This is a genomic window from Paenibacillus sp. S-12 (assembly GCF_030363895.1).
Classification (GTDB): Bacteria; Bacillota; Bacilli; order Paenibacillales; family Paenibacillaceae; genus Paenibacillus_B; species Paenibacillus_B alvei.
Genome location: NZ_JASIUF010000019.1, coordinates 1 through 57,671, shown reverse-complemented (window position 1 = coordinate 57,671; position 57,671 = coordinate 1). Strand labels below are relative to the sequence as shown.

Annotated in this window: 54 protein-coding genes and 2 riboswitches (1 of these 56 running past the window's edge); of the genes, 30 read left to right on the top strand and 24 right to left on the bottom strand. The window is 47.5% G+C overall.

The features are described 5' to 3' along the window. The 4 genes from NO352_RS19035 to NO352_RS19020 form a co-directional block, all read left to right on the top strand. A protein-coding gene (locus NO352_RS19035; RefSeq protein WP_289356515.1) for a spore germination protein crosses the window boundary here: on the top strand, positions 1 to 750 show its 3' portion. It extends 705 nt beyond the left edge of the window; the window shows 750 of its 1,455 coding nt (coding positions 706-1,455); the start codon falls outside the window, past its left edge; it ends in the stop codon at positions 748 to 750. Positions 751 to 768: 18 nt separating this feature from the next. After that, a complete protein-coding gene (locus tag NO352_RS19030; RefSeq protein ID WP_289356514.1) occupies positions 769 to 1,878 on the top strand; it encodes a GerAB/ArcD/ProY family transporter in 1,110 nt (369 codons plus the stop codon). Continuing rightward, on the top strand, positions 1,875 to 3,014 hold the full coding sequence (locus NO352_RS19025) for a Ger(x)C family spore germination protein (RefSeq protein ID WP_289356513.1): 1,140 nt from the start codon (positions 1,875 to 1,877) through the stop codon (positions 3,012 to 3,014). Before NO352_RS19030 ends, NO352_RS19025 begins: the two co-directional genes overlap by 4 nt. 132 nt (positions 3,015 to 3,146) lie before the next feature. Continuing rightward, on the top strand, positions 3,147 to 4,040 hold the full coding sequence (locus tag NO352_RS19020; RefSeq protein ID WP_289356512.1) for a DUF2268 domain-containing putative Zn-dependent protease: 894 nt from the start codon (positions 3,147 to 3,149) through the stop codon (positions 4,038 to 4,040). Positions 4,041 to 4,186: 146 nt separating this feature from the next. On the opposite strand, the gene NO352_RS19015 is transcribed toward NO352_RS19020, so the two are convergent. Then, a complete protein-coding gene (locus tag NO352_RS19015) occupies positions 4,187 to 5,041 on the bottom strand; it encodes a helix-turn-helix transcriptional regulator (RefSeq protein ID WP_289356511.1) in 855 nt (284 codons plus the stop codon). A gap of 560 nt (positions 5,042 to 5,601) precedes the next feature. Between NO352_RS19015 and fabF the strand changes: the two genes are divergently transcribed. Beyond that, the gene (fabF, locus tag NO352_RS19010) at positions 5,602 to 6,837 is read left to right on the top strand and encodes a beta-ketoacyl-ACP synthase II (protein WP_289356509.1); all 1,236 of its coding nucleotides are present in this window, start codon (positions 5,602 to 5,604) and stop codon (positions 6,835 to 6,837) included. A 91-nt stretch (positions 6,838 to 6,928) separates the two neighbouring features. Here fabF and gntK read toward each other — a convergent pair whose 3' ends face one another. From gntK to NO352_RS25205, 5 genes are all read right to left on the bottom strand, one after another. Beyond that, positions 6,929 to 8,476, bottom strand: a complete 1,548-nt coding sequence (gene gntK, locus NO352_RS19005) for a gluconokinase (protein WP_289356508.1) — start codon at positions 8,474 to 8,476, stop codon at positions 6,929 to 6,931. A 34-nt stretch (positions 8,477 to 8,510) separates the two neighbouring features. Next, a complete protein-coding gene (locus NO352_RS19000) occupies positions 8,511 to 9,872 on the bottom strand; it encodes a GntP family permease (protein ID WP_268621936.1) in 1,362 nt (453 codons plus the stop codon). Between the two features lie 126 nt (positions 9,873 to 9,998). Next, on the bottom strand, positions 9,999 to 10,679 hold the full coding sequence (locus NO352_RS18995) for a GntR family transcriptional regulator (protein WP_005544171.1): 681 nt from the start codon (positions 10,677 to 10,679) through the stop codon (positions 9,999 to 10,001). 121 nt (positions 10,680 to 10,800) lie between these two features. Further along, complete coding sequence (gene gnd / locus NO352_RS18990) at positions 10,801 to 11,700, bottom strand: phosphogluconate dehydrogenase (NAD(+)-dependent, decarboxylating) (RefSeq protein ID WP_005544170.1); 900 nt, start codon at positions 11,698 to 11,700, stop codon at positions 10,801 to 10,803. A gap of 367 nt (positions 11,701 to 12,067) precedes the next feature. Next, complete coding sequence (locus tag NO352_RS25205) at positions 12,068 to 12,256, bottom strand: putative holin-like toxin (protein WP_353961274.1); 189 nt, start codon at positions 12,254 to 12,256, stop codon at positions 12,068 to 12,070. A gap of 191 nt (positions 12,257 to 12,447) precedes the next feature. After that, positions 12,448 to 12,555: riboswitch (SAM riboswitch) on the top strand. A gap of 93 nt (positions 12,556 to 12,648) precedes the next feature. Between NO352_RS25205 and NO352_RS18985 the strand changes: the two genes are divergently transcribed. From NO352_RS18985 to NO352_RS18970, 4 genes are all read left to right on the top strand, one after another. After that, complete coding sequence (locus NO352_RS18985) at positions 12,649 to 13,662, top strand: methionine ABC transporter ATP-binding protein (RefSeq protein ID WP_289356504.1); 1,014 nt, start codon at positions 12,649 to 12,651, stop codon at positions 13,660 to 13,662. Beyond that, positions 13,652 to 14,317 carry a methionine ABC transporter permease gene (locus NO352_RS18980; RefSeq protein WP_005544167.1) on the top strand — a complete coding sequence of 222 codons (666 nt, stop codon included), beginning with the start codon at positions 13,652 to 13,654 and terminating at the stop codon, positions 14,315 to 14,317. Before NO352_RS18985 ends, NO352_RS18980 begins: the two co-directional genes overlap by 11 nt. A gap of 105 nt (positions 14,318 to 14,422) precedes the next feature. Continuing rightward, a complete protein-coding gene (locus NO352_RS18975; RefSeq protein ID WP_289356502.1) occupies positions 14,423 to 15,274 on the top strand; it encodes a MetQ/NlpA family ABC transporter substrate-binding protein in 852 nt (283 codons plus the stop codon). Positions 15,275 to 15,279: 5 nt separating this feature from the next. Then, positions 15,280 to 16,380, top strand: coding sequence for an iron-containing alcohol dehydrogenase family protein (locus NO352_RS18970; RefSeq protein ID WP_268621945.1), 1,101 nt, complete (start codon positions 15,280 to 15,282; stop codon positions 16,378 to 16,380). Positions 16,381 to 16,482: 102 nt separating this feature from the next. On the opposite strand, the gene NO352_RS18965 is transcribed toward NO352_RS18970, so the two are convergent. Then, positions 16,483 to 17,655 carry a YhgE/Pip domain-containing protein gene (locus tag NO352_RS18965; protein WP_289356501.1) on the bottom strand — a complete coding sequence of 391 codons (1,173 nt, stop codon included), beginning with the start codon at positions 17,653 to 17,655 and terminating at the stop codon, positions 16,483 to 16,485. Between the two features lie 103 nt (positions 17,656 to 17,758). Continuing rightward, entirely contained in the window at positions 17,759 to 18,280 is a 522-nt protein-coding gene (locus NO352_RS18960; protein WP_289356500.1) for a TetR/AcrR family transcriptional regulator, read from the bottom strand. Positions 18,281 to 19,023: 743 nt separating this feature from the next. Between NO352_RS18960 and thrS the strand changes: the two genes are divergently transcribed. From thrS to NO352_RS18940, 4 genes are all read left to right on the top strand, one after another. Then, a complete protein-coding gene (thrS, locus tag NO352_RS18955) occupies positions 19,024 to 20,937 on the top strand; it encodes a threonine--tRNA ligase (protein WP_268593910.1) in 1,914 nt (637 codons plus the stop codon). Between the two features lie 50 nt (positions 20,938 to 20,987). Further along, positions 20,988 to 21,926, top strand: a complete 939-nt coding sequence (locus tag NO352_RS18950; RefSeq protein ID WP_268593909.1) for a GNAT family N-acetyltransferase — start codon at positions 20,988 to 20,990, stop codon at positions 21,924 to 21,926. 269 nt (positions 21,927 to 22,195) lie between these two features. Next, positions 22,196 to 22,783 carry a YkoP family protein gene (locus NO352_RS18945; RefSeq protein ID WP_005544156.1) on the top strand — a complete coding sequence of 196 codons (588 nt, stop codon included), beginning with the start codon at positions 22,196 to 22,198 and terminating at the stop codon, positions 22,781 to 22,783. Position 22,784: 1 nt separating this feature from the next. Beyond that, positions 22,785 to 23,513, top strand: a complete 729-nt coding sequence (locus tag NO352_RS18940) for a polysaccharide deacetylase family protein (protein WP_005544154.1) — start codon at positions 22,785 to 22,787, stop codon at positions 23,511 to 23,513. 169 nt (positions 23,514 to 23,682) lie between these two features. Here the strand turns inward: NO352_RS18940 and thiE are convergent, their stop codons facing one another. The 10 genes from thiE to NO352_RS18890 all read right to left on the bottom strand — a co-directional run bounded on the left by thiE (position 23,683) and on the right by NO352_RS18890 (position 32,596). Next, positions 23,683 to 24,345, bottom strand: coding sequence for a thiamine phosphate synthase (gene thiE / locus NO352_RS18935; protein ID WP_005544152.1), 663 nt, complete (start codon positions 24,343 to 24,345; stop codon positions 23,683 to 23,685). Further along, positions 24,342 to 25,166, bottom strand: a complete 825-nt coding sequence (gene thiD / locus NO352_RS18930; protein WP_005544150.1) for a bifunctional hydroxymethylpyrimidine kinase/phosphomethylpyrimidine kinase — start codon at positions 25,164 to 25,166, stop codon at positions 24,342 to 24,344. The genes thiE and thiD overlap by 4 nt, the downstream gene beginning before the upstream one ends. Next, positions 25,157 to 26,002: a hydroxyethylthiazole kinase gene (gene thiM / locus NO352_RS18925; protein ID WP_005544148.1), complete on the bottom strand. Its 846-nt coding sequence runs from the start codon at positions 26,000 to 26,002 to the stop codon at positions 25,157 to 25,159. The genes thiD and thiM overlap by 10 nt, the downstream gene beginning before the upstream one ends. Further along, on the bottom strand, positions 25,999 to 26,700 hold the full coding sequence (tenA, locus tag NO352_RS18920; RefSeq protein ID WP_289356497.1) for a thiaminase II: 702 nt from the start codon (positions 26,698 to 26,700) through the stop codon (positions 25,999 to 26,001). The genes thiM and tenA overlap by 4 nt, the downstream gene beginning before the upstream one ends. Positions 26,701 to 26,830: 130 nt before the next feature. Then, a riboswitch (TPP riboswitch) is annotated at positions 26,831 to 26,934 on the bottom strand. A gap of 83 nt (positions 26,935 to 27,017) precedes the next feature. After that, positions 27,018 to 27,821 (bottom strand): DeoR/GlpR family DNA-binding transcription regulator, encoded by an 804-nt coding sequence (locus tag NO352_RS18915; RefSeq protein WP_289356496.1) that lies wholly within the window; start codon positions 27,819 to 27,821, stop codon positions 27,018 to 27,020. Continuing rightward, complete coding sequence (locus NO352_RS18910; RefSeq protein ID WP_289356495.1) at positions 27,805 to 28,821, bottom strand: ABC transporter ATP-binding protein; 1,017 nt, start codon at positions 28,819 to 28,821, stop codon at positions 27,805 to 27,807. The genes NO352_RS18915 and NO352_RS18910 overlap by 17 nt, the downstream gene beginning before the upstream one ends. A gap of 1 nt (position 28,822) precedes the next feature. After that, positions 28,823 to 29,680: an ABC transporter permease gene (locus NO352_RS18905; RefSeq protein WP_005544142.1), complete on the bottom strand. Its 858-nt coding sequence runs from the start codon at positions 29,678 to 29,680 to the stop codon at positions 28,823 to 28,825. Further along, the gene (locus NO352_RS18900; RefSeq protein ID WP_005544140.1) at positions 29,677 to 30,522 is read right to left on the bottom strand and encodes an ABC transporter permease; all 846 of its coding nucleotides are present in this window, start codon (positions 30,520 to 30,522) and stop codon (positions 29,677 to 29,679) included. The genes NO352_RS18905 and NO352_RS18900 overlap by 4 nt, the downstream gene beginning before the upstream one ends. A gap of 129 nt (positions 30,523 to 30,651) precedes the next feature. Continuing rightward, positions 30,652 to 31,512: an alkaline phosphatase family protein gene (locus tag NO352_RS18895; RefSeq protein ID WP_268599424.1), complete on the bottom strand. Its 861-nt coding sequence runs from the start codon at positions 31,510 to 31,512 to the stop codon at positions 30,652 to 30,654. Then, the gene (locus NO352_RS18890; protein WP_289356494.1) at positions 31,502 to 32,596 is read right to left on the bottom strand and encodes an ABC transporter substrate-binding protein; all 1,095 of its coding nucleotides are present in this window, start codon (positions 32,594 to 32,596) and stop codon (positions 31,502 to 31,504) included. Before NO352_RS18890 ends, NO352_RS18895 begins: the two co-directional genes overlap by 11 nt. 203 nt (positions 32,597 to 32,799) lie before the next feature. Here NO352_RS18890 and NO352_RS18885 point away from each other — a divergent pair, with 203 nt between their 5' ends. From NO352_RS18885 to NO352_RS18855, 7 genes are all read left to right on the top strand, one after another. Beyond that, positions 32,800 to 33,432, top strand: a complete 633-nt coding sequence (locus NO352_RS18885) for an NAD(P)-dependent oxidoreductase (protein ID WP_289356492.1) — start codon at positions 32,800 to 32,802, stop codon at positions 33,430 to 33,432. Between the two features lie 117 nt (positions 33,433 to 33,549). Then, complete coding sequence (locus tag NO352_RS18880) at positions 33,550 to 34,479, top strand: manganese-dependent inorganic pyrophosphatase (RefSeq protein ID WP_005544133.1); 930 nt, start codon at positions 33,550 to 33,552, stop codon at positions 34,477 to 34,479. Between the two features lie 206 nt (positions 34,480 to 34,685). Next, positions 34,686 to 35,525 (top strand): DNA alkylation repair protein, encoded by an 840-nt coding sequence (locus tag NO352_RS18875; protein WP_483311851.1) that lies wholly within the window; start codon positions 34,686 to 34,688, stop codon positions 35,523 to 35,525. Positions 35,526 to 36,089: 564 nt separating this feature from the next. Next, positions 36,090 to 37,307, top strand: a complete 1,218-nt coding sequence (locus NO352_RS18870) for an S-layer homology domain-containing protein (protein ID WP_289356491.1) — start codon at positions 36,090 to 36,092, stop codon at positions 37,305 to 37,307. Between the two features lie 22 nt (positions 37,308 to 37,329). Further along, complete coding sequence (locus tag NO352_RS18865) at positions 37,330 to 40,920, top strand: DUF5704 domain-containing protein (protein WP_289356490.1); 3,591 nt, start codon at positions 37,330 to 37,332, stop codon at positions 40,918 to 40,920. A gap of 359 nt (positions 40,921 to 41,279) precedes the next feature. Beyond that, positions 41,280 to 41,693 (top strand): DUF4870 domain-containing protein, encoded by a 414-nt coding sequence (locus NO352_RS18860; protein WP_289356489.1) that lies wholly within the window; start codon positions 41,280 to 41,282, stop codon positions 41,691 to 41,693. Then, the gene (locus NO352_RS18855; protein ID WP_289356488.1) at positions 41,629 to 42,366 is read left to right on the top strand and encodes a MerR family transcriptional regulator; all 738 of its coding nucleotides are present in this window, start codon (positions 41,629 to 41,631) and stop codon (positions 42,364 to 42,366) included. Before NO352_RS18860 ends, NO352_RS18855 begins: the two co-directional genes overlap by 65 nt. 252 nt (positions 42,367 to 42,618) lie before the next feature. Here NO352_RS18855 and NO352_RS18850 read toward each other — a convergent pair whose 3' ends face one another. Beyond that, positions 42,619 to 43,347 (bottom strand): endonuclease/exonuclease/phosphatase family protein, encoded by a 729-nt coding sequence (locus NO352_RS18850; protein ID WP_289356487.1) that lies wholly within the window; start codon positions 43,345 to 43,347, stop codon positions 42,619 to 42,621. An 87-nt stretch (positions 43,348 to 43,434) separates the two neighbouring features. Further along, on the bottom strand, positions 43,435 to 43,650 hold the full coding sequence (locus NO352_RS18845) for a hypothetical protein (RefSeq protein ID WP_289356486.1): 216 nt from the start codon (positions 43,648 to 43,650) through the stop codon (positions 43,435 to 43,437). 115 nt (positions 43,651 to 43,765) lie between these two features. Between NO352_RS18845 and NO352_RS18840 the strand changes: the two genes are divergently transcribed. From NO352_RS18840 to NO352_RS18815, 6 genes are all read left to right on the top strand, one after another. Continuing rightward, positions 43,766 to 44,719, top strand: a complete 954-nt coding sequence (locus NO352_RS18840; protein WP_005544126.1) for an ABC transporter permease — start codon at positions 43,766 to 43,768, stop codon at positions 44,717 to 44,719. After that, a complete protein-coding gene (locus tag NO352_RS18835) occupies positions 44,709 to 45,659 on the top strand; it encodes an iron chelate uptake ABC transporter family permease subunit (RefSeq protein ID WP_163975259.1) in 951 nt (316 codons plus the stop codon). The genes NO352_RS18840 and NO352_RS18835 overlap by 11 nt, the downstream gene beginning before the upstream one ends. Next, positions 45,653 to 46,411, top strand: a complete 759-nt coding sequence (locus NO352_RS18830; protein ID WP_005544124.1) for an iron ABC transporter ATP-binding protein — start codon at positions 45,653 to 45,655, stop codon at positions 46,409 to 46,411. Before NO352_RS18835 ends, NO352_RS18830 begins: the two co-directional genes overlap by 7 nt. A 120-nt stretch (positions 46,412 to 46,531) precedes the next feature. Continuing rightward, the gene (locus tag NO352_RS18825; RefSeq protein ID WP_289356483.1) at positions 46,532 to 47,494 is read left to right on the top strand and encodes a siderophore ABC transporter substrate-binding protein; all 963 of its coding nucleotides are present in this window, start codon (positions 46,532 to 46,534) and stop codon (positions 47,492 to 47,494) included. A gap of 212 nt (positions 47,495 to 47,706) precedes the next feature. After that, positions 47,707 to 49,167 (top strand): PAS domain S-box protein, encoded by a 1,461-nt coding sequence (locus NO352_RS18820; RefSeq protein WP_289356481.1) that lies wholly within the window; start codon positions 47,707 to 47,709, stop codon positions 49,165 to 49,167. Between the two features lie 161 nt (positions 49,168 to 49,328). Continuing rightward, positions 49,329 to 49,694 (top strand): YybH family protein, encoded by a 366-nt coding sequence (locus NO352_RS18815; protein ID WP_289356480.1) that lies wholly within the window; start codon positions 49,329 to 49,331, stop codon positions 49,692 to 49,694. 86 nt (positions 49,695 to 49,780) lie between these two features. Here NO352_RS18815 and pepV read toward each other — a convergent pair whose 3' ends face one another. Further along, on the bottom strand, positions 49,781 to 51,214 hold the full coding sequence (gene pepV, locus NO352_RS18810) for a dipeptidase PepV (RefSeq protein WP_289356479.1): 1,434 nt from the start codon (positions 51,212 to 51,214) through the stop codon (positions 49,781 to 49,783). 329 nt (positions 51,215 to 51,543) lie between these two features. Here pepV and NO352_RS18805 point away from each other — a divergent pair, with 329 nt between their 5' ends. Next, positions 51,544 to 52,782: a hypothetical protein gene (locus NO352_RS18805; protein WP_289356477.1), complete on the top strand. Its 1,239-nt coding sequence runs from the start codon at positions 51,544 to 51,546 to the stop codon at positions 52,780 to 52,782. Between the two features lie 213 nt (positions 52,783 to 52,995). Here NO352_RS18805 and NO352_RS18800 read toward each other — a convergent pair whose 3' ends face one another. From NO352_RS18800 to NO352_RS18785, 3 genes are all read right to left on the bottom strand, one after another. Further along, positions 52,996 to 53,574, bottom strand: coding sequence for a thymidine kinase (locus NO352_RS18800; RefSeq protein ID WP_268599437.1), 579 nt, complete (start codon positions 53,572 to 53,574; stop codon positions 52,996 to 52,998). Between the two features lie 89 nt (positions 53,575 to 53,663). Further along, positions 53,664 to 54,938: an NUDIX hydrolase N-terminal domain-containing protein gene (locus NO352_RS25200; RefSeq protein ID WP_353961273.1), complete on the bottom strand. Its 1,275-nt coding sequence runs from the start codon at positions 54,936 to 54,938 to the stop codon at positions 53,664 to 53,666. A 22-nt stretch (positions 54,939 to 54,960) separates the two neighbouring features. Beyond that, the gene (locus NO352_RS18785) at positions 54,961 to 55,719 is read right to left on the bottom strand and encodes a DeoR/GlpR family DNA-binding transcription regulator (protein ID WP_289356476.1); all 759 of its coding nucleotides are present in this window, start codon (positions 55,717 to 55,719) and stop codon (positions 54,961 to 54,963) included. Positions 55,720 to 55,972: 253 nt separating this feature from the next. Between NO352_RS18785 and NO352_RS18780 the strand changes: the two genes are divergently transcribed. From NO352_RS18780 to NO352_RS18770, 3 genes are all read left to right on the top strand, one after another. Beyond that, positions 55,973 to 56,569 carry a TetR/AcrR family transcriptional regulator gene (locus tag NO352_RS18780; RefSeq protein WP_005544113.1) on the top strand — a complete coding sequence of 199 codons (597 nt, stop codon included), beginning with the start codon at positions 55,973 to 55,975 and terminating at the stop codon, positions 56,567 to 56,569. A gap of 118 nt (positions 56,570 to 56,687) precedes the next feature. Further along, complete coding sequence (locus tag NO352_RS18775) at positions 56,688 to 57,317, top strand: HXXEE domain-containing protein (protein WP_268621975.1); 630 nt, start codon at positions 56,688 to 56,690, stop codon at positions 57,315 to 57,317. A 105-nt stretch (positions 57,318 to 57,422) separates the two neighbouring features. Continuing rightward, positions 57,423 to 57,623, top strand: a complete 201-nt coding sequence (locus NO352_RS18770) for a hypothetical protein (RefSeq protein WP_289356475.1) — start codon at positions 57,423 to 57,425, stop codon at positions 57,621 to 57,623. Positions 57,624 to 57,671 lie beyond the last annotated feature (48 nt).

Here is a 57,671-nt window from a genome sequence, read left to right as displayed (position 1 = left end):
ATTTTGTTGGACGGAAGTCCGCTTGTGATCGTAGGTCCGAGCGAATTCATTGACTTCTTCTTGTCGATGGAAGATCGCTATTTAGGATGGGGAATCGGGACATTTATTCGCGCGCTGCGAATGGTTGCGTTAATTCTTTCTGTATTTTTGACTCCAGCCTATGTTGCCGCACTCACTTTTCATTATGAAATGATTCCTTCCTCCTTGCTCGTATCCTTGATTGAATCACGCTCTAGAGTCCCGTTCCCACCTTTATTTGAAACGTTGATCCTGGAAGTGACGATGGAGCTGCTGCGGGAAGCCGGCGCCCGGCTGCCGACTAAGGTTGGACAGACGATGGGCATTGTTGGCGGTATCGTCATTGGGCAAGCCGCGGTTCAAGCCGGATTTACGAGCAATATACTCATTATGCTGGTAGCCCTTGCGGCTCTTGGTTCTTTTGCAACTCCAGATTATTTGATGAGCAGCAGCTTACGGCTTGTCCGGTACCCGATGGTTCTCTTTGCAGGCTTCTGGGGCAGCATCGGCATTGTCTTTGTAACAGCTTTAGTCATGATGCACCTGATTCGTCAGACGAGCTTAGGAAGACCTTATTTCTCACCAGTTCACCCTATTAAGCATTCTGACTTAGCCTATGATGAGGTACTGCTTCCTGAACCGGGTGGCTTGACTTCAACTGGGCACAAGCTTCGTAAATATATCCGATCCATCTCCATCCGTTCGCTGTGGACGGGGAAAATCGATGATTAGTCATTTGTAGGTGATAAGATGAATAGCGGGACACCCCATAAATATCAATTCAAGGCCTACATGCTGCTGTTCCTCGTATGCAACGTGCAGATTGGTGTAGGGTTATTCGGATTTCAACGGTACATATATAAGGAGGCGGGACATGATGCCTGGATGTCTGTTCTGCTTGCAGGGATCGCCACCCACTTCATTATTTGGATTATGGTGAAAACCTTGGATATGCATCAAACACTCGACCTGTACGGCATCCAGCAAGTGCTGTTCGGCAAGTGGGCTGGTGGAGTGTTGAGTATTTGCATGATGCTCTATTTTCTCACGAATATGACGACAATTGTCAGGACGTATATTGAAGCCATTCAGTCGTGGATTTTCCCAGATTTTCCGACATGGCTGCTCTCGCTCATATTGGTTGTACTTATGGTGTATGGCAGTTTGGGTGGGATTCGGGTCATTTTGCAGACTTGCTTTATCAGCTTTTTCTTGATTATCGCTACCTCCCTCTTGTTCAATTATCCAATCCGATATGTGGAGTGGAGCCGGATATTGCCGATTTATGATACGAATGCTCAGCATATTTTCGTAGGGGCTATTAAGATGGGTTTTACGATTACGGGGTTCGAAGTTATTTTTATGCTGTACCGTCATGTGAAGGATAAGGATAAGGTGATGCGCTACGCTCAAGCGAGCGTGCTTTTCACCAACATTCTGTACTTGTTTATTATGATCGTATCGATCGTCTACTTCAGTGAGAATCAGATGCTTCGCACGATCTGGGGTTCCATCAATCTATTGAAAATTATCAAGTATCCTTTCTTGGAGCGGATTGAGTTCATCGCCATTCCCTTCTGGATGTTAGTTGTGCTGCCTGGCATTATGCAACTGGCTTGGAATATACTGCGGGGCACTGTACAGCTGTTCGGCTGGAATGAGAAGCTGACGTTGTATGGATTGGCCGCCATTGTCATGGTGGTATCCAGCTTCCTGCATAATCGGGGTCAAGTAAATCAGCTGAACGATTATATCGGAGTGTACTCCGTTATTGTTTCGTATTGTTATCCTCTACTCTTGTACGTATTGACGTATGTGGTTCAGTGGCGCAAACGTGGGAAGGGGAGTGATGCTCAATGAGGTTGTTGTTCAAACGCTTGTTCAAGGCGGTGTGTGTGCTTTCCATGCTAGTGCTTCTTACTAGCTGCGTACAGACTAGCGTACTGGAGAAACTGGGGCTAAGTGTGGCGATCGGGTACGATGCATTGCCCGAAGGCAAGTTGACAGTTACTTCAGTTCTTACAAATCCTGAGCCTGAGGCAAAGAAGAAGACCAAGATTGTGTCTTGTATCGCGAGCAGCAGCAAGGGGGCTCGGATCAACAATAATCGCCAATTGTCCCATACGCTTGTAAATGGGCAGGTTCGCGTCGTTGTCTTTGATGATAAGCTGGGCAAACAAGGAATAACAGATGTCGTTGAGAACTTGACTCGGGATCCGTTCTTCGGAGATATGATTTTTCTGTCCATAAGTGAAGGGCCGTCGCATGAATTGCTGAATCATAATTACGAGCAAATTCCGAATATCGGAACGTATTTGTATGAAATGCTGCAGCAGCATATTCAAGATGATTGGGTGCCTTCTTGTACAGTTCATGATTATCGGAGCGCCTTCTATAGCGCCGGTAGAGATCCGGTGCTACCAATGCTACGCAAGCTGTCTAATGGAGTTGAAATTTATAGTCTGGCCTTGTTTCAAGGAGATAGGGTGGCCGGAACGATCGGAGCGGGAGAGAGTTATTTGCTTAAGCTGCTTCTTGGGAAAATGGCTACTTTGAAAGAGCTAAAAATCGATCGTGAGGAGCTTCGTCCTTATTTACATGAAAATCGAAAGGCAGATGGTTATGTACGGGTGGTCATCTCGACCCTTGGAAGTAAGGAACATATCCGTCTCCTTTCGACATCTCCACTGAAATTCCAAGCCAATCTACGCATCAATGTGGAGCTGCAGGAAATTACCGATGAATATGATTTCAGCCAACCACAGGCCAGTAAGCTGCTTCAACAGAAAATAGGGGAGACATTAACAAAGGAAACAGACAGGCTCATTAAAAAGCTCCAGCGCATCGGATCAGATGCAATTGGCTTCGGCGAGGTATACCGCAGCTCAGTAAGGCACTCCGAACTGACATCTGAAAAGTGGAAGAAGATGTTCCCAGAGGCCAGCATTCAACCTCAAGTCGAGGTGAACATTGTCCGAACAGGTACGATTGAATAATAGAGTTCACGATTTTTGTTTACCTTTGTTACGAGTTGAACGATTGACTCTTACGTAACGTGATGGTGTAGCCTGATGGTATTCCGCCCTATCGGGAAGGAGTATACCATGAAGAGCTGCAGGTGAAACCTTATGAATATTCACGTCGAAGACACGTTAAGTCAGTACGAAGCATTGGCAGCGATGCCGCCAGAGAAGAGAGATGACTATTTCAGGCATACGATGATGAAGCCATTTCAGTCGATGTGGGAGACCATTCATGTACCCATAACAGCGAAGCAGCCGAACGGCTATGATGTGGTAATGGCTACTCAAATGATGGGCTTCCTTTCGCTTCAGCATCAGGATGGGATCGAGAAGGCAAGGAAGTGTCTGGAGGAAATTTGCATTCTGGAGCTTGCGAAGGAGACCTTGTTGGAATGTATCCACCGCATAGACTCGGCGGGGCTGGCAGTAAGGGCAGAGGAAGTGAGACTCGGCGCGTACATTGCTGATCCTGACAAGCTTAGCAGCCAGCAGGGCTATACCGGATTTGGCGGAATTCCGGGATATGTTCTCATTATCCTGGATCCAAACAGCTACAATATTCCGCGACTTCCGGCGCTAATCGCTCATGAGTTCCATCATAACATCCGCTTCTCCTATTTCGATTGGAACCATGGAGATGTAACGGTGAGCGACTATATGATCATTGAAGGCTTGGCAGATTCCTTCGCAACTGTGATGTATGGAGAGGAACTGCTCGGTCCATGGGTCACAAATATACAGGGCGAGGAGTTGGATAATTGTTTTGAGGTTATCCGTGGAGCATTGGATACGAAGGGGTTTGCCGAGGTGAGCAGCTATATGTTCGGTGATGAAGCGGCTGTGCGTGAAGGTTATCCAACGGTCGGATTGCCTGCGGGTGCTGGATATGCGGTTGGCTATCACGTTGTTCAGTCCTTCTTGAAGAGGAACCATGTATCTATTTATGAAGCGACTTTGCTGCCCACGGAGGTCATCATCCAAGGGAGCGGACTGTTGTAAGCTTTTATGGGATGGAAAGCTTGACCCCTTAGTTAGGTCATGTAAGACCCTAAGCAAAGGACTTCTGCCTAGGGTCTTTGGTCTTTATCCTTTATTGTTCATCGAGCTTGTTGGGTGTTGCTCTTGTGTCTATTGTATCTTGGTCGCTACTCATGCTGTAGTTCATCTTTTCTCATAAATCGGATCAGCTTTTCCTCGGTAGACGAATGCTCAATCGGGGTAAATACGCTGCAGCGCAAGTCCATGTTCCCCTGCAAGAGCAGTGAAGTAAGGTTGAACAGCATCTTGCCAGCTTTCGCATGCCGGAATTCGATGGTAACATCAGGGGCGATGCTGACTGGGCTCGCTTCCCACAATGCATGGAATTCGGGATGAAGCTTGGACATTTGCTCCACGAAATTCGTATACCATTCGTCTCCTACATACTGACCGTAATAAGCTCGGAACATAGCTAAGAAGCCTTTAACAAAGTGCTCCCAATTGACAGCTAACGAGCGCAGCTCTTTTCTGGTGAAGACGAGCCGGATTAAGTTGCGCTGCTCTAATGGAAGCTGTTCGAAATCGAGAAATACGTAGGCCGCGGCGGCATTCCAACCGACAATATGGAAGTGCCGATCCGTAATAATCGTTGGGCAATATGTCAGCTCGCTCAATATTTTCCCAAGCGACGGTGGTATCTTCGTGATGCTAAATTCTTGCTGCGGGGTGTTCATATGTTTCTCTAGTGCTAGATCATACAAATATTTGCGCTCATCCTGATTCAATTGTAGGGCGGATGCTATAGCATCCAGTACAGATGGTGATACCGTAATATCTCGCCCTTGCTCCAGCCAGGTATACCAAGTCGTGCTGACTCCCGCCAATTGGGCTACCTCTTCTCTGCGCAGGCCGGGTGTTCGGCGCCTGATACCAGCCGGCAATCCAACTGATTGAGGTTGTATGATCGAGCGCTTGGATTTGAGGAAGGTAGACAGGGCTTCCAATCTAGTTTGATTTGACATGGCTATCCTCCTAATACAAGCTAGTAGTACATTTGTTTCGCTTATGTAGAATTATCGACTCAATCAGCCGCGATTTCCTCTCGTGTTTTACAAGATGACAACATGCTGCCCTCGCTCATTTATTTTCCAAGAACGTAACGACTTGCTGGATCTTCGCTGAGCATCCTGATCATAAGCTTGGGCTAGAGCTGCTTTGAAGGTAGTCATGACATTAACCTCTCTGTCCATGAATTGCGAACGTTTGTTTCCTTTATTATAGAAATAGATTCCTGATGCTGTCAACGATAGATGCAATTGAGATACAGTGGATAGCATTCTAATTCGCTCACTGCTAACGTCTTAACGCCGTAGTTGATTTAGGATACAGAGTAGATTCAGGTACTAATTATACTAGTATAACCAACAACTTGTAATAGGATAATACCTGTGTGACAATATCGTAAACCGTTGAGTGGCATGATCCATGAGATGGTTCTTGAAAATGTTGAGCAGATACACATTTACAAGAAGACAGTAGAGACATAGGCTTATACGATTACATTACTAAAGGAGGGGTATAGATGGAGCCCGTAGTCATTACAGGATTAGGGGTGATCTCCCCAGTAGGAAATGATGTAGAAACGTTTTGGCAGAACTTAGTTGCCGGGAAGTCGGGGATTTCCACTATAGATACATTCGATGTAAGCGGCCATAAGACGAAAATTGCCGGTCTTGTTCGTGAGTTTGATGGAGATGAGCTTTTCGGGCGCAAAGAAGCAAGACGGTTGGATCGATTTACTCAATTTGCACTTGCGGCTGCAGAACAGGCGTGGGCGGATTCTGGGCTGGTGTTGGATGAGATTGATCCAGAGCGTTTAGGCGTCTATGTGGGATCAGGCATTGGCGGAATTGAATCCTTGATTGAAAATGTCGATGTGCTGCGCAGCAGAGGTCCTGGCAGAGTCAGTCCGACCTTGGTGCCAGCCATGATGGCGAATGCAGCCTCAGCGCAGATCAGCATTAAATGGGGAGCACTTGGACCAACGATGTCCCATGTGTCTGCTTGTGCGATCGGAAATACGGCGATTGGCGAGGCCTTCCGCCTCATTCGCTCTGGAGGGGCGGACATCGTATTTGCAGGCGGAACGGAAGCGGCGGTTACTGACTTGTCATTAGCCAGCTTCAGTAATGCAACGGCATTATCAACAAGGAATGATGATCCGACGAAGGCAAGCCGTCCTTTTGATGCGGATCGGGATGGATTCGTCATGTCTGAGGGTGCGGGCGTGCTCATTTTGGAATCGTTGTCGCACGCTTTGCGAAGAGAAGCGCGAATCTATGCAGAGGTTCTCGGATACGGGGTAAGTTCCGATGCATACCATATTGTTGCAACACACCCTGAAGGACGCGGTGCTTATCTCGCAATGAGAACGGCATTGCATGATGCATCAATTTCTGCCGAGGATGTTGATATCATTAGCGCACATGCAACGAGTACGGAGGTTGGCGATCTTGCCGAAACGATGGCTATCAAAAAAATGTTCGGCGAATATGCCAGTCGTATTCCGATTACAGCAAACAAGTCGATAATGGGCCATATGCTGGGGGCTGCTGGGGGAACGGAGGCGATTGCGCTCGTAAAAAGCTTACAGGATGGCGTCATTCCACCCACGATTAATTTGGAGAACCCAGACCCGCATTGTGATTTGGATTATGTCCCTCATGAAGCACGCAAAGCAAACTTGAAGGTGGGTCTATCTAATTCCTTCGGCTTCGGCGGACATAACGCGGTTATCGTGTTGAAAAAGGCTGAATAACTAAGTTGCATAACTGTATGAACATTAAACGTACAAAGCCCCTGAACTGCGTATATTTCGCATAGTCAGGGGCTTAAAGATTTCTGGGGTTTTACGATTCAAACTGCTTTTGCTGGAAACGGGCAATCGCCTCATATTCCTCATCGAGTTTGCGGAAGATGGAAATGTAAATCGGCAGCAGCTCATGATAAGTTGCAGCTTGATCCGGATCTGGCTCGTGCTTGTGTGTGGAGCCTACCATGTCGGCTACGATTTGAAGCGAGTCGGTTCTTCCAGTAGCGTAGAGACCGAGCACGACTGCCCCGAGACAAGAGCTTTCAACACTTTCAGGCACAACGACCTCCTGGTCGAAGATGTCGGCCATCATTTGCCGCCAAAGCGGTGAGCGGGCGAAGCCGCCTGTCGCATGAATTTTGCTTGGTCGTCCCATCTGTTCTTCCATGGCAAGCAATACGGTGTACATATTAAAGATAACGCCCTCCAGTACGGCGCGGATCATATGCTCCTTCTTGTGGTGCATCGTTAAGCCAAAGAAGGAACCTCGCGCGTTCGCATTCCAGAGTGGAGCGCGCTCACCTGTCAAGTAAGGATGGAACAGGAGCCCATCCGCACCGGGCCGCACTTGTTCAGCGATTCTTGTAAGCAAATCATAGGCATCAATGCCAAGGCGCTTTGCAGCTTCGACCTCGGAAGCCGCGAGCTCATCGCGTACCCAGCGGAACAGCATACCGCCGTTGTTCACGGGGCCGCCAATGACCCAATGCTTGTCAGTCAGTGCATAGCAGAATATTCTGCCCTTTGGATCGGTAAGCGGTTGGTCGACAACCGTGCGGATCGCTCCGCTCGTTCCGATCGTTGCCGCCACGACGCCAGGTTCGATAGCATTTACTCCCAGATTGGATAGAACGCCGTCACTCGCACCTACGATTGCTGGTGTCTCTGGAAAGATACCCATCTCCTGTGCGTATCTCTCGTCCATCCCAGTTAGTTGGTGCGTGGTTGGAACGAGTGAAGAGAGCTTGTCTGCCGTTATGCCTGCGAGTTCAAGCGCTTCTTCATCCCAAGCCAGTTGCTGTAAGTTCATCATGCCCGTAGCAGAAGCAATCGAGTAATCAACAACATACGTATGGAATAGCTTGGACAGCACGTATTCCTTGATGGAAATGAACTTGGCAGCCTTGTTCAGCAGCTCAGGGGCTTCATCACGCATCCACATCAGCTTCGTCAGAGGGGACATTGGATGAATCGGAGTACCTGTACGCAGGTACAAGGCATGTCCCTTCGGATCCTGCTTTAGCCGAGCAGCATATTTGGTGCTTCGATTGTCTGCCCACGTAATGCATGGTGTCAGCGGATTACCGTTTGCATCGACAGCGATAAGGCTGTGCATCGCCGAACTGAAGGACAGGAAGAGCACGTCATCAGCTTGTACTTGTGCTGTGTTCATCGCTTGCTTCACCGAAGAGATTACGGCTTGGAAAATAAGCTCGGGATCCTGCTCGGCAATTGTAGCGTTTGGCGTATGCAGCGGATAACCTTGGCTGCCGGAGGAGACGATCTTGCCGTTTTCCTCGAACAGGACTGCCTTGGTGCTTGTTGTTCCCATATCAATTCCAATCATATATGCTGTATTACTCATAGGGTTAACCTTCTTTCCTTCATTGCCTTGTATATTACAATACTGTGCTTAACAGTAATATCAATGCTAATCCGACGACAGATAAGATCGTCTCCATGACAGTCCAGGACTTGAGCGTTTCAGGCACGGACATATTGAAAAATTCCTTCACCATCCAGAACCCGGCATCGTTCACATGGGACAGTACAATGGAGCCTGCGCCGGTTGCCAGCACAACCAATTCTACATGAACTCCCGGATTCATCGCCAGTACCGGGGCAACAATCCCGGCTGCTGTCGTCATGGCAACGGTTGCAGAACCAGTTGCGACACGAATCAATGCTGCAACGAACCAAGCGAACAGAATAACATTAATATTGGCTTGAGTAGCCAGTTCAGCGATTGCGCTGCCGACACCGCTATTGATAAGCACTTGCTTGAATGCGCCCCCGCCGCCGATGATCAGGATGATCGTTGCGGTTGGTGCCAGACATTCACTTGTGAAGCGGGATAGGTCTTCCTTCTTGAAGCCGCGTGTATAGCCGAGCGAGAAGAAGGAGAAAACGACTGCGATTAGAAGTGCGATAATTTCATGACCGATGAATTTGCAAAATACAGATAAGCTGCTTACGCCCTGAGGATCGACAATGTCTGCAACAGAACCAATCAGCATGAGAATAACAGGCAGTAAAATCGTGAACAATGTGATGCCAAAGCCAGGGAGCGGTCGATCGCTCTTTTGTGCAAATTGCTCAGCCAGCTTGGCTGGCGGCTGCACCTGAATACGCTTACCAATGAATTTGCCGAATATAGGACCAGCAATAATTGCTGTGGGAATCCCGATCAGCAAGGAATACAAAATTGTATGTCCAAGATCGGCTTGATAGGCGTCAATGGCGATCATTGGTGCCGGGTGCGGCGGTACGAGACCGTGCACAGTCGATAGACCTGCCAGAATCGGAATGCCGATTTGGAGCAGGGACTTGTTCGTCTTGCGCGCAACGGTAAAGACGATTGGAATAAGCAAAATAACTCCGACTTCAAAAAATACCGGAATGCCAACTATGAATCCCACTAGCAGCATTGCCCAGTGAACGCGAGACTCTCCGAACTTATCGATTAGCGTAGTAGCAATTTGTTCAGCACCGCCGGACTCAGCCATCATCTTGCCAAGCATCGTGCCGAGCGCGATGACGATTGCTATGGTGCCTAGTGTGCCGCCAAGACCTTGTGTAATCGATTGCACAACATCCTGCGGCTTCATGCCGGTCAGCAGCCCAAGCATAAGTGCGGATATGAGCAGGGTTACGAAAGGATTCCATTTTAGCTTGGCAATGAACACAATAAGAAATACGATCGTAATAAATGTCCATACTAGTAATGTTAGATTGTGACTCATTCCGAATAATGTGCTCATGATGTAGTAGCCTCCTTTGAAAAGTGCACGTTATGCGTTATATTCCAAATACAGCGCTTTCATTCAAACTTGAATACTTGTCGACAACTTGGTGATACAAAAACCTATATTTGTTGCAGCTTGCCGTCAGGATTGCGGCAAGCTGACATGCAAAGTGCGATTTGAATCGGCGAAGTATGCAGATACAACCTGCTGAATCGTAGAGGTATTCTTCGATTGAAGCCCTCTTACAATCGTGCGGTGCTTCTCAATTACGCTAAACAGCTTCGCTTCACCTTCAGAGAAAATTTCTTCCGTGGTCAGGAGCATGACGGTCATAACGATCTGCCGGATGCTCGTCCACAAATGAAGGATACGCTTATGTCCCGCTGCAGTGACAATCGCCTCATGGAAAGCCAAGTCCTGATAAGCAAATTCAACAGGATCATTGTACTTCATCGCCAGCTCCATCTTATCGATCATTTGCAAGAGCTTCTTGTTCAGCTCATCTATATTCATAATGGCGAGCCGCTGCTGAACAAAGCTCTCAATAAGATAACGAACGTCGTACAACTCCTCAACATCGGTAAGGCTTAATCCCAATACAACAGCTCCCATTCGTTCTAAGCGGATAAGGCCTTCGTTAGAGAGCGTTTTCAACGCTTCGCGGACAGGAGAGCGGCTGGTGCCGAAGTCGGTCGCCACTCGATTCTCCGATATAATTTCGCCTGGCTTAATCGTCCCATTAATGATTTGTAGTCGCAGCTCACAGGCGATGGATTCCCCAAGGGTTGCGCCTTGCAGCCACTGCTTTGGATAGTGTGCCATTTTTGAACTCTCCCCATGAATGGTTTTCTGAACCATATCTTGCATAAGATTTGGTTCTGATTGTATCACAGTGCTGCACGACGCGACCATCGGGTTAATCGTCATTCCATAAATGTTTAAATTAGTCCTTCGTAACGACTTGGTGTCCGCCGAACTCGTTGCGCAACGCAGCAACTACTTTGCCGTGGAAGGAATCCGATTCAAGCGAACGATATCTCATGAAGAGGGACATCGCGATAACAGGTGCGCTTGCTTGCAGCTCCAATGCAGTTTCCACTGTCCATTTGCCTTCGCCAGAGCTTTGCATTACTCCACGAATGCTGTCCAGCTTCGGATCTTTGGAGAAAGCGTTTTGCGTCAGATCCATCAGCCAGCTGCGTATAACCGATCCGTTCGACCATACGCGTGCAACTTGTTCGTAATCAAAATTGAAGTCGCTCTTGTCCAATACTTCGAACCCTTCTGCGATGGCTTGCATCATTCCATACTCAATTCCGTTGTGAACCATTTTCAGAAAATGTCCACTGCCGTTCTTGCCTGCATACAAATAGCCTTGATCTACTGCGATATCCTTGAACAAAGGCTCAAGTGTAGCGAACACTTTCTCGTCGCCGCCAATCATAAAGCAGCCGCCTTCAGCCGCGCCGGATACTCCGCCGGATGTGCCTACATCGAAATAATGAGCGCCCTGCGCTTGTAACTTCTCGCCTCGAGCGATCGATTGCTTGTAGTGGGAATTGCCGCCATCAATGACGATGTCCCCTGGAGAAAGAAGGGGGAGCAATGTTTCTACTACTTGATCGACGATTTCGCCGGCTGGAACCATCATCCAGATGATTTTAGGCGAATCCAGCTTGGATACGAGATCTTCGATCGTATCTGCAGGAGTTGCTCCGAGTGCCGCTGCTTTTTGACGCTGCTCTGCGTTTACATCGTAAGCGACTACCTGATGCTTATGCTGCAATATGTTATCTACGAGGTTGAAACCCATTTTGCCAAGGCCAATCATGCCTAATTTCATGCTGTATTCACTCCTGTGATCATGCTGTAAGTACAACAAGTATACTTGTATACAACTTAATGTGATCTTATCTTACTGTCTTCTGGCTGATCTGTAAAGTGGAAATTGTAAGCGCTGTATCAAAGTTGCATACTAGGATGCAGTCTTATTAGGGTGGTTCAAATGGGAGAAAGTTATGTATTCCTGCCCAAGTTGCATCCATATATATTACTTCAGCTTAAGGAAATCCATTGCGAAGAATAAAGAAATATTAGATGATATGAAAGTGTATGACTCGGTGTGAATTGCTCCTGTTTGCGATCACATTGCATGTATATATTCCCAGTGATATGATTAAGAATAAATAAGGAGTCGGCGCAACCGACCCCTACACAATAGCCGCTTTTAAGGGCGGAAGGCTTTTTGGAGCATAAATAGACCGCATCCTTTGACCTAGGGAGGTCTGTTTATGTTTATTGAGGTACATCAGCAGTGTAATAATCAATGTAATTAACGCTAGTATCCATAGACCGAATTGGAGCATGGCGGATAACGCTTCATATACGCTCACAGGCATCACCTCCCTTCCGGAGGATAGCCGACCGCCCTTGTAAGCCATTCTATTGTATGTTCCATATATATGCCTTCAAAGCTGAATGAAATGTAAGAGAGCAGATAAAGAATCACTTTGAAATTGAAATGAAAATATTGTTGACAACTCATATTTTCAGATGTAATATTTTCAACAACAAATGACAACTTCATACTACCTTATCAAGAGTGACTGAGGGACTAGGCCCTATGACGTCCGGCAACCTTACTAGTGAGTAAACGGTGCTAAATCCTACGGAATGATTCCATTCTGAGAGATAAGTGTGGCGATACTGCCAATTCAACCTCTTTCTCTTAGGGAAAGAGGTTTTTTAGTATTCATCCAGGGTTAAGCAACAGGAATGGCGGGGGGATCATATGATCGAAATTCGGAATTTGGTAAAGGAATATCGAAGCAAGTCATCGACCGTCATCGGCGTAAATAACGTATCCCTTACGATTCGCAAGGGAGAAATTTACGGGATTATCGGACGAAGCGGGGCGGGGAAGAGCTCGCTGCTGCGCTGCATCAACCTGTTGGAGGAGCCTACATCCGGCAGCATTTTTGTCGATGGAGTTGACTTGACGAAGCTGCGCGGGGAGAGCTTAAGGCAGGCAAGATTAAAGATCGGCATGATCTTTCAGCACTTTCATCTTATCCGCTCCAAAACAGTATTCGAGAACATCGCCTTTGCCCTAAAGGCCAACAATAAGTCGAAGGCTGATCTTGAGCCGCGGGTAATCGAACTGCTTGAAATGGTTGGGTTGGCTGATAAACGCGATGTATATCCTGCCCAGCTCAGCGGTGGTCAGAAGCAGAGAGTAGGCATCGCCAGAGCGCTGGCGAATGAACCGCATGTGCTGCTGTGCGATGAAGCAACATCTGCGTTAGATCCGGAGACGACACAGTCGATTCTGGAGCTGCTGAAAAACATCAATCGCGAGTTGAACCTGACGATAGTGCTGATTACGCATGAGATGGAAGTCGTAAAGGACATTTGTGACCGGATGGCGGTTATGCAGAACGGGAAAGTGGTAGAAGAGGGGCCAGTCTACAACATTTTCTCTGATCCACAGCATCCGATGACGCGCTCGTTCATCAGCAGTTTGTTCCAGTTCAACCTTCCAGAACGGCTGATTCAGCATTGCAAGGGAACGATTGTGAAAATTCAATTTGTGGCACCACAAGCGGAGGAGGCGATTATTACCGATGTGATGGCTCACTTTAAAATTAGAACAAATATTCTGCATGGCAAAATTGAATATATCCATGACAAACCGCTTGGCATTCTCATGTTAGAACTGGACGGAGAAGTGTCAGACTTGCGGCAGGCACTCGACTACATCAAAGAACGAACCTATCGATTGGAGGTTCTTCATCATGCTGAGTGATTCGATCATCCAACTGCTGCCGGACTTGGGCAAGGCTTTTGTCCAGACGCTCTATATGGTTGGAATTTCACTGTTTGCTGCCATAATTCTGGGTCTTCCCATTGGAATTCTTTTATTTGTAACCGATAAGGGGCTGTTCCTTGAAAATGCGTTTACGAAAAATGTGCTGGGTTTTATCGTCAACATGATACGGTCGATTCCGTTCATCATTTTGCTGGTGACACTGCTGCCGCTGACGAAGCTCATTGTCGGCTCCACGATTGGTCCGACGGCTGCTTCGGTATCACTCTCGATTGCGGCAATTCCGTTCTTTGCCCGCTTGGTAGAAACGGCGCTGCGCGAGATTGACAAAGGCGTCATCGAGGCGGCAATTTCCATCGGTGCAACACCGTGGATGATCATTAAGGATGTTCTCCTTCCTGAAGCAAAGTCAGGCATCATTCAAGGCGTGAACATTACAGCAATCAGCCTCGTCGCTTATTCGGCAATGGCTGGAACAGTCGGTGGAGGCGGAATCGGCGATTTGGCGATTCGATTCGGTTACTATCGCTACGACAACACTGTCATGTTTGCCACGGTAATCATTCTGATCTGCTTGGTGCAGATCATTCAGTACGGCGGTGACTTTATAGCGAAGAAAGTAGACAAGCGATAATGCTATTTCAGCGATGCTTATTTCAGACTAACTGCTGAATCCAGCAAGGACTGCTGTTTGATTAGCAGTCTATACAAAAAATATCGTCAAACGGAGGTTATCATCATGAAGAAAACAGCTCTTATTCTTTCTCTTATTCTAGCAATTGGCTTGCTGGCCGGATGCGGCGGCAAAGATACATCAACAGCTTCAGGCGAAAATAGCAATGTGAGCACTGAAAGTAAGGTGCTGAAAATCGGGGCGACAGCAGGCCCTTACAGTGATATGGTAACGAAAGCGATCAAGCCGATTTTGGAGAAGAAGGGGTATCGTGTCGAGCTTGTTGAATTCGGAGATTATGTACAGCCGAACTTGGCGCTGTCCAACGGCGACTTGAGCGCGAACTTGTTCCAGCACAAGATCTATATGGAGAACTTCGCAAAGGAAAATAAAATTGGCTTGTCGGAGCTCATTTCTGTGCCAACGGCCCCAATGGGAATCTATTCGACCAAGTTCAAATCATTGGACGAAATCACAGACGGGAGCACAGTAGCAATTGCGAACGATCCGACCAACCTGGCTCGTACATTGGGACTGCTGCAAGACGCAGGACTCATTACGGTGAACAAGGAAATCGACCCGCTGCGTGTATCAGAGAAGGACGTGAAGGACAATCCGAAGCAGCTTGTTCTGCAGCCAATTGAGGCTGCTCAGCTGCCGCGGGCAGTAGATAGCGCTGACCTGTCTCTTGTTCCCGGTAACTTCGCGCTTGCAGCGAAGATGAATCTGCTCGATGCATTAAAGCTCGAGAATATGCCGGATGATTATCGCAACCGCGTCGTGGTGAACACAACTGACTTGGATAAGCAGTTCGCCAAGGATTTGAGGGAAGCTGTTGAATCACCAGAATTTGAAAAAACGATGGATAAGCAGTTCAAGGGCTTTGGCAAGCCAGAATGGATGCTGAAAAGGAAGTGAAATCAATGCCGAAGGAAAAGGAAGGGCAATCTATCGTCGTTAGAGGCACACCAGCCGTGTATCATTGTGAGCCAGGTATATTGGGCAAGCTGGACGCGTTATTGGCACCATTTCAATACAAGCGAGTAATCGTCGTTCATGGCGATCGCTCCTTGGAAGCAGCACAGCCGTATTGGCCACAAGAATCGAACATAACGTTGTTATATCTGCGTTATCAAGGGGAATGCACATTGCAGGAAGCACATCGCATTGCTTGCTATGCATTGGCAGAACGAGCGGATGCCATTCTTGGTCTCGGCGGCGGCAAGGTGATGGACTTGGTTAAAGCGGCGGGCAATACGTCGGGGCTGGATACGATTCTTGTACCGACGCTCGCTTCGAATTGCGCAGCATGGACGCCACTTAGCGTGTTCTATAACGAAGTAGGACAATTCACCCACTATTCCGTATTTCCGAAAAGCACGCTTATGGTGCTGCTTGAACCACGCATTGCCTTGCATGCACCTGTTGATTATCTGCGCGCAGGGATAGCCGATACATTAGCAAAATGGTATGAGGCGGATGTGCTCATTCGCAATTTGCAGCACCGCTCAGCCGCAGTACAGGTAGCACATCTTACTGCTCGTCTATGCCATACTGCTCTTCTGGAACATGGACGTCAGAGCATTTTCGACGCGGAACAGAAGCAGCTATCCGATGCTTTCGTAGAGGTAGCGGAGACAATCATTATGACGGGCGGCCTGGTTGGCGGTTTCGGCGATCATCTTGGCCGAATTGCGGGGGCCCACTCAATCCATAATGGCCTGACCGCTGCGCCAGCTACGCATCATTTGCTGCATGGGGATAAGGTCGCGTATGGCATCCTCGTTCAGTTAGTATTGGAGGACAATGTAGAGGAAGTGAAGCAGCTTCTCCCATTTTATAAGGATTTAGGTTTGCCGTATCGTCTTAATGATTTAGGTTTGTCCGGTGAAGATCGGGCAACGCTGGAGAGCATTGCACGGCAAGCTGCTGCTCCACAGGAATCCATTCACCTGATGAGGCAAGAAGGCGTAACCGCGGCAGACGTATACGGGGCTATCGTAAAGCTGGAGCAAATGGTATAGCGATTAACGAGTGAAGCGCCATCTATTCGCATAATGCGGAGGACGGCGCTTCGTTGGATTTTATTGCACGCTCTCTACAATCATGACGAGTTTACGTACGGGCTACGACGCCAATTGAGCATGCTCTTTCGGCTTGCGCTTCAGTAACTGTATGCCTCCCACTATAGCGACTGTCAGTAAGATAACAATTGCTAAGATGAGCAAGAGCGAATAGATTGAATTCGTTATGGCTGGACCGCCGTTCACCAAATTCATAATCCCATTGACCGCATAGGTGGCAGGAGAGTAATCACTTATCGTCCGATAGAAGGTCGGCAGCAGCTCGCGCGGCAGCATGGCTCCAGATGTAATCAATTGAATCGACAACAGGGCAATATTGACCCATGCGCCTGCATCACTAAAGATATAAAATGAAAGCTGCGCGACATATAAAAATGTAATGACATAGACGAGCTGGAACAGCCACATCAAGGCAATGCCTTGTTCAGAATGAACGCCCATAAGTGTAACCATGCCTGTGCCAACAGTTGTGATCACAATAGAGGCTGTAATAGTAAGCAATGAGCGGGCCGTTAGCAATGTCCAGCAGCCGCATGTCTGCTTGATTGTTTTGGCGGCCTTATTCATTTCCATGGCGAGCAGCATACAGCCGACAAAAGAAGCAAGCAGCATCATCATAGGCACCATCGACCATGAAAAATTAGAGATGGGATGAATGTTGTTCATATCGGCTACGATGCGCGCAGCCATTGACTCTGAGAGACTATTCGCTTGTATATGTGGAATTTGTGCCTGCTCCAGTACATTAGTCATACCCGTACGAACCGCTTGTTCATTGAGCGAGGCAGTAAGTTGACTTGCGACCGATTGCATCACACTTTTCACCATGCTTGGATTGGATTCATTCACAGAGTAGGTGACGACTGCCTTCTGAGCTGGATCCATCAACTGCTTAGAGAAGTTTACTGGGATGTGCACGACCATTTGCAGCTTGCGTTCGTTAAGATGTGTCATCGCTTGTTCCAGACTGGCTTCCTCCGTCATATGAAAAGGCAGCTTTTCTATCATCGCTTGCACGGCTTGCGTGCCGATCGCTTGATCCTCATTCACAACCGCTATGGCGAGCCGATTCACATTGTCCGTCAAATGATCATATCCCGTCAGCCAGATTAGGCTGAACAACATTTGAAAAATAAGCGCAGTTATCATGCCGATTATGACTGTCGGCGACTTCAATAGGTGAAAATAAGCTGATTTTACAGACATCTTGTTCATGAATACATACACCTCATACCTTTATTTATTTATCAGTCAATAAATATAACGCAAAAAAAAGTGCGACCTCGCAGAGGCGCAGTGAAGCAGGTTCTTATACCGTTTATTGTTTTGGCCACGGTGATAAATTAGGCGCTTCTAGCACCTCTGACATCGTAATAATTAGACCGGAGCCGATGAACATGCTGGCAGCGAACTTGGCATTCGGAATTCTAGCTTGTTCAAAGCGTCGAATGACGGTCTGATGAATTAAGGTGAAATGGTCGCGCACCGCATCTCGCACCGCTGGCTCTGATGTCGTAAATGCCTGCATTGTCACAAGCATCTCGTCGCGATGCGTCTCGATAAGTTTGCCGAAGGCGCGTCCCATCGTCTCCACTAACTGTTCAGGGGGGGCATCCACACTGGAAAAGGCCTCTTCAATTTTCCCCTTAGCGCGTTCGAGAACAGCAATGAATAATTCTTCCTTGGATTTGAAAAAGTGAAACACATAGGGCTGCGTCACACCAGCCGCCTTAGCGACATTAGCGGTTGTAGTTTTGTAAAAACCGTGCTCGGCAAAGGATGCGACAGCGGCGTCAATAATTTGATCCTTGCGAGAGGGAGAGGCTTCTTTTGGCGACATGTCGGTTCAACACCTTACTTGAATTAGTTATTTATTAATCAATAAATTAATGCTTCTCGTACGAATTGTCAAGCGAATATAACAAAAAGGGATGGGTACTTTCAAGCCAAGATCATGGTCTGCCTTAGTCCAAGCAGAATGCCTTTTTAAGGCATGTATTCCCTTCTGTACGTAGTTCATGAAGCCGGAATGCTTCCTCTTTGTAAAATATGGACAATTTACCTGCGACGTTATGCTAGCACAGCCCTATATGCAGATCAATTGGGTTCCTTTGGAAGAGCGAGGGAATTAATTTTTTTAAAATAATATTGACTTTTCTTGCGAAATGTGGGTAACATTATCTCCATATTCATCAGGCGATGACCAAAGACATGATTTCCTGCACGAACTGTCCAGAGAGAGAAGCGATTGGTGCAAGCTTCTTCAGCTACGGTTGTGAAATTACCCCTTTGCAGCCGTGGTGTTGAACTCAAGAGGCCGCAATTGCGATCCAAGCAGTTGCAAGCGGCGACTTGATAGTAAGCAGCACCGTCCCATCCTCGTTATCGGATGACCAATGAAGGATCTTGCAATTGCAGGGAATGGCGGCTTGGCCCGTTCCAACACACAATGCAGGATTGAATTAGGGTGGAACCACGAGACAGAACGCACTCGTCCCTTACGGGGAGAGATGCGTTTTTTTGCGTTCTCTCAGGGCGGCGTTCTCCATTCAATAACGACTATGAGGAAAGGGAGGCTGAAGCATGGAGATCAAGGTAACATTTCCAGACGAATCGAACAGGAGGTATTTGCAAGGCACGACCATCGAAGAAGTTGCAGCATCGATTAGCACAAGCTTGAAGAAGCAAGCACTTGCCGGAAAAATCGACGGTACGCTCATGGATGTTGACACTGCGATCGAGCATGACAGCCTCATTGAGATCGTCACAGCAGACAGCAAGGATGGTCTTGCCATCATTCGCCACAGCACGGCACATATTTTGGCGCAAGCCATGAAACGCATATATGGAACGGATGCAGTTAAGCTCGGGATTGGACCGGTCATTGAGGATGGCTTTTATTACGATATTGATATTGAAAAGCCATTGTCGACCGAAGACCTTGCGGCCATTGAACAAGAGATGTCCCGCATCATTCAGGAAAACCTGCCGATTCAGCGCGAGGTAGTCAGCCGAGAAGAAGCCATTCGCCTGTTTACAGAATTGAAGGAGCCGTTGAAGCTGGAACTGATTCACGACCTGCCGGAGGATGCGGTCATTCGAATTTACAAGCAGGGGGAATTCCTTGACCTGTGCCGCGGACCCCATGTTCCATCGACTGGGCGCATTAAGGCATTCAAGCTGATGAAGGTGTCTGGCGCATATTGGCGGGGGGATTCGAACAACAAAATGCTGCAGCGCGTATACGGCACAGCTTTTGCAAAGAAGGATCAACTGGATGACTATTTGCATATGCTCGAAGAGGCCAAGAAGCGCGACCACCGCAAGCTTGGAACGGAGCTCGGACTGTTCATGTTCTCTGAAGAGGCGCCGGGCATGCCATTCTACTTGCCGAACGGCATGATCATTCGCACAGAGCTGGAAGATTTCGCGCGCGGGCTTCAGCGAAGACGCGGCTATGACGAAGTTCGCACGCCGCTTATGATGAACAACCGCTTGTGGGAGCAGTCCGGGCATTGGGATCATTACAAGGACAATATGTACTTCACTAAGGTTGACGATACAACATTCGCTCTGAAGCCAATGAACTGCCCGGGACATATGCTGATTTATAAAAATGAAATGCACTCGTATCGCGAGCTTCCGATTCGACTTGGCGAGTTCGGTCAAGTGCATCGTCATGAAATGTCCGGCGCTTTAAATGGCATGCTTCGCGTCCGCACGTTCTGTCAGGATGATGCGCATCTTTTTGTCCGCCCGGATCAGATCGAAGAAGAGATCGGCAAGGTTATGGCGCTGATTGATCATATTTATAACGTATTTGGCTTCGAATACAAAATTGAATTGTCCACGCGGCCAGAGGATTCAATGGGCTCCGAGGAATTATGGAACGAAGCGGAGCGCGCACTGCAAACCGTATTGGATAAGCGCGGTGTCGCATACCGGATCAATGAAGGGGACGGTGCCTTCTATGGGCCGAAAATCGACTTTCATATTTTGGACGCACTCAAGCGGAGCTGGCAATGCGGTACGATTCAGCTCGACTTCCAAATGCCGGAGAAATTCGACCTGTCCTATATTGGAGAGGATAGCCTGAAGCATCGGCCTGTTGTTATTCACCGCGCGGTGTATGGCTCGATTGATCGGTTCATTGGCATATTGACAGAGCATTATGCAGGAGCATTCCCGACATGGCTTGCGCCCGTTCAGGTGGCGGTACTGCCTGTGTCGGATCTTTTCGCCGATTATGCATATCAAGTGAAGGAGTCGCTGGAACAGTCGGGCATTCGTGTGCAAGTGGATGCGCGCAATGAGCGTTTAGGATTCAAAATACGCGAAGCGCAGAAAAGCAAAGTTCCTTACATGCTAATTGTAGGAGAGCAAGAGCAGGCTAGCAGAAGCGTGTCCGTCCGTAAGCGGGGCGAGGGCGATCTAGGAATGCAGCCAATTCAACAAATTGCTGAGTGGATTGAAAAGGAAATAATAGCCAAGGTGTAGAATAAAATCTCATGAATTCGGTATTTTGAACGCGAAGGAGATGAGTAGAGATGAACTTCACAGGCTTGCGAACCTATACCCAAATGAATGATGAACAGCTTAAGGGACTGCGCCGTTTGGAAGGCATATGCAATGAGCATGATCAAATTTTTTTGAAGCTGAATTGGGATATGCTTACTGCACGTACGGATAATCTTGCTAATGACTATGTGTATACGGCTAATGGCGAGATCGTCGGATTCCTTGGGATATTTCAGTTCAGTCCGTCGGAAGTGGAGATTAGCGGGATGGTACATCCCAAGTACCGGCGTCAAGGCATATTCAGTCAGCTTGTCAAGGAAGCGAAGCAGGAGTGCAGGAAACGCCGAGTGGAGAAGCTTATTTTTATCTGTGCTCGTTCTGCCCAATCTGGGAAGGGATTTTTGGAGAGCATTGGGTCGAAGTACAGCTTCGCCGAATACTGGATGAAGCTTGACGGTGGGAAGGAGCTTAACAGCGATTTCGCTGCCTGCTCAGCGCCACTTCGTTTACGATCGGCGGAAGCGGATGACGTAGATATGCTGATTAAGGTGAACATGGATGGCTTTGATTTGAAGGAAGAAGAAGCAAGAGGGTACGTAGAAGGTACGTTGAGCTCTTCTGTTGATCGCATTCATGTTATCGAGATTCAGCAGGACAACGGGGAAGGGCTGCCAATCGGAAAAATTCATGTGATGCAGGAGGAAGGCAATGCATTTCTGTTCGGCTTCAGTATTCTGTCTGAGCATCGAGGCAAAGGATACGGCCGTTGGGTGCTGGAGAGCATGATTCGGCATATTCGGGAGCATCAGCCGTCCGCCATGATCGAATTAGAGGTTGCAGTCGAGAATGATAGGGCGCTTGGGTTATATACGTCTTGCGGCTTCCAAGTGCGCAATGTGAACGACTATTACGTATTAGAGCTGGCGTCCGAGCCGGCCGAACGGTCGTCAGATAGCTGCATGGTTTAGGAGTCTATTACATGTAAGAATAAATCGGATGATCCAAAGAGTATCCGTCCAGCTAATGAATACGGAAGAAAAAGCAGTGTGGCACAGAAATTGAAGTGCTGCACTGTTTTTTTGTTGTCTAATGAGAAAAATTAGCAGGTATTATTCTGTGCTCGTGTTGTCTATTTAAGGAACTTGTAAGAATGGGGTAAGAAAAAAGAGAATTCTGCCATGTACGATGTAATCAAGACAAAGAAATGAATTTTCTTATAGGAAGGATTTGATTGTGCATGATATCCGCCTTGGGCAACAAGATGCTGCAATCGCTGTGGATGACATGGGAGGCTGTATTCGAAATGATTACTCCTCTGCGGAGCGTATATCAGTCTCAGTACGGAATATGCAAAATTGTCGTTCGAACACATCGGGGCTCCTCTATTCGCTGTGAGGATGGAACCTGTATTCATAAAGGGGATTATGTCTGTGAGATCCATCTTGATAATCGGGAGGTGCTGGAGCTGTCACGTACGGTAGGTGCGGATCGTGCAGCACTTGTTACGGCGCGCAGGCTGCGCGATGCGCTGAAGCATATCGGCCATGCGGTTGACACGAAACCCGAATTAGCGAAGGTGAGGGCACTGACGGGGATCACTCTGCTTCATCGCGGCATTATTCATGGGTTAGGCTTCGAGCTGCATCCATTGGAAACGAAGTGGATGAATCAAGTATCCACCATATATCTGCGCTTGCTGCTGCGCATGCTCAACCCGGATGGCGCCAAGCGGCTGAAGCAGCAGCGTTCCAAGCTTGTGCCGAAGATGCTTATGATGACAAGGGGAGCTCTTGTGAATCGATATGCGAGTGGGGGGAAGGTGTAACATGGATAATATCATAGCTGGGGTTCTATTATTAGTAATCATCATATATATGGGGCTTCCTTTTTTGCTGACTCGAATATGCGGCTGGGGCGTATTCCGCAAGGCGAGACGGAAGCGGGCACGTCGACATATTGCATTTACGTTCGATGATGGTCCTGATCCGGACTATACGCCAGAGCTGTTGGACTTGCTGCGCGAACGGGGCGTGAAAGCAACCTTTTTCGTTCTGGGCAGCAAGGCGGAAAAGTATCCGGAGCTCGTAAAACGCATGCACGAGGAAGGCCATCAGATAGGCATTCACAATTATACGCATATGCCAAACTGGATTATGAGTCCACGAAACATTCGGCGTGAGCATGTGGAGCGTTCTGCGGATATTATCGAACGCATTACAGGCGAGCGCCCAACCTTCTATCGCCCGCCGTGGGGGATATTGAATATCGGAGATTTGTTCCTGCTGCGCAAATCTTATCGGGTTGTGCTGTGGTCGATTATTGCGCGGGATTGGAAGCTGGATACAGGGAAACGCAACTTGCGCAAGCTGCTTTCCGAACGCATCGAGCCAGGTGCGGTCATTGTGCTGCATGATAGCGGCGATACATTTGGCGCTGACAGGGAGGCACCCAAGCAAATGATCACGGTGCTGCGAGAAGTGTTATCCGAGACGAATCAACGTGGATTGAAATGTGTGCGCACGGATGAGTTACTGAAGCTTGAGCATGCAATGTAGAAGGGACGGGATTTAAAGGCAGTAAAGTCAAAAAGCAAAAAGAATCCGCCTACCAGCGGATTCTTTTGCTTTTATTCGTAAAAATTACTAAAAAATCGGTTCAATATCGATTCGTTTCATGGACTTACTGGAGATTAAAAATGGTTCGGCAAACTTTCTCGTAATCGAGTCAGCCAGTTGCCCTAGAAGCTAATATTTTGGCGGCTTGGTATATATTTTCCGCATGGGTAATGGCAGAGATGACCGCGACCCCATCTGCACCTGCTTGTATTACATGTGGCGCACGGTCTGCCGTTATGCCGCCAATGGCTACGATCGGCATGGATGTTAGCTTTGTTAGCCGCTGAATGATTTCAGTGCCCTGCGGCTGCTGTGCATCTTCTTTGGAAGCAGTCGGATAAATCGGCCCTACGCCAAGATAATCGGCGCCCAGTTCTTCTGCCAGCCGAGCCTCGGCTGTAGAATGAACGGATACACCGAGGATTTTGTCGCCGATACGTTCCCTGACTTGGGCCGCAGGCTCGTCGTCCTGACCGATATGAACTCCGTCCGCATTCAAGGCAAGTGCCAGTTCCACATCATCGTTGACGATGAAGGGGACGCCGTGCCTTCTGCATATCGCCTGGATACGTCTTGCAAGATCTTCCTTTGCCGCAAGCCTCGCCGCCTTAGAGCCTTTTTCCCGGAACTGGATCATCGTTGCTCCTCCGCGTATGGCTTCCTCGACAACCGATGCCGGGTCTGTCTTGCAATTGGAGCTGCCGAGCACGAGGTACAGCCGCAAATAGGAACGCATGCGGCCTTCGTCAATACGGCTTTCTATACTTGTCATCTGACCACCCCATCCTTCTGCCGCTGCCGATATGCCCAGTGGTTTGTCGGGCCGTTGCCGCCGCCAAGACTAAGCGTCTCCTCTATTGCTGCCTGAATATAATGACGCGCAGTACGAACCGCTTCGTTGGGAGCAGCGCCTTTCGCGAGCTCTGCCGCAATAGCTGCCGAATAGGTGCATCCCGTGCCATGAGTATGCTTGGTCGTGATTCTCCGGTCTTCCAGCATTGTAAAGCAAGTCCCGTCAAAGAACAGGTCAACGGCAAGCTCGGTAGTCATGTCATGGCCGCCCTTGATGACGACCATTTTGGCGCCCCAATCGGCAATTTTCGTTGCGGCCTCGCACCGATCTTGCAGGGACACAATCTTCATTCCCGCAAGCGCTTCTGCCTCCGGGATGTTCGGGGTGACAATCAGCGCGAGCGGCAGCAGGCGGCTCTTCATGGCCTCAATGGCCTCTTTCTCGAGCAACTGCGCGCCTCCCTTGGCAATCATGACCGGGTCGACGACAACGTTGTTCCAGCCGAATGCTTCAAGACGATTCGCCACGGTCTCAATGATGTCTGCGCTGAACAGCATGCCTGTTTTGACAGCATCAACACCGATATCTTCTTCGACGGCGTTCATTTGTTCGGCAACGGCTTCAGGAGGCAGTGGGTACACACCATGAACGCCGAGCGTGTTCTGTACCGTCACGGCCGTAATCGCTGACATGCCGAATACCTTCAGCTCTTGGAATGTCTTGATGTCGGCTTGAATGCCGGCGCCTCCTCCGCTATCAGAGCCGGCAATCGTCAATGCTCGTGCAACCGTCATAGCCATACCTTCCTTCTTGCAGCAGCTTGGCGAGGGGTGATAGTCGAGGTTGCCGTATCGAACTGGCCGATTTCAGACAATGCATCAAGAAATGCGGTCTGGAAGCTGCCGGGCCCTCGGTGGCCAGCCGTTCGATAGGCTCTTGCGGCTGCGCACCCATAATAAGACATCGCTGAGGCTCCTGCCAGCAATAAATCAGATTCTATCGCGGCAAATGCCCCGATTACAGATGTCAGCAGACACCCGCTTCCCGTTATGCTCGTTAACATCGGATGACCGCCCGCAATGATGTAGCCCGTTGTACCGTCCGTAATGACGTCCTCTTTTCCCGAAATGGCAACGATTGTGCCAAACCGCTCGGCTGCCCGCGCAGCAAGATCGAACAACGCTTCCGGGGTGCGAGGGGATGCTTGGGACTCTACGCAATCAACGCCCTTGATTGCGCCGGCTTCACCCATTAACTGGGCAATTTCCGCGGCGTTGCCGCGCACGATCGAGACGCGCAATTCTTTTAACATGTTCAGCGCTGCCTTCGTCCGATAAGGCGTTGCGCCTGCACCTACCGGATCGAGAAGAACCGGAATGCCGTGCACATTCGCCGATCGACCTGCGATAAGCATAGCTTCTATCATATCTGCATGGAGTGTACCAAGGTTCAGCACGAGCGCGTCTGCTGCCTTAGCCATGTCCGCGACCTCTTCCTTGGCCGAAGCCATCACAGGGGAGGCGCCAATGGCAAGCAAACCGTTGGCGGTAAAGTTGGCGACGACAATATTCGTAATATTATGGATGAGGGGGCGTCGTTCCTTAATGCGCAGGGGGAGGAGCTGCATGCCGTTCATCCTTGCTTCACCTCTGCCTTCTCCGCCAAGCGTACCGGCCAGTCCTCTACTTTATAAGCCATGTCCCAGAACATATATTCCAGCTGGCAACTGGTCAGAAAATGCTTTTTCAGCTGCTGCTTGCGTGCTGGTGAAAACGGCATTACCCATTCATCCAGCATGCGGCGCATCTTATCCGTAATCCCGCTGCCGAGGTCTCCATAGAAATGAATCCACTCATAGAACGGATGTGTCTCATCCGGATTCACTTCTTTTAGCAAGTGTTGTCCAATCTCCACATATGTCCAAGGGCACGGCAGCAAAGCTGCTATAATATCTTCCAATGTGCCCTCGTGAGCGACGGTCAGCATATGGGACACATAATGGCTTGCGGATGGAGCAAGCGGGTAGCCTTGGAGTTCTTCGAACGTCACGCCTGCCACGTCGCAAAAATTACGATGGGGGTGTGTCTCGCTGTTCAGCACAAACGAAATTTGCTCGTTGAAAAGAGCCATAGTATCACGGTTGTCGCATTTGGAAATCGCAATGCCATAAATACGAATAAAGGCGTTCAAATATTCAAAATCCTGCTTGACGTAGTGGATCAACTGCTCTTTCTTAACCGTACCCTCAGCAATTCCCCGAACGAACGGATGCTCCATGATTGCCCGGTATATCGGCTCCGCTTCGTTTCTCAGTTCCTCCGTAAATGTAAGCATGAACAGCACCTCCGCATGATTGGATAGTGGATGAATGCAAACTGAAATCTGGACAGGGAGCACTTCACGGCAGCAAAAAAAGCCGCCCCGAAATGGAGCGGCTTCATCATGTCAGCATAAAAAAGCTATGAACTGGCCGTCTCCACTTCCCTCCGCCGGTATTACCCGGATCAGGTTCAAAGGGTCCAAAAATTCTTGTCTCAGCCGCCGATTGCGGCTCCCCTAGTGGATTTCATATTAAATTCATCTACTAGTTACTGTATCTTCCATTTTATATTTTGTCAAATGATGGGCTGTGTGAATGGTGCAAGTTCCCGTTAACTGCTAGTTATGGAGGAAGAGAGGGGTGCTGCTGCTATCCATTCAATATTCACGTAATCGCGTCTCCAATTGTTCGGCATGGGGTGATCGCAAATGACAGCCGTTGCTTGGTTCAAGTCGCAAATTCGGCATAACTGATTGACTCCCAGTTTCGTATGGTCGCCAAGCACGTATACGTACTTGGATTGTTGAATCATTAGGGTCGAGCAAAACGACTCTTCCATGTCATAATCGCTAATTCCCGCAGGGGTAATGCCTGCGCAAGAGATGAATGCTTTATCAAAATGAAATCGTGTCAACAACTCGCAGGTCATAGCTCCGGCAATCGACTTCTGCTCGGGATGAGCGACACCCCCAAGCATGATGACCTTGCCTTCAAATAACTTGGCTTCCTGTCGCTCCATAAGCAGCTCCGCGGCAGGTATGGAGTTCGTCACGACGGTGACGCCGACGACTCCTCGAATTGCCCGCACAAGCTCGATCATCGTCGTGCCTACATCAATGACAATCGTATCTCCGTCTTGAATGAGTGCGGCGGCAGCTTCCCCGATAGCTCTTTTCGCCGCTTGCTCCATACTGCTCTTTTTACCGAATCGAGGCTCTATCTGCATATGGGAAAAGGCAATGGCTCCGCCGTATACTCGTTTGAGCATTTGCTTCGTTTCGAGCTCGTCAAGATCTCGTCGTATTGTTTCTGGCGTGACCTCCAAGCTGCTGGCCAAGGAAGCAACCTGTATTTTGCCATGCCGCTGTAGCTGCTGCAAAATATGCTGTCTACGTTCTTCAGGCAGTAGCGTCATGAAGCGGAATCACGTCCTTCGGATGCAGATACACTGTCGTTGTCGCACCTACGCTGATCCAATCGGAATTCCGATGAATTTGATCGATGACGACATGCTCTCCATGCACGCATAATTCCATGCGCATAATATTGCCAAGCATCGTCACGTTGCGCACGATTCCCGTTACGGCCAACCCGCCAACGAGCGGCTGCCCGGAGAACGTCTCAGGTCGAATCGCATACAGCTTGCTGCCTGAAAGGCTGTACTCCGGTGCAATCTGTCCCAGCGTTTTGGCACTCCATACGTTGTAGCTGCCGATAAAGCGTGCTACGAACTCGCTGCTCGGTTGCGTATAGATCTCTTGCGGAGAACCGTGCTGCGCAATATTTCCTGCATTCATGATGTAAATATGATCGCTTACCGCCATCGCTTCTTCTTGGTCATGCGTAACGAGCACAGTCGTCATATTCAGCTCGCGCTGAATGGAACGAAGCTGTTGCTGCAGGTTTTTACGAATTTGGGCGTCCAAGGCACTAAGCGGTTCATCCAGCAGAAGTAACTTAGGCTTGGTAACGAGTGAGCGGGCAAGTGCGACACGCTGCTGTTGTCCGCCAGAGAGCTCGCGCGGGAAAGACTTCTCTTTGCCTTGCAGTCCGGTCAGTTCAAGCATTTCGCCAACTGCACGGCGGATTGCATCAAGCGGCATTTTCTTCATCGTTAAGCCGAATGCGATATTATCAGATACCGTCATATTCGGGAACAGAGCGTAAGACTGGAACACCATGCCGATTTCCCGATCCTTTGGCTCGACAGCGGTGACATCCTTGCCGTCGATATGAATTGTTCCGCTATCCAATGGGGTTAATCCAGACAGGATGCGCAGCAGTGTACTTTTACCGCAGCCGCTAGGGCCAAGCAGGGTAACCAATTCACCTTTTTGAATATGCAGGTCGATGCTGTTCAGCACCTTTTGTTTATTGAATGTCTTGGCAACTTGGTTCATCTGTACATAGCTCATTTTAGGAAGCCTCCTTGCTTATCATAGCTGGGGTAGTCGGAACGGGATTATTGAAGGTATCTTCAACTGGCTCTGCGAATGGCTTGGATGTCCGCCCGGTCAGCTTTACGATCCATGCGCTCAATATGGCCATCAGAATGAAATAGGTAACAGTAATGGCGCTTGCAATATGTCCGCTCTTGTTGAGCTGAGCATATAAATAGAGCTGCATCGTCTCAAAACGTCCGCCGACCAATATGTTAATGAGGACGAACTCTCCAAACAGAATCGAGAAGGAGAGGAGCGCGGATACGAGAATGCCTGGCATAATGTTCGGCACGATGACGCGCAGAAATGCCGTCATTCGACTTGCTCCCAGCAGCTCTGCTGCTTCCATCAACGATTCGGCCTGAACAGCGCGCAGGCTGTTGCGTGTTCCTTGGTACATGAACGGCAGCATGCCGACGACATAGGCTCCGAAGACGATGATGATCATGGAGAAGCCTTTGTCCGAGTAAGCGCGAATCAAGCCGACGGCCATAATGACACCGGGAACCGCATAGGTGAGCATGACAAGCGTCTGCACCCAACGCTCCAACTTCGGTGCATATAAGGAAATGGCGAACGTAGCCGGCACGATGACGATAACCGCTGTCAAGGTAGCTGCACTGCTTAGCATCAGGGATCGTCCGAACGCCTCCATAAAGCGGGTATCCTGGAACAGTTCGCCGAACCATTTCAGCGTTAACCCTTCCGGCAAAATCGTTTGATTCCATGTCGTCGCGAGCGAATACAGCATGGTGGCAATGACCGGAATGAACAGATAGAGCAATACTGCGGAAAAGGCGAGGGTTGGCAAAGAGCGAGTCAGTCGTTTCATGGCAAATCCCTCCGAACTTTGCGCGTCAGCCATTCATTGACGAGCATGGCGGCTAGCAGCGTCAAGCCTAGCAGCACGCCCAAAGCGCTCCCTAGCTCTGGACGGGCGAAAATATCTCCCGACACGAGAGCGCCGATACGAACAGGCACAAGGTTGTAGTTGCTGCCTGTCAGGGCATAGGCAGATGCATATGCACCCATCGCATTCGCGAACAAGATACTAAATGTGCCTGCGATCCCTGGCAGAAGTACTGGCAGACCAATGCGTTTCCAAAATTGAAACGGCGAAGCGCCCAGCAGTGAAGCAGCTTCCTTCCAGTTGTCTTGAATGGCATGGTACAACGGGTAGAGCAGCATAATGGCCAGCGGAAGCTGGAAATACACATAAATAATCGTCAATCCAGACCATGAATACAGGTTGAACGTAGCCGTCATATCAATGCCGAACTGGCGGAACAGCATCGTGAACAGACCACTGTTGCCAAGAAGCACGATGAAGGCGAAGGCAAGCGGGATGCCTGCGAAGTTCGATGTTAAGTTCGTAATGACGAGCAGTCGTTCCTGCACGCGCTGCGGAAAGCGAGTAAGGGCGTATGCGGCAAATATAGCCGCAATGATGCCGATGAAGCTGGACAGCAGGGAAATGAGAATACTGTTCTCAAATGCCTTCCAGTAATACGGATTCGTGAATAGTTCCTTGTATTGATTAAACGTAAATGCCCCGCCGCCGTCTTCCTGAAAGCTTCCAGAAATCATCGTAAAGAGTGGGACGAACATGAACAGCGCCACAAAGATGAATAACGGGATAATCGTGATGTACAGCATGCTGTTAATCCGTTTCATGTACGTGCTCCTTTCCTGTAACGTTATTTCCTAAGTCACACCGTGATAAAAAACTCCTATCGAGGTAACTCTTGGTGAGCGACCGCGTCTCTCAAGGTATGTTTTTTTCCATTCCAGAAAGGCGCCTCCTTATGGAGACGCCGGCCTGAACTCCAGCATAGACAGCGGCTGCATCGCTTCAGATGGAGCGATGCCGAGCAAGCGGCAGGCGAGCGGCGCCAGTTGCAATTGAGGTATTTCCTGTTCATAAATGCCAGGTGTAATCTTGCCGCTAATGACGAACAGTGGAACATGCCGCTCTGCATCTGTTGTGCCGCCATGATTCCCATCATTGTTCATGCCATGGTCAGCAGTGACGATGATCTGATAGCCTGCACCCGTCCAAGCTGGCAGCACAGACGCCAGAATAATATCTGCCGCCAGTGCGCGAGTGCGGTATTGAGCAGAATCTCCTGTGAACTTATGCCCGTCATCGTCAATGTTCATCGAATGGACGTACAAGAAGTCTGGAGCGTACTGCGTGAGCAAAAAGTTCGCGTCCGCGAACAGATGCGAGTCTGGATAGTGATCCTCAAAATAGAAGATTCCGTGCTGAATCGGCTTGTCGGTATTCAATTGTATGCGATCCGCTGCCAGATGGAACGGAGCAGAGTTGTACAGCTCGCTTACCCAGTAATAAGAGGCGGTCGCATTTGTCAATCCATTTTCCCGGGTTAAATGGAACAAGCTGCGTTCGTGCGATAATCGCACGGTTTGATTCGTAGCAATGCCGTGGCGCCATACCGGAGTGCCGGTCATCAGAACCTCGTACAGCGGGCGGGACAGGCTCGGCAGCTCGGAGCGCACTTTATAGCGCGCCGCCTTGCCGTATTCCACCAAGTGTTGCATGTATCCCATTTGCGTGAGAGCTGTATCATAGCGTAAGCCATCCAGCATGATGAAGATGAGCTTGTTGTCATGCTGCACGTTGTTCATGCTGTTATTTGACATGGATGAGCACCTGCTCTTGCCATAACTGCGGCAGCTTCTTCGTTGTCTCTTCCCATGCCTTCAGATCTTTTACAGGCTTAGCGTTGTTGTACATTTCATCTGGAAGAAGCATTGCTTTCGCATCGTCTGCGAGTTTCGCATTGGAGCGGATTGGACGAGCATAGCCGCGAGCCAGGTTGGATTGTCCTTCGTCAGACAAGATGTATTCACGCGCCAGCATTGCTGCATGCGGGTGTTTCGAATACTTGTTAATGACGGTCGCATAGCCGCTCGTTGCAGAGGCTTCTTGTAGAATGACAACCTCGAAGCGATTCTTGTCAATTTTGTCACGGTAGCCTAAGGCGTTGAAGTCCCACAGGAATCCGACTTCAACTTCCCCTTTTTCCAGGTTAGCAAGTCCTGCATCATTGGAAGCGAGGCGGCCTTGCTTCGCCAGCTCAGCGAAGAAGTCGATGCCTGGTTGAATGTTCGTTTCATCACCGCCGAATGCGTATGCAGCAGCGAGAACTGCGAATTGTGCCTGGTTCGCCTTCATGACATCCCCAACAGCGACCTTGAATGTTCCATTTTTTATGTCAGCCCAAGATTTCGGCGGATTTTTTACTTTGTTCTTATCTGTGATGATGGACAATGTTCCCGTGTAGCCGAGCAGCCAATGACCTTCATCATCCTTGGCCCAGTCCGGAATGTCGTTCCAGTAGGACGTTTTATAGGGCAGCGTGAGTCCCTTTTGCTTCGCAAGCGGTCCGAACGCGATGCCGACATCGCCAATATCAGCGGTTGCGTCCTCCTTCTCTGACTCGAACTTCGCCAACTCTTCAGCACTGGACATATCCGTATCGATATGTTTCAAGCTATATTTCGTTCCTAAATCGTTCCACGTTTGCACCCAGTTCGCCCAAGTGTCAGGCATGCCCACCGAGTTGACTTGCCCCTCTTGTTTTGCCTTCTCCACAATTTGATCCAAGGTCAACTTGGAAGCGTCGATTACTTCATTCGCAGCTTGTCCAGATGAGCAGCCCGTAAGTAAAAATGCGGAAGCAAGTACCGTTGCTGTCCATTTCATGAAACGATGAGTTCGCATGAGTTCATGACTCCTTTTTCAATTAGTTTTCATTTTGTTTTCCTTCCGTTTACGTCTCTAATCATAAACAAACAAAGTTAAACCAACATCAAGCGGTTGATAAGGTATTGTAAAGGGTGGCAGGAAAGTGCTTCCTTTTAACCATAAAACCGTACTATAGAATGAATGTTTCTATGAAGCTACCAGAACAGGAGAGAAGAATATTGTCTAGGCAAACGCTTGCGATTATTGGAGGAACAGGGACAGTAGGAAGGCATGTAGCTGTAACCGCAATTGAACATGGATTTTCAGTACGTATTTTGGCACGCCGTCCGGAGCGAGTCCAATTGAAATCAGCGAACGCGATTATAGTAGAAGGAAATGCATCAGATAAAGCTGCCATTCGTTCTCTTTTAGAGGGAACGGATGGGGTTATTAATGCATTTGGACAGCCGATGCGAGACAAGCCGATTTATAGTGAAGTGACCAAGCAAGTGGTAGAGATAATGAATGAATTAGGTATTCGTAGATATATTGGGGTTACAGGGGGATCGCTTGATATCGAAGGAGACCGCAAATCGTGGATGAATCGAATCGGTGCACGCTTGTTCCGTCTATTCTACGGCGATATGATTCGGGATAAGCAGCGGGAGCTGGACATTTTACGTGCATATGAGTTGGATTGGACGCTTGTACGGCTGCCATTCGTGCACGAAGGTGATGTTAATAAGCCGGTGAAGGTTAGTCCTTATGATATGCCGGGGATGAGAATCTCAAATCATCGCATTGCTCAATTTCTAGTGGATCAAATAAAAGACGCAGCATATCTACGCCAATCCCCATTTATTTCGCAATGATATTCCTACTAATGGAATGGGATTTTACCAACATTTGCGGTATAATCTTGATTGAACAAGATGATCTACGTTATACTTTTCTCACTACAAATATCGTGTATAAAGGGAGTTAGCGAAATGGAAAAGGTACTTATTTTCGGACATAAAAATCCAGACACAGATACGATTTGCTCCGCAATTGCATATGCAGACTTGAAAACACAATTGGGCTTTAACGTTGAACCCGTCCGTCTTGGCAGCGTGAACGGAGAAACACAATTTGCATTGGATACATTCCAAGCAGAAGCGCCACGTTTGGTAGAAACAGTAGCAAATGAAGCAAAAGGCGTTATCCTCGTTGACCACAATGAGCGCCAGCAAAGCGCAAATGATATCGAGCAAGTGGAAGTGCTTGAGGTTATCGACCACCACCGCATTGCGAATTTTGAAACAAGCGGTCCTTTGTACTACCGTGCTGAGCCTGTTGGATGCACAGCGACAATCTTGAACAAGATGTACAAAGAAAACGGCAAAACAATCAGCAAGAACATTGCTGGTTTGATGTTGTCTGCAATTATTTCCGACTCCTTACTGTTCAAGTCCCCAACTTGCACGGATCAAGACGTAGCCGCTGCTCGCGAATTGGCTGAAATTGCAGGCGTGGATGCAGAGAAGTATGGCTTGGACATGCTGAAAGCAGGCGCGGACTTGAGCAAGAAAACAATTGCAGAGCTGATCTCCCTTGATGCGAAGGAGTTCTCCATGGGCAGCTCCAAGGTTGAAATTGCGCAAGTCAATGCGGTTGATGTGAACGACGTATTGTCCCGCCAAGCTGAATTGGAAGCAGCTTTGTCCGATATCATTGCAACAAAAGGGCTCGACCTGTTCGTATTCGTTGTAACCGATATCTTGAACAGTGATTCCGTAGCGCTTGCGCTTGGTTCCAAATCAGAGGCGGTTGAAAAAGCGTACAATGTTTCGTTGGAAAATAACACAGCTTTGCTGAAGGGCGTTGTTTCCCGTAAGAAACAAATCGTTCCGATACTGACAGATACACTTAGCAAATAATAATATTCGCAGCAGATGAGCTTCTCTGTGTCAGACGACTGTTTCCTTTTGTAAGGGGCAGTCGTCTTTTTATTTTGATTAGAAGGCAATAAGTCTAGGGAATACATATAGGAGGAATTATGTAGTAACTGTTGAATAGATTACGGAGTTATGGCATCGTATTCATCTTTAACTGTCTATCTGTCTATTTGAAGGAGGAAATGGATTTGGATCGTTCTATTTCGGAAGCGATAATTCAGCGAAAAGGTGCATCGAAAGAGGCGAATATTCCGAGTGAAGTTCAGCAGCTTTGCACTGGAGCGATTGAAAGTGTAAATTTAACAGAATGGCTGGCTGTGGATCACGTTATGCTGCTTGAACATGTGCTGCCGGAAATCGACTTAGAAGGCCATCTTCCTAAGCTGCTTATGGAAATAAAAGAAACGGACAGCAGACGCGGCATGAAGGCGATACGTTTGATAGGACAGCGCTTGTGCGATTATTGCGAAAATGAGAATACTCCTGTAGTAGAAACTGAACAATTTCATAGAGTAGCCAATCATCGCTCGGATTCTGTTAGATGCTGGGCTGCCTACATGGCAAGCGGTGATGCACAGTTATCCGTGGAAGAGGCGTTGTCCCGCATTCGTCGTTTCGCGGCGGATCCGCATTTTGGCGTTAGGGAAATTGCATGGATGGGAGTGCGCTCTCATATTGACTCGAATTTATCTGAAGCGATAGCAATTTTGACTGCTTGGGCAACCGATGACGATGCAAATGTACGCCGCTTCGCAACAGAAGCGACAAGACCGAGAGGGGTATGGACGAAGCATATTGAAGCATTGAAGCAAAGCCCTTGGCTGGCGCTGCCGTTGCTTGAACCGCTCAAGTCAGATTCGGCTAAGTACGTGCAGGATTCGGTCGGCAATTGGCTGAATGATGCGAGCAAGACGAACCCAGAGTGGGTTCAAGAGCTGTGCGATCGTTGGAGCGCAGAATCTAACACGAAGGCAACAGCGCGAATTGTAAGCAAGTCCCTGCGTACCTTGCTGAAGCAGGCCCAGTAAGCGCAAGGGAACTATATCTTATATTTGGCTGATCCGCTGGTAACTCTATTAGCTAGATGCCAAATCACTAAAATCCCAGATTTTCTGCCCTATGCTTAGGTGCATGGTTAGGGAATCTCACAATAAATATTCAAAATGGATTGACAGGGATAGGTAAAACAATCTAATATTGTTATTACAATCCGTAAAAATAGTATGACCTTATGGGTCTTAAAGAGCGAAGCACGCTTTTTGCCAATCGGCAATTAGCGTGCTTTTTTTGTTTTGTGGTGTGCTCTGCAAGTGAACTGCTGCTAGTGAAGCAGATGAGTTAGCAAAAGTCAGAAGAGATGGCCTTTGTGCATAGGTGTGGGGGGAGGGATGCCAACTTCTGATTGACTTCGAATAAAGAAGGAGGAGATAATTGGGATAAAATTACGAATTTTGTGTTGAAATCTTAAATTTTTCCGATATATATGATATGTTCCATAATTTTCGCACCTTAGAGATTCATACAAGAGAGATAAGAGATGAAGTGGCTCATCCACGTAATCAAGCCAAATTTCAGTATAGGAGAAGATACTTATGAAAAAGGTTATACTCTCGACATTGGCGGCAGCCACACTCTTGGCAGGTTATACCGCTGCGCCGGTTAAGGCTGAAGCAGGTGTGGATACCGTTAAAGTCAATTTGAAGGCTGTCTCTACGTTCAAGGATGTGAAGGGTCATTGGGCAGAAAATGTTATCGCTAGGGCACTAGAGTTGAAACTGATAACAGGCTACGAAGACGGAACATTTAAACCAAACGGTCAAATTACTAGAAGTGAATTCGCTTCTATTCTCAGCCGAGCTACAAAGCTTGCTGCATCTGCTGGAGATAATCCATTTACAGACATGAAGGGTCATTGGGCAGAAGCGGCAGTCACGCAGTTGACAGCTCAGGGTTTTATTAAACCTGGGGACTATCCAAATGGATTTAAGCCGAACAGCCAACTGACTCGGTATGAAATGATGAAGTGGATTGCAAACGGTCTTATTGCTTCCAACGAAACGTTTAAACAGGCCTTCGAAGATACCCAGAATACTTTAATTCCAGCACCAGAGGCAATTCGTGGGGAAATTAGCGCTGAAAAGATTCCTTACATTGCACTTGTTCGCGGCACCGGTATTGCTGGCGGCTTCGAGGACGGAACCATAAAACTCCAAAACACGACCACACGAGCTGAAGTAGCTGCGATTCTATTGCGTTATATGGACGTAGAGGGGAAAAGTGCGGATGCATATCGTGATCTTAATGAACTGAGAGAAGTCGGAACGACAGGTACGAATGTGATTACCCTTGCAGGTTACAAATACAATCAAGGTAGTTTTGCAGATATAGTTAACACTCCAATAACTCTGTCGAACAAATCAGCGAGACTTAAAGTTAAACATTATATTGTTGTTGATGCTAGAGCAGGTACTTTAAAAGGTGTTTATTCTTCTCTGTTCTATCCCAAAATTGAAGATTATCAAAGAGGGCAATTCATAGCTTATGCGGAACTCGATTTTACATCTCTTATCGATAAACCGAGTGCTCTGACTTATAGTCAGGGATTAAAGACACTTCTGATTACTTTTTATAGAATCGCAGATAAAAATTATGTGGATTCAGTTGGTATTGAAACATTCCCACAAAGCACTGCAAACTACTTTAAGAAAAATGAAACGAAAACACTATGGACTACTGGTTTTTTAGACACTAAAGGGAAGTTCAGTATTCGAAATGATAACGGGGGAATTGCATCCTTTCAAAAAGATTAAAATAGATAGTTGGTGAGCATACATGCGCAATAGAAAGCGAGGAGCGTCCTTTTCCTTCTTTATGTCGCTGGTGATCTTATCTTGCAGTGTTGTTTTGGTCAGTAATATCAGTAACAGCATTGTGCAGGCTGCAGACACCTATCCGCCGAAATCTCATACAATTAATGAGACTATCCAAGCTGAACCTGTACCTGGAAACCCCGGAACCTACTGGTATCAATTGGACAACGGGGATTTCAAGGCCGACTATACTGGAGGCTCGGTAACAGTCTCGAATGCAGGTTCATGTAATAATCCTTTTCCTGCAGATGAAAAGGTAGTTCCAGATGATGTAGATCTATCGAAATACCCGGCTACAGATTGGGGGAATTACCAGGGGTGGCGCATTTCTCCAGATGGAGTCACTGGTAAACATCTAAAGCAAGTTGTATGGTCTCCAGCTCCGTCATATGAAGCAGTTGGAGATCCTACAATTACAAGCAGCAGCACAGCTATTCTCCAAACAAAAACTGGGGGATCTAAGATCCCGACTGACGGACCTACGGAATTCATGAAGCGGCCAAATCGATGTCCCAAGGTCACTGTCATGTATTTAACTCCAGTTCGAATAATTTGGGAAGGGACAATTCATCAAACGAAAGAGATCGATGTAAATCCTGACTCTACAATCAAAGTAGGGCAAAAAGTACAAATGGACGCAAGCGTTAAAACCAAAAACTGGGGACAAGATAGTTGGAGCAATGGGGTTTCCGTCGCTTCCAGAGCAGCAGAAACAAGGTGGTACAGTTCAGATTCAGCTATCGTGGAAATTAGCAGTACAGGGGAGATAACCGGTAAAGCTCCGGGGAAAGCCAGAGTACGAGCCATTTGGGACAATGGGACATACCGGATCTCAGACACTGCTGAGATTACGGTCACCACCCAACCTGGACTTGTTGTCAATCTGCCAGACGCGTGTACATCTGATACGGCAATTCCAAAGCAAGCTGAAGCGGCTCTAACAAAACCCGATAAAAAAACATATATATTGAAGAGTCACCCTAAATTAAAATGGAGCAGCTCAAACGAAAGTATTGCAAAAATCACGCCGGATGGAAAAATAACGATCACGGGTGTAGAGGGAAACACCAACATAACCGCTCATTTTTATGACCCCACTCAAAATCTTGACGAAACGGATACCAAAACTTTTAAAGTCAAGGATTGCAGTACGGGCGGTGGCGGCAATGACGGGAATGATGGGGGTGGAGGAAGCTGCTCTCCGGTTATTAGCTCTCCTTCGAAAGGAATCGTAAATTACAAAATGGAAATGGAGCCTTCCTCCAGTGGTGTAGTGCATGCCGATGAACGGGGCAGCGAGCATTTCAATGTTCTAAAAGGCATTCCAACATCAGAGTCCCTTTACGTAAATGTTTTTGGTAAGAACTATTTATTCCAAAACAAGTTTGCCAATATGACGGGCAAGGTAACGTACACGGTTCAGGTAAAAAAGACGTATATTCTCAAATGGACCATACCTGGTTCGCCTGGCGACCCTCCAACACCACCAGTCTCCAAGAGCGATACAGTGACCGTAGCCAAAGACATTACAGTCGATAGACCTTATTCTTATTGGCAAATCGACAATCTTGAAGCGTACAAGATTTCTAAGGCAACGGTTATGAATTATGCGCTTCCGAGTGGAAACGTAACTCTTAATCCAGCAGGATATGCGGCGCCGAATCTTACATCTTCCAACAGTGTCCATGTTAACGATCATGTGCAACCATCTCCCTGTCAATCTATAGATTTGGGAACAGAGACAAAGGATGGAGGTTCATCACGCCCTTCTGTTCCTGATGAAACGAGTGAATTCCGTTCTAGGGCTGAGTCTAGTGTCGGACAAAATAAAGTTCGAAACGATTATGTTGTCTTCAATGGCTCTACAATCATGAACAACGGATGGGTGGATCAATCCGCACCGGCTCCAGGTTCAATTCCTTCTTCTCCTGTAATTGAACGAGATGTATTGTACGGGAAAAACTACATGATCAGCAAAACACTTGTGAATAAGGCCAATACCCCAAGCTCAGGCACAATCTACTACAGTCTCATACCCGGCAATATCAATGGCGGCGGTGACAAGCAATTCCCAATCAACGGCATCAACACCGTAACCGTACATACGCCTGTCGTGAATTACTCGTCGATTACCGACGATCGAGAACATAACCAAAAGACAATACCAAACGAGTATCGTGCGGCGTTAATTCTGGATCGGCCTTTTTCGATCCGCATACCGACGAGCGGTCAGCATGTAAACGATCCGGGATACGGCAACCGCGACTATGCAAAATATTTCCGTACGAAGCAGGTATGGTTCCCATTCGATGTCTACACAGCAGATCGGGGCACATTCATTCCGAAACGTACATGGACAGATATTCCCGTTACCCAACTGGATACGACGTTCTTTCTGCCAGTCTGGGTGGATGAAGGAGATTACACAGTCTTATTCCGAAATGTCGCCGAAAATACACCGGATTCCTTCACGCATCAGCCAACAGCCAACACGGATTGGCAGCATCATGTGGCGACTCACGAAATCGCAGTGGAGGTTATTGGCAGGGTGTATGATTTCCATGTGACGGACATTATGGATTTCAATTGGGAAACCGTGTTCCGCAAGCAAAAAGGAAGCAGTGAGCCGACAGGGAATTCCTATTGGGTCGGAGCGAATGGCATCGATGGTGAAGCTCGAGGCCATGCATTTCCTTACGAGCTGCCTGTGCGCAAAGGCAGTCACCCGGATCCATCCTTCAAGAATGTAGCGGTGAAGACGGGATACGCCTTCAAGTTTGACCTAAAGACAAAGGGAAATATGTTCGGTCCAGGAGATGGCATTCATCTGAAGCCGACATTTTACTTTACGGACAGTAAGGGGCAGAAGCGTCAGGAAGTGGATGTGTACTATCATACAGAGGCAAAAAAATTCATTCGCATTGGTTCGGCAGACGATAAGTTGAAGCGGAGCATGGCGCTGAATGCGCGCCTCCGCAACATACCGGGGCAGCTTATTGCGGATGCCGCGGCTCGTTTTTACGAGCTGTTTGCCAGCAGTATGATGGTGAATCGTCAGGCATATATCGACGCATGGGTGAGAGCGGCGAAAGACCCTACGGTGATCGGCAGCTACAGTGACCTGTTCCTGCCGTACAATGTCCGCACGTTACACGGGCCGACAAATGTGCCGTCAGGCGTCTCTGCGGCACGCGCCTATGCATCCATTCAGCAATGGTACGGCGAGTATAATTTGCCTGCCAAGTTGTATATCGTGCCTAAGGGCTTTGATTTATCGAAGCAGTTCAGTTTTAACGATAAGGCCCCGTTCTTCCTGCGCGATGGCTTTCTCATCGTGAACTTCGACATCGAGACCGTTCGTGATGGACAGAAGGGCAGGCCGCATTTGCAATACATCAAGGCTCCGCTGACGAATCAATGGAAGCGCGAAGGCTCTCGCTCCCAGTTCACGGATCCGTACGGCGTCACCTTCCAACTGCGTGATGGAGATGTTATGTTCTATCGGGCAGATCAATCGTCTGTAGATGATTTTGGGGTGACCGGCACGCACTAAAGTGCTGCAGTTCGACTAAAATATTTACATCACAAATATACTTGCGGTTAAACAATAACCCGTCATAGAAACTCAGATAACTAGAGTTCATTACGGGTTATTTGTATTGTAATGTGAAGATGTTTAAGTCTGTTACTCTGGTAATGATGAATCGGAGCAGTGTGACCAGCGCTGCTGCCAACGGCAGAGATTGTAGCCCCTAAGCACCGTCAAGCAGAAGGCAGCCGAACCAAGCGCCCTAGCACTTTCAAGATAGAAGACGGCGATGTTTTGATAATGGCTTGCAGATTAGGGCTTGAACCTCTACTCGCGTCACCTTTTATGCTGTATTTGAGGAATTTAATAGGAAGGTGACAACAATGAATGAGTCAATGAGCAGGCCGACACACAAAGAAATGGCAATCATCCAACTGATGCTGGCCATCTCCTTAGTGCTAGGGGTTCTCCCCCCGCTTGTGATGTATTTCGTGACAAGGAAGTCAACATCGTATTATCGTGAAGCTAGCCGCAAAGCACTGAACTTTCACTTGACCATTTTCCCGCTCTTTATAGTGAGCTATGCTTTGCCGTCGTTGTACAAGTACATTCTGCTTATGATCGAGACAATAATTATTTTGTATGCAATGATACATATTGCTAGAAATAAGGCATACCGTTATCCAGCCATTCCTTACATCAAAAAACAGACAGAATCGAGGCGAGTTTATCATGACTGGCATGCTGACAATCGGACAGTTGGCGGAACGAACAGGAATCACGATTCGAACGCTTAGATATTATGACAAACTTGGATTGCTAACGCCTAGCGACTACAAGGAAGGCGGGCACAGGCTCTATAATGCGGACGCCCTCAGCCGCTTGCAGCAAATTCAGGCTTTGAAGTTTATCGGGTTTTCACTCAAAGACATTGCCGATTTATTAGAGATACAGCAAGCAGAGCAGCAGTATATTCGGAAGGTGATGGCGTTCAAAAAGAAAGAGCTTCTTGCAGAACAGGAACGAATTCAGCTCATGCTTGACCAATTGGATCATATGGATACAATCATTTGCCATCATCCAATCATTGATTTGCGTCTGTTTTGCTTTATCGTACACTCGATTCTATGGGAGGAAGAGCACATGGAGACGCATAACCTAGGAGGAAATCCAATTCACAATTTTCGCAATGAGGCACGGGCTGAACTGGATCGGAAGTATTTCGCATTGCTCACAGATATGAAACAACTGGTTGCGAGCCAAGCAAATCCGGATTCGGAGGAAGCGCAGAGGTTCATGCAGCGATTTATGGAGCTGTATGAATATACCATAGCGAAAATCAGTTCCTCATCGGCGGCGAAGGCAGATCCACCAACGGATCACTCTAACATACTCGTTCCATTTACAGAAGAAGAACAGGAATTTCTAAAAGAAGCGTTCCAAGTGATGTATTGTAACCAAGAGAGTTAGGCTATTTCCATTCCTATGGGGTTCCGGGATCGTCGCTTATTGGGCCTGTCATTGAAGCCAATCATATCAGAGCGCTGATATGTGCGCTTGCCAATGTGGACAAGAAGCGGCTTATGACTTGGCAAACGATTAGTGTTGCGGCTTGGGCCATCGGCACAGGGGGGGCTGCTCCTGATGAGAATCCGATCCCTCGGTTCAGCCCCTGTGCAGTGCGCACATTCTAGCGTAACAACAAAAGGTTAGCCGCGCTCCCTATAGCAGCAGCTTGGCAGCAATCGGATAATGATCTGATGCGAGCGATTGAATGACTGTTCTATCATCGCTAAGCTCCAGACAATCATTGACGAAGATGTAATCAAGCATCTCGACTGCATCCCCTGCAGGGAAGGTGTAGGTCTCAAGCTCACCTGCGAAAGCGCTGCGGAATGCTGACGACATTTCGGCAACTTCGATAGAATCCGGATGTGCATTGAAATCTCCTGTTACGATGCACGGTTCTGATTTGCGGCTTGCGATGGAAAGTATTTCTCTCACTTGGGCAACCCGCTCAGGCTGTTCCAATCCCAGATGTGTGTTGTACATATGCAGAATTTCCCCGCCGACATCCAGAACAGCAGCAAGCAGGCTGCGTTGTTCGCTCTCGTCGCTGCTGAGCAGATGGTTTTGATGCGACAGAATCTTGTACTTGCTCAATATCGCTGTCCCATATTCTCTTTGCTGCGTTCGCCCTGGTTCAGGCGCTCGAACCACGTTTGCCCCGTAACACCAGTGCATCCCTAATTGTTCAGCAAGCATCGCGATGGTATCCTCGTAATTACTTCGAGCCGAAAAATAACGGTCGACCTCTTGCAAGCCGATGATGTCCGCCCCGGACGCACTAATCACTCCTGCGATGCGGCTCACATCATATACATGATCCATTCCTTCACCATGCTGGATGTTATACGACATGACCGTCAACGAAATTTGCGATGTGGACATAGTCTCACCCCTTAATTGCGCCAATCATGACGCCTTTTTTTACAAAACACTTTGCAAAAATAGATATAATAGCAGAATCATCCCCCACTAAAAACATTGCAAAGAAATCATCGTCGTGAACAACCGCCGTCCTGCCAAATCTATTCGTGTGAGCGGGTAGGCGGCAGCAATCGTCATCGCTAGATTAATAACTGTTCCTATTATCGTATAAATGAGCGTAATTGCATATCCATTCCAGATTCGGCGCCGAAAAATGAGTTTCGCCCATTTTCCATATAATTGTTTGACAGACGGATCAGTCATGTTATAATAACAACTGTCAGTCTAATTGATAATGAATATCATTATTGAAAATGTAAATTGATTCTATCCGCTTACATATCAACTTTCTCACATCGAGAAGAGGTAAGGATGGTCTATGAAAAAGAGATATTTAGCCATCGCGCTTGTCATATTATCAATCGTATCGCTTTTTATTGGTGTTACGGATATTAAGCCGCTTGATCTGCTGAACATGACCGATGAGAAAACGTTAATTTTGCTCAAGAGCAGAATTCCGCGTCTAATCAGTATCATTCTTGCAGGTGTCAGCATGAGTATATGCGGTCTCATCATGCAACAGCTTAGCCGCAATAAGTTCGTATCGCCAACGACAGCCGGAACACTCGATTCCGCAAGACTTGGAATCCTGGTATCCTTAATGCTCTTCACCACATCGAGCCCGATTGTGAAGATGCTGGTCGCATTCGTTTTCGCATTGCTGGGAACGCTGCTGTTCATGAAGATTCTAGATCGAATCAAGTTCAAGGATACAATTTTCATTCCGCTTGTTGGATTGATGTTTGGTAATATTATCAGCTCGATTTCTACCTTTTTTGCATATAAGTATGATTTGATTCAGAACATGTCCTCCTGGCTGCAGGGTGACTTCTCCATGATTATTACAGGTCGCTACGAGCTGCTGTATATCAGCATTCCGCTCATCATCATTGCGTATCTGTATGCGAACAAATTCACGGTTGCAGGCATGGGTGAGGATTTTTCGAAAAACTTGGGACTGAACTACAAGCGCATCGTCAATATCGGATTAATTCTCGTTGCGCTTGTGACGTGCACGGTCGTACTGACCGTAGGAACGATACCGTTCCTCGGACTGATTATTCCAAATATCGTGTCGATGTACCGTGGTGATAACTTGAAGAACAGTCTGTCGCATACGGCGCTGCTCGGTGCTGTGTTCGTTCTGTTCTGCGATATTTTGGGGCGTATTATCATTTATCCATATGAATTATCGATCAGCTTAACGGTCGGGGTAATAGGAAGCGCCATATTCGTGTACATGTTGATGAGGAGAAGGGCACATGGGTTATAAAGCGAAAACGGGTATTCTGGCTCTCCTGGCACTTGCCTTAATCGGATTGTTTCTATTCTTGAAGCTGGGTGACAACTGGGATTATGTGCTTCCAAAGCGTACGCTGAAGGTGCTGGCGATTGTGCTCACTGGGGCGGCGATTGGATTCGCAACGACCGTATTTCAAACGATTACGAACAACCGGATTTTGACGCCTAGCATACTAGGACTGGATTCGCTATACATGCTCATCCAGACATTTGTTATCTTCGTGTTCGGTTCGAAGACATTGATGATGATGAGCAGCAACATGGATTTCTTAATGTCAGTGGGCATCATGGTTATTTTCTCAGGACTCTTATTCCGGTTCATTTTTAAGGGCGAAGGTCAGAATGTATACTTCATGCTTCTCATCGGGATTATATTCGGTACTTTTTTCGGAAGTGTATCTACCTTCATGCAGGTGCTGATTGACCCGAGCGAATTCTTAATTGCCCAGGATAAAATGTTCGCCAGCTTCAATAACGTAAATACGAAGCTGCTGCTTATCGGTGGGATACTGACATTGCTCGTTACGCTCTATTTCCTTAGATTCGTTAAGTATTTAGATGTACTGGCACTCGGAAGAGAGCAGGCGATTAACTTAGGTGTTCCTTATGATTACGTCGTGAGAAGGCTGCTTTTTGTAGTAGCGGTTCTCATCTCCATCTCGACAGCGCTAGTCGGACCGATTACGTTCCTTGGCTTGCTCGTCGTGAACGTTACGTATCAATTTTTGAAGACGTACCGACACAGTTACTTAATTCTAGGTTCCGTGCTTATCAGCATTATTGCACTGGTGGGCGGTCAGCTTATCGTGGAGCGGGTATTTACGTTCTCCACCACGCTAAGCGTCATAATCAATTTCGTCGGTGGCGTCTACTTTATCTATCTTCTATTGAAGGAGAATAAATCATGGTAGAAGTAAGAGGCGTATCCAAACAATACGGTGGCAAAAATGTGGTTGAGAATGTATCAGTTACAATTGCCAAGGGTAAAATCACATCCTTCATCGGTCCAAATGGTGCAGGGAAGAGTACGCTGCTCTCTATCATAAGCAGGCTCATTACGAAGGATTCGGGAGAAGTCCATATCGATGGCAAAGAAGTCAGCGAATGGAACAGCAAGGATCTGGCCAAGAAGATATCCATTCTGAAGCAATCCAATCATGTCAATCTGCGCTTGACCATTCGGGAGCTTGTCTCCTTCGGGCGGTTTCCCTATTCGCAAGGGCGCTTGAATGATGAAGATTGGAAGTACGTAGATGAGGCAATTGAGTACATGGGCCTTTCCGGCATGCAGCACAAGTATCTGGATCAGCTGAGCGGCGGTCAGAAGCAGAGAGCTTACATTGCTATGGTTATCGCACAAAACACGGAGTACATTTTACTGGATGAGCCACTTAACAACCTGGATATGAAGCATTCCGTGCAAATTATGAAAATCCTTCGCAGACTGGTTAACGAAATGGGCAAGACCATCGTGATCGTAATTCATGATATTAACTTCGCATCCTGTTACTCGGACTATATCGTCGCATTGAAAGACGGCAAAGTAGTCAAGGAAGGCTCGACGCAGGATATCATCGATACTAAGGTGCTGCAAGACATCTATGATATGGATATGTGCATTGAATGCATTAACGACAATAAGATTTGTGTGTATTTTGCCTAAGCAAGGCGACATCGGTTACACCGTTCGGTAATGTTGCAATGCAGCATGCATCTGTGCAGCAACGCGATATTAACGGCGAAAATATATAAGGTTCAAAATATGTTGTAGAGGTGAAAAGAAGTGAAAAAAACAGTATTAATCCTACTCATTGCCATGATGGCAACGCTGGTTGCAGCATGTGGTTCCAATAAGTCAGACAGCAGCAATGGTTCGGCATCTACGGGAACAGAAGCGAATCAAGCAGCGGAAGAAATTCTTGTTAAGCATGAGCTTGGCGAAACGAAAGTGAAGAAAAACCCTTCCAAGGTCGTTGTATTCAGCTACGGCGTTGTGGATACTTTGGAAAAATTGGGTGTTGAAATCGCAGCCTTGCCGAAGGCGAGCCTGCCTCCTTACTTGAAAAAATACGAAGATGCGAAATATGTGAATGCAGGCGGCTTGAAGGAGCCGGATTTCGAAGCGATTCATGGTATGAAGCCCGACCTGATTATCATTGCAGGACGTCAAGCGAAATTGTATGATCAGTTCTCTGAAATCGCACCAACGATTTATATGGACGTTGATACGAAACGCTACATGGATTCTTTCAAAGAAAACACACAAACATTGGGCAAAATCTTCAACAAGGAATCTGAAGTTCAAGCAGAGCTGACCAAGATTGAAGAGTCCGTTAAGGCTTTGAACGAAAAGGCGAAAGCTGCGAACAAGAACGGACTTATAATCCTGGCGAATGACGGAAAAATTAGTGCTTACGGTGCAGGTTCCCGCTTTGGTATCATTCATGATGTATTCGGGGTTACGCCTGTAGATACGAACATTAAAGCATCTACACATGGTGATCCAGTATCCTTTGAATATATTGTTGAAAAAAATCCAGACTACTTGTTCGTTGTTGACCGCGGTGCAGTTGTCGGCGGTGAATCGTCTGCGAAGCAAGTCGTTGAAAATGATCTTGTGAGAAGTACGAAGGCATATAAAGAAGGCCATATTGTTTACTTGGATCCGAACTACTGGTACTTGTCCGGTGGCGGTCTCATTTCTGTAGAGGAAATGGTGAAGGAAGTAGACGGAGCAATGAAATAATTCAGTTCTGCTGCGAAACAAGAGCATGAATTGAACCAAAGTGCATGAGACGTGCGAATGTTGCGCATGTTCTCGTGCACTTTTTTTATTTCCCACAACAGCGAAGCGGACAGAAAGCTTTGGCAAGATTTTAATTGATGCTGGCCGGAAGGGAGATTTATAATGATTATTGGGTATATGTGGAAGTGATAATGAATTGGAGGGGAGATTACATGCATTTGGAGCAAATTGATCTGTTCGATTTGGCTTTTAATAATGCATCGATCGGGATGGCAATCGTGTCGCTGGAGGGGAAATTTATGAAAGCAAATCACTCCTTATGCGAAATGATTGGCTATGAAGAACGTGAACTGCTCTCTCTGGACTATATGCATATTACCCATCCAGACGATCTGGAAGAGAGTATTATACATATTCAACGACTGCTGGACAAGCAGATCCCATCTTTTCATATTGAGAAGCGCTACATAGGCAAGTCTGGAGAAGTCATATGGATGCTCTTAACCGTATCGCTTGTTCATGATCAGGGCGGCAAGCCGCTTTTCTTTTTTTCTCAGTTTCAAAATATAATGTCGTGCAAATTGACAGAGAAGGTACATCTCCAGACGAAAGCGATTTTGAAGGAGAAGGAAGCGACCTTTCAATCCTTATTAGAAGAATTGCCGCTTGCTGTCATTGTTACGTATAACGGCATCATTCGTTATATGAATCGCGCTTCCGTTGCCTTAATCTGTGCTACTGACCCAGCGGACATCCTTGGCATGCCGGTTATCGATATTGTCGAGCCTTCGAATCATAAGCTTGTGTATGAGCGGAGACGCAGATATCAGGAGGGGACACGCTTAGGGCCAGTTAAATATGATATTCGCTGCTTAAACGGTGAAATCAAATGCGTAGAAGGCTTTTCCCTGCCTACCACCTTTGTTGGAAAGAAGGCGACCATCGGCGTATATCAGGATATTAGCGATCGAAGCAAGGAAGAAGAGCGAATGCTGCAGTCTGAGAAGCTGTCCATCGTCGGGCAGTTGGCCGCAGGCATCGCGCATGAAATTCGGAATCCATTGACTTCGATTAACGGCTTTCTCAAGCTGATGCGTACGACGAAGACGGATAAGGATCAATATTTTGATATCGTGGAATCGGAGTTGAAGAGCATTGAGGTAATTGCAAATGAACTGCTGATTCTAGCGAAGCCGAATGTGGTCAACAGCCGAAGAACCGATCTCGTTCAACTGATGGAGCAGATCATTGCATTCATGAGCGTACAATCGACATTGAAGAACAGCAATATGATAACCGAGCTGTCGGAAGAGGCGCTTTGGGTTGATTGCGAGCCGAATCAGATTAAGCAGGTGTTCATTAATTTGATTAAAAATGCGCTTGAAGCGATGTCAGGGGGAGGCAATATTTATGTACGCACCAAGCTGGATGGCGATTATGCAGCCATATCCATTCAGGATGAAGGCTGTGGAATTCCAGATGATAAGGTGAACAGTCTCGGGCAACCGTTCTATACAACGAAGGATACGGGAACAGGCTTAGGGCTGATGGTCAGCTATAATATTATTGAAAAGCATGGTGGTAAAATTGAGGTGGACAGTGTGCTTGGCGTAGGTACCACATTTATCATCCGCTTGCCGCTAAGGTCGGATATCCCTGCATTTCCTACATGAATCGGCACCAAGTCATCGTGAAATTGGAGCCGCTTAAAGATGCCCACTTCATATTACGCTGAATGAAGGCACGCCTACGATCAGGAGATGCGACTACCGTATATCCAGCGAATTTACATGTTGAAAAATACGGGGTTTGGGATGAAAAAAAGGGGGGCACTATGAGTTATCAAAAGGCATTGGAACGCTATATGGAGGCAACGAATACACATGACTTCGGGAACGTGCAAGCTTGCTTGGATACAAGCGCCGTATATTGGTTCTCGGATCGTACATGCAAGACGCTTGAGGAGATTCGGGCATATTTTGAACATGCCTGGGAGGTTATTCAAGATGAAGTGTATTCAGCCTCCGATGTACAGTGGATTGCAGTGGACGAACAGACGGCTGTATGCTTGTATACCTATCATTGGAGCGGACTTTATCAAGGGAAACAGGCTGAGGGAAGCGGGAGAGCGACGAATGTGTTCAAGCTCATTGCAGGAGAATGGAAGCTGGTGCATGAGCATCTAAGTGCATTGAAATAAGCAAGCACCCATGAGAACAGAAGGGAAAAAGGGAGGTCGGCTGCCTTTTTCCCTTCTGCAGCTCAACATCCCTCTAAATACAATCCTTATGCGTCTAAGTTCGCTAATTCATAAATGGCACGCGCATAAATAGCAGTTGCCTTTAGCAAATCATCGATCTCAATGTATTCGTCTACACGGTGAGCCATTTCTTCTCTTCCTGGGAACAAGGCGCCGAACGCGACTCCGTAGTCCATGAATGCAGCGTATGTACCGCCGCCCGTAGTCAGCAAGGTAGGCTCAAGCTGAGTTTCTTCCGCATACACCTTTTGCAGCACCTTGATCATCGGATGCTCTGCATCGACATGGTGCGGCTTTTTCAAGTCCGGTTCTTCTACGACGAAGCCGAATGCATCCATCTTCGTTGCCAATGTGTCCAAAATGGACTGTAAATCCTGCGTAACTGGGAAGCGGATATTTAGATGGAAAAACGATTGCTTGTCCGCACCGTATTCGAATATGCCCGCATTTACCGTCAATGGACCTGTAATGTCATCCTTATATGCGATGCCCAGCTTGCTGCCCAAGTGATCATCCGTCAAATAAGCATCTACGCAGCGGATATAACGATCCGCATCTGCTTGGAACGTGTACGAACGCAAAAATCCGAACAGCTTTAGTGCAGCATTAATGCCTTGATGAGGCTCCATGCCATGCGCGGATTTACCTTTGAGGCTGAGTGTAATATGGCCGCCGTTTACTTCGGATGAGCCTTTCAATTGCTGTTCAGTGTAATAATTTTCGAACTTGGCTGCCAATTCTGCAAGAACAGCAGCGTCGCCAGAAATAGTTGCAGTCGCTGATTCAGGCACCATATTCTCAACACCGCCGCCATGGAAGGACACCAATTCAAGCTGTCCCGCTTGACGATCGGAAGCAGAGCTGTTGTCCGGCTGCAGCAGGAAGCGGGTATTGATTTGTCCCTTTTCCGCATGTGTAATTGGGAAATCGGCATCTGGCGCGAAACCGTAAAGCGGCATTTTCTCACGCTTCGTATAGGTCTTCATGCATTCCATGCCGCTTTCTTCATCTGCACCGAAGATGATGCGTACATTGTGCTTCAAGGGCAGACCAAGCTCCTTCACGATTTTCAAACCGTAATAAGCAGCAAGCGTGGGCCCTTTATCATCAATGGCGCCACGTGCAAACAGCTTGCCTTCACGAATGTCAGGGGAGAAAGGAGGGGTTGTCCAATGTCCAGTTGCAGGGACTACGTCAACATGGCATAATGCTGCAACATATTCACCGCTCTTCGATTCGCCGTATTCCGCGTAGCCTACATAGCCGTCCAGGTTTGTCACACGGTATCCGTCACGACGAGACATGTCCAGCACATAATCAAGCGCACGCGCTACATTGTGACCCATTGGCTTGCCAGGCTCACTCGTGGTGGCATCCTTTACACTCTCGATGCTAAGCAATCCATTAAGATCTTGCAGTAGATCGTCCTTGCGCTTCAATACTTCTTCCATCCAATTCATCAAGCCGCACTCCTTTTGTATTGAAATTGAACATGTGTTAGTGGTTGATTAGTGTTGATTAGAAGCGACGTTCATCCATGAACATATGATTGCCGCCTGAGCCTAATTATAGCAGGTGCAGACCAGTAACAACATAGAAGCAGTATTGAAATCCGGGATATTGTGCCTGTTGTTTATATTAGGAATAGATGTTTTATCAAACCCGGTCACTCTATTTCAGATAAAGTCTATTCGAATAAAAAGCTTGTGCAGCAAGTATCGGCGAGACGGTAGCTGCATATTATCTATCAACCCATTCATTACATGGTGTATAAGGGGGATACAATGAAATGAAATCGCTTACGAACAAAATGGGAATGAGCTTGCTGCTGGGGATATTGGCAGCGAGTGGCTTGAGTTCATTTGGATATGCGGCGGGAAATGGCGCCAACTCCATAGCAGTAAATGGTACGGTCAAGTCGCCAGTAAATAAATTGAACGTCGGACAAGAGGAATGGAACACGTATGATGCAGCTCAGGTACAAGAAAGAGTGGACAAGGTCAAGGAGCTGTTGAAGGCTGCAGAACAACGATTGAAAGAAGTGAAAAGTCAGTTTCGTGATGTGCCGTATTCTAGCATAGATAGCAAGCTGATGATGGCGAGATCTGCCTTGGCAGCCGAGGAATGGGGGAATGAGCAGCGCAGTTTGAAGGAACGCGGCAAGAAGCTGAAGGAGCTTGAACGCTTTGCTCAGGAGGCATACAACTTGAGCGCAGAGTCGCGCAAGGTAGAATTACGCGGCATTTGGATTGAGCCCCAAGAGACGAATGCCGAACAAGTGCGCGAGCATATACAGCGAATTAAGTCCGCACATTTGAATGCAATATATATAGCAGCGGAATCCGCCGCTTCCTCCCATAGGATCGCCCAATCTACGGATGTGAAGTTTGCAGCATTTGATCCGGTGCAGGTATATGGAGCGGAAGGAGCCAAGCTTGGTGTGGCAGTGTTTGCTGTAAACAGCAGGGATAGGGGGCGGATTTTGTCCACTGGAGGAATTGGCACGCTGGGAGTAGCGATAACGGATCATCCCGTCTGGACGGTTGCTGCTGTGAAGCTTGGTGAGCATGAGGCGGCAACTGAGAAGCTCCTTCAAGAGCAGCGCTCGCTTCATGGAGCAGGGCTCGTGATTATTGATGAGAAATCCTACTTCAATGGAACTGTGGATTGGCAGTGGTGGATGGGGGTGTATCGCAGCCCGGCTGTACTTCCTGACTATCGCTCTGCTCAGCCTATAGGGCTGCTGCTTGAACAGATGTCACGCAAGATCGGTTCGATTTATGTCCCGCTCCATGGCATAAGAGAAGACGCTGCGACGCGTTATAAAAGTCAGTTGGATCAATTGTCATCGAGCATCTATGGGATGAAGAAGTGGGACAAAAATGGTGCGCAATCGATACGCGGAATTCTAAATAACCTTAGGGAGGATATAGGCCGTGATTGGGGCATCGAGGAGGAAGTAAAGCTTCGGATGAGCTTCGATATAGAGGAGGGAATTGCACTTTGCGATGCTTATTTAGCTCAGTAAAGGAGATGGCAGTGACTCTTTTAGCAATTTAGTATCAACAGGTTTTGCTATACGTTGATGGAGCCGAATGACAGGCTGCTTTGTCTGCAATAGAGACGGGGTAGCCTATTTTTTTGTTTGTATTTTCCGAATGTTTGGCTTGAACGAAGCGAGGTTCGATGTGAAAAGAAAATACCCCTGAAGAACATGTCATTCAGGGGCGCTGCGCTACGATTACGATTGCAAAGGCGGATTTTTATGGCACTTGCGGCATACCGGATAATAGGTATCATTGCCTCCGATTACAATCTGTTCTCCTGTATAGACAGGCCTGTTATTTGTGTCAACACGTAAATTCATCGTTGCTTTACGTTCGCAGAACCAGCAAATCGTTTTCATTTCTTCTATTTTATCTGCGTACAACAGCATGTAACGGCTGCCCTCGAACAGTTCATTGCGGAAATCATTTTTTAATCCAAAGCCCATAACCGGAATATCAAGCTCATCGACAATGCGGGTAAGCTGCATAATTTGAGCATGATCTAAAAATTGCACTTCATCAATAAGCACACAAGAGATGGGGCCTTCATGATGCTGTACAATCTCGAATAAATTGGTGTCTTCGCAGATCGAAATTGCCTTGCGGCGCAAACCGATTCGAGAAGATATATACCCGCTCTCGTCTCGATCATCTACAGCAGGGGTGAAAATCAGCACCGATTTATTCTGTTCCTCATAATTATGGGCGACCTTCAATATTTCAATAGATTTCCCACTGTTCATTGCGCCGTATCGAAAATATAACTGAGCCAACTTCGCCACTCCGTTCCATTCTATGTTGATGAGATTATAGAATAGCATAGGAAGCGTCTCAGGTACAGAAACAGAAGTGGTTTAGCTTATTAATCCAGAATAACAGCGTGATCAGGCTGGCCGTGTATCTGGAATAGTAAGCGAAGCTGCGCTTCCGTGTTGCGTTCTGCTGACAATGGCGGGAGCTCGTTCTCGGCGAAAAATCCCACCCCGCTTGTTTCTGTGCCGCTCATTGCTTCTCCTCCGATAATGTCGCACAGGATGAACAATTTATAAACATGGTTCGGTTCCGGCGGATGCTGGTGGAAGCGCTTGTCAAGCACGGCAAGCAACCGAATGGCCCGCGCTTGGAATCCGGACTCCTCTTGAATCTCCTTCACAACAACCTCAGATGGAGAAAAACCGATATCCGCCCAGCCGCCTGGCAGTGACCATGCTCCGTCTGCTTTCTCCTTCACGAGAAGGAGCTTTCCGTCGCGGAAGACGACGCCTCTCACATCAACCTTCGGCGTAGCATAACCAGTATCGCTGGCAAAAGATACGCGAACCTGCTCCTTATCAACATCTGAGCAGGATGTCATCATATCCACACTAATATCGCGCAGTTCCTCATAACGCTCGCAGTCGTAGGGATTGTCTGAATAGGTCAATCCGATTTGGGCAAGTGCTTGAATCCGCTTGGCCCAGTGGAGCTGGCGCCATTCAATGGCTGGATGCGCTATCGATTGCTGCACAAGTTCCGTAAGCTCGGATGGCTGTGAGAAAATATCATGAGGTGCCTTCTCAAAGGTTGCAGACTGAACGGTACCAAACCATTTGGCGCCTATTGTATGCACGTTAGCAGCTAAGCCAGCCTCAATATCCGCATTGCTGTCACCGATCCAGATCGCCTCGTCTGCACGAACATGAAGTGCGGCAAGTGCAGCATGAATGCCTTCAGGATCCGGCTTCGGTTTCGTGACCTCATCGCCAGTTATCGCAATATCCACATATGGAGACAAGCCGAGCGCTTCATTAGAAATTTGATAGGCACGGCGGCCCTTCCCTGTAATAATGCCGATTGCTATGCCTTGCTCTTTCAAGGCTTGCAGCATCTGAATAATAGCGGGTGAAGAATGAACAAGGCTGGCATGCCAATTGTGATACAGCTCAAAATATTCCTCGATAGCGGTCGGCAGGAGGCCTCTATATTTCATATTCGCAGTTAATATGCCCTCTTCTGTTGGGCCGAACATGTCTATAATCTGTTCCTTGGACACCATCCGATTGTCATATCGTTTAAAAATGTCTTGGAACACGTGAAGAGTCAAGGGCAGCGTATCGGCTAATGTTCCATCAAAGTCAAACAGAACGGCTCTGATCATTGCATTCATCCTCCTTGGTGGATTACGAGATTATGAGCACTTGTACATGATTGGCCTTCATTGCATGGTCTAATTCAGGTGAGAGCGGTTGGTTCGTAATGAGCATATCGATGTCTGTTAAAGACAAGCCTCGATAATAATGCGTGTGTCCAAGCTTCGTATGGTCGGCAAGGACGATAGTCTGTCTAGAGCGGCTGGCGACTTCTTTTTTCATATATATGTCTTCTTCATAGTGATAATAAATGCCTGCTTCCGAGATTCCCGCTGCACCTAAAAAGGCTTTATCGAATTGAAAATCGCGCAGCTTGTCTATCGTCGAATATCCAGAGAGATGCCTTGTCTTAGGTTGGACAATCCCTCCTAGCAGATGCGTCTGAACGGCTGCATGATTGGCCAGCAAGATGGCGTTATCAATGGAATGGGTAACGGCTGTTGCACGCGCAGCCTTTAAATAGGGAATCATGCTGTGCACGGTAGTCGATACATCCAAAAAAAACATATCGTGATCTTGGACAAGCTTCGCTGCTTGTCGCCCAATTCGTCCCTTGCCGTCAGTTTCATTGTTCAGCCTTGTCGCATATGCTTCGATCTTCTGCTCCAGCCGCGGAAGCGTGATCCCTCCATGGGTACGTGTAACGGCACCGCTCTCTGTCAGCTTCACGATATCGCGCCGCGCCGTATCTCGAGATACGCCGAACATGGCACATATTTCTCCAACCGTCATCGTGTCATGCTGCTCAAGATGCGTTAAGATGCGCAGCAAGCGCTCTTCTTGGTACATTTTTGCTATCACCTCATGACGTTAATTATAAGTATATATAAGTAATATTTCAAGTGTATATAAGTAAAATGCGCATACATAAGTCAATATTTGTTGTGACTGTTCTGTTTTTTTCGTTGTGCCACATAGGAGATTAGAGTCTTTTATTTTGTGGAAATTTTGGCTGAGGTGGTGTTGATTGAATGAAACAGGGATGGTATTATTTAGTTAAACAATGTTTTAAACGATGTTTAATAATAGTGAGGGGGATTAGATGAAGCAAACTGATATATCGCTGGACACGAAGGGCAAAATTTTGAGCGCGGCTCTCGACATCCTGAAGCAGGAGGGATTCGAGCATATTACGATCCGGAAAATTGCAGCCCGCTCTAACGCCAATATCGCCTTAATCAATTATTATTTCGGATCGAAGGACATGCTCATCAACGAGGCGATTAAGGAGCTATTATCTGGCTTTCGCAGCGCCTTCGACGTCCTTGATGAGCGAAGCATATCACCTCTTGCTCGGCTGCGAACGTTTTTAATCCAATATGTACAGGTCATTCAGCAATATCCAGAGATTATCACGCGTACGATGACCGCTGGCGCTGCGATGTTCGCCTCCCAGCAGGAGTATGGTGAATTTCTGCAAGCTGTTGGATTCGTTAAAGTCAAACATACCCTTCAAGAGATTACACAAGAGGGAAATTCCGAAACACTGACCATGATGATGATGCAACTGTTCGGCGCTGTATTTCTCCCTGTCATGATGAAGCCGCTGCTGGAATCAGGAACGGGAGTTGCGGTTGCATCTGTGGAAGCCCATATTGATTTGTTGTTTGAGCGTTATTTTAATACGGCTAACCGCTGAGTCGAGGATTGTTCGAATTGATGGATTACTGGTTACATGAAGCCAAGCATTCTTGTATGTAAAATGAAGACCATTACGCATGCAGTGGCGCTGCCACTGCGAACAGGAGGAAAGAGTTATGAATTTTCTCAGAAAGTATTGGCAGGATCTTGGGTTGGTTGTCGCTGCATTGGTCTGTGTGTACTTGTTTCTTGGAGGAACGGAAATTCCCGACATCAAGGTAATGCTCTGGTTGAGCTTCGTGGCCATACTTGTCCATCAATTTGAAGAATATCGATGGCCGGGCTACTTCAGCGGTCTATTTAATGCTGTTCTCTTTAAGAGCAAAAGTCCGCGGCAATTTCCGCTCAATCCCCAATCCGCAATGATTATTAATCTGATTATCGCTTATGGGTTCTATTTATTTCCTCTCCTCTTCCCTGACGTGATATGGCTTGGCCTCGCTCCTATGCTGATGGGATTTTTCCAATTCATTTGGCATGGCATTTTCGCAAATATCAAGGCAAAAACGCTGTATAATCCAGGACTTTTCTCCGTATTGGTGTTGCATATTCCGGTTGGCGGTTGGTATGTTTTTCATATCGTATCGAATGGCCTTGTTCATACAACGGATTGGATACTCGGGACGATTTACTTTGCGGCAGCCGTATATGTGCTTATCGTGAAGGGGAATATGTGGCTCAAAAATCCAAATTCTCCATACTGCTTTACGGTGAAGCAATTAGGGCCTTATGCCAAACATATGTAAACGAGCGGGGAATTTGATATCATTTTGTCTGCGCACTTTCTCTTCATGTATGCAGACCGGTTGGATACGGAATTTCATCGTCGAACGATAGAGGAGCTTTTACGAGTGGCGAAGGAGGAAGTGAGAATTTTCCCGCTGATTGATTTGGAAGGCAAGCGGTCGTCTCAGGTGGACGAAGTGATTCATTTGGTGCAAAATAGGGGCTGCGACGTACAAGAAAAGGAAGTCCCTTATGAGTTTATGCGCGGCGGCCTTGATAGGATCAAGGCTGCTTTTTTTATGGGCTTTAGCCCGTTGAGTGCGTGAACCGCACGAAACAAAAAACCACCCGCTATGCGGGTGGAGGGATCGAGG

Excerpts from the sequence above, each read along its gene's own strand:
- NO352_RS18840 (WP_005544126.1), top strand. The coding sequence starts at position 43,766 with ATGAAAAAGAGATATTTAGCCATCGCGCTTGTCATATTATCAATCGTA.
- NO352_RS18970 (WP_268621945.1), top strand. The coding sequence starts at position 15,280 with ATGCCGAAGGAAAAGGAAGGGCAATCTATCGTCGTTAGAGGCACACCA.
- fabF (WP_289356509.1), top strand. The coding sequence starts at position 5,602 with ATGGAGCCCGTAGTCATTACAGGATTAGGGGTGATCTCCCCAGTAGGA.
- gnd (WP_005544170.1), bottom strand. The coding sequence starts at position 11,700 with ATGAAATTAGGCATGATTGGCCTTGGCAAAATGGGTTTCAACCTCGTA.
- NO352_RS18820 (WP_289356481.1), top strand. The coding sequence starts at position 47,707 with ATGCATTTGGAGCAAATTGATCTGTTCGATTTGGCTTTTAATAATGCA.
- tenA (WP_289356497.1), bottom strand. The coding sequence starts at position 26,700 with ATGCTTACATTTACGGAGGAACTGAGAAACGAAGCGGAGCCGATATAC.
- NO352_RS19015 (WP_289356511.1), bottom strand. The coding sequence starts at position 5,041 with ATGTCAAATCAAACTAGATTGGAAGCCCTGTCTACCTTCCTCAAATCC.
- NO352_RS18940 (WP_005544154.1), top strand. The coding sequence starts at position 22,785 with ATGGATAATATCATAGCTGGGGTTCTATTATTAGTAATCATCATATAT.
- NO352_RS18905 (WP_005544142.1), bottom strand. The coding sequence starts at position 29,680 with ATGAAACGACTGACTCGCTCTTTGCCAACCCTCGCCTTTTCCGCAGTA.
- NO352_RS18945 (WP_005544156.1), top strand. The coding sequence starts at position 22,196 with ATGATATCCGCCTTGGGCAACAAGATGCTGCAATCGCTGTGGATGACA.
- NO352_RS18830 (WP_005544124.1), top strand. The coding sequence starts at position 45,653 with ATGGTAGAAGTAAGAGGCGTATCCAAACAATACGGTGGCAAAAATGTG.
- NO352_RS18835 (WP_163975259.1), top strand. The coding sequence starts at position 44,709 with ATGGGTTATAAAGCGAAAACGGGTATTCTGGCTCTCCTGGCACTTGCC.
- thrS (WP_268593910.1), top strand. The coding sequence starts at position 19,024 with ATGGAGATCAAGGTAACATTTCCAGACGAATCGAACAGGAGGTATTTG.
- gntK (WP_289356508.1), bottom strand. The coding sequence starts at position 8,476 with ATGAGTAATACAGCATATATGATTGGAATTGATATGGGAACAACAAGC.
- NO352_RS18890 (WP_289356494.1), bottom strand. The coding sequence starts at position 32,596 with ATGCGAACTCATCGTTTCATGAAATGGACAGCAACGGTACTTGCTTCC.
- pepV (WP_289356479.1), bottom strand. The coding sequence starts at position 51,214 with ATGAATTGGATGGAAGAAGTATTGAAGCGCAAGGACGATCTACTGCAA.
- NO352_RS19030 (WP_289356514.1), top strand. The coding sequence starts at position 769 with ATGAATAGCGGGACACCCCATAAATATCAATTCAAGGCCTACATGCTG.
- NO352_RS18880 (WP_005544133.1), top strand. The coding sequence starts at position 33,550 with ATGGAAAAGGTACTTATTTTCGGACATAAAAATCCAGACACAGATACG.
- NO352_RS18845 (WP_289356486.1), bottom strand. The coding sequence starts at position 43,650 with ATGACTGATCCGTCTGTCAAACAATTATATGGAAAATGGGCGAAACTC.
- NO352_RS19025 (WP_289356513.1), top strand. The coding sequence starts at position 1,875 with ATGAGGTTGTTGTTCAAACGCTTGTTCAAGGCGGTGTGTGTGCTTTCC.
- NO352_RS18910 (WP_289356495.1), bottom strand. The coding sequence starts at position 28,821 with ATGAGCTATGTACAGATGAACCAAGTTGCCAAGACATTCAATAAACAA.
- NO352_RS18785 (WP_289356476.1), bottom strand. The coding sequence starts at position 55,719 with ATGTACCAAGAAGAGCGCTTGCTGCGCATCTTAACGCATCTTGAGCAG.
- thiE (WP_005544152.1), bottom strand. The coding sequence starts at position 24,345 with ATGACAAGTATAGAAAGCCGTATTGACGAAGGCCGCATGCGTTCCTAT.
- NO352_RS19020 (WP_289356512.1), top strand. The coding sequence starts at position 3,147 with ATGAATATTCACGTCGAAGACACGTTAAGTCAGTACGAAGCATTGGCA.
- NO352_RS18870 (WP_289356491.1), top strand. The coding sequence starts at position 36,090 with ATGAAAAAGGTTATACTCTCGACATTGGCGGCAGCCACACTCTTGGCA.
- NO352_RS18980 (WP_005544167.1), top strand. The coding sequence starts at position 13,652 with ATGCTGAGTGATTCGATCATCCAACTGCTGCCGGACTTGGGCAAGGCT.
- NO352_RS18775 (WP_268621975.1), top strand. The coding sequence starts at position 56,688 with ATGAATTTTCTCAGAAAGTATTGGCAGGATCTTGGGTTGGTTGTCGCT.
- NO352_RS18895 (WP_268599424.1), bottom strand. The coding sequence starts at position 31,512 with ATGTCAAATAACAGCATGAACAACGTGCAGCATGACAACAAGCTCATC.
- NO352_RS25205 (WP_353961274.1), bottom strand. The coding sequence starts at position 12,256 with ATGCCTGTGAGCGTATATGAAGCGTTATCCGCCATGCTCCAATTCGGT.
- NO352_RS18995 (WP_005544171.1), bottom strand. The coding sequence starts at position 10,679 with ATGGCACACTATCCAAAGCAGTGGCTGCAAGGCGCAACCCTTGGGGAA.
- thiD (WP_005544150.1), bottom strand. The coding sequence starts at position 25,166 with ATGGCTATGACGGTTGCACGAGCATTGACGATTGCCGGCTCTGATAGC.
- NO352_RS18915 (WP_289356496.1), bottom strand. The coding sequence starts at position 27,821 with ATGACGCTACTGCCTGAAGAACGTAGACAGCATATTTTGCAGCAGCTA.
- NO352_RS18850 (WP_289356487.1), bottom strand. The coding sequence starts at position 43,347 with ATGTCCACATCGCAAATTTCGTTGACGGTCATGTCGTATAACATCCAG.
- NO352_RS18900 (WP_005544140.1), bottom strand. The coding sequence starts at position 30,522 with ATGAAACGGATTAACAGCATGCTGTACATCACGATTATCCCGTTATTC.
- thiM (WP_005544148.1), bottom strand. The coding sequence starts at position 26,002 with ATGAACGGCATGCAGCTCCTCCCCCTGCGCATTAAGGAACGACGCCCC.
- NO352_RS18780 (WP_005544113.1), top strand. The coding sequence starts at position 55,973 with ATGAAGCAAACTGATATATCGCTGGACACGAAGGGCAAAATTTTGAGC.
- NO352_RS18950 (WP_268593909.1), top strand. The coding sequence starts at position 20,988 with ATGAACTTCACAGGCTTGCGAACCTATACCCAAATGAATGATGAACAG.
- NO352_RS18815 (WP_289356480.1), top strand. The coding sequence starts at position 49,329 with ATGAGTTATCAAAAGGCATTGGAACGCTATATGGAGGCAACGAATACA.
- NO352_RS18960 (WP_289356500.1), bottom strand. The coding sequence starts at position 18,280 with ATGTCGCCAAAAGAAGCCTCTCCCTCTCGCAAGGATCAAATTATTGAC.
- NO352_RS18985 (WP_289356504.1), top strand. The coding sequence starts at position 12,649 with ATGATCGAAATTCGGAATTTGGTAAAGGAATATCGAAGCAAGTCATCG.
- NO352_RS18975 (WP_289356502.1), top strand. The coding sequence starts at position 14,423 with ATGAAGAAAACAGCTCTTATTCTTTCTCTTATTCTAGCAATTGGCTTG.
- NO352_RS25200 (WP_353961273.1), bottom strand. The coding sequence starts at position 54,938 with ATGATCAGAGCCGTTCTGTTTGACTTTGATGGAACATTAGCCGATACG.
- NO352_RS19000 (WP_268621936.1), bottom strand. The coding sequence starts at position 9,872 with ATGAGCACATTATTCGGAATGAGTCACAATCTAACATTACTAGTATGG.
- NO352_RS18860 (WP_289356489.1), top strand. The coding sequence starts at position 41,280 with ATGAATGAGTCAATGAGCAGGCCGACACACAAAGAAATGGCAATCATC.
- NO352_RS18865 (WP_289356490.1), top strand. The coding sequence starts at position 37,330 with ATGCGCAATAGAAAGCGAGGAGCGTCCTTTTCCTTCTTTATGTCGCTG.
- NO352_RS18855 (WP_289356488.1), top strand. The coding sequence starts at position 41,629 with ATGACTGGCATGCTGACAATCGGACAGTTGGCGGAACGAACAGGAATC.
- NO352_RS18965 (WP_289356501.1), bottom strand. The coding sequence starts at position 17,655 with ATGAACAAGATGTCTGTAAAATCAGCTTATTTTCACCTATTGAAGTCG.
- NO352_RS18805 (WP_289356477.1), top strand. The coding sequence starts at position 51,544 with ATGAAATCGCTTACGAACAAAATGGGAATGAGCTTGCTGCTGGGGATA.